The sequence below is a fragment of the Chitinimonas viridis genome, from assembly GCF_030409555.1.
GTDB lineage: Bacteria > Pseudomonadota > Gammaproteobacteria > Burkholderiales > Chitinimonadaceae > Chitinimonas > Chitinimonas viridis.
This window is the reverse complement of sequence record NZ_JAUFPU010000018.1, coordinates 545,532-600,437: the sequence shown is the minus strand read 5'-3', so window position 1 is coordinate 600,437 and position 54,906 is coordinate 545,532. Positions and strand designations below refer to the sequence as shown.

The window sequence follows — 54,906 nt, the reverse complement described above, 5'->3', positions numbered from 1 at the left end:
TTGGCCGTTTCCAGCCCGGCAGGGATTTCTGCCCCCGTGCACGGCAGATGGTCAGGGCGTCGGCGGGGGCATCCAGGGTGATGGTGGAGCCGGCGGCGATATAGGCACGCTCGGCGATGGTGACCGGTGCTACCAACTGGGTGTCGGTGCCGATAAAGGCATCGTCGCCTATGGTGGTGACGAATTTGTTGGCGCCATCGTAGTTGCAGGTGATGACACCGGCCGAGACATTGACCCGCTCACCGATGACGGCATCGCCCAGGTAGGCCAGGTGCCCGGCCTTGGTGCCATTACCCAGCCTGGCCTTCTTGAGTTCCACGAAGTTGCCTATATGCACCTTTTCGCCCAGCACCGAATCGGGCCGGATGCGGGCAAAGGGGCCTATGTCCGAGCCAGCGCCGACCGTGCTGTCCTCGATCACCGTATTGGCCTTGACGATGACGCCATCCCCCAGGGTGACGTTCTTGAGATAGACATTGGGGCCGAGCTTGACGCCATCACCCAGGCGTATCTGCCCTTCCAGCACAACGTTGATATCGATTTCCACATCCTGGCCGTGGCTGACGGTGCCACGCAGGTCGAAACGGGCTGGGTCGATCAGGGTGACGCCGGCGGCCAACAGCTTGTCGGCCTGCTGTCTTTGGTAAACCCGCTCCAGTTCGGCCAGTTGGCGCTTGTCATTGACGCCGGCGGCCTCCCAGGCGTCGGCTGCAACCAGGCCGGCGACTTCCACGCCATTGGCCACGGCCATGGCGATAACATCAGTCAGGTAATACTCGCCCTGGGCATTGGCGTTCTTGAGCTGCGGCAGCCACTCGCGCAGGCGGGCCAGCGGCGCGGCGATAAAGCCGGTGTTGATTTCACGGATGGCCAGCTGGGCTGGGCTGGCATCCTTCTGCTCGACGATGCTGACCACCTGGCCGGCCTCGTTGCGAACAATGCGGCCATAGCCGCTGGGGTTGTCCATGATGGCGGTGAGCACGGCCAGTTTGTCGCTACCCGCTGCGGCCAGCAGGCCTTGCAGGGTGGCCGGCGTGATCAGTGGGCAGTCACCATACAAAATCAGCGCCACGCCCTCGCTGCACTCTGGCAGCGCCTGGGCCACTGCATGGCCGGTTCCGAGCTGCTGGGCCTGGTGCGCCCAGCGCACATCAACCTGGCTATGAAAGGCCGCCTGCACCTGCTCGCCACCATGGCCATACACCACCACCAGGCGCTCGGCCGCCAAGGCCCTGCCGGCATCCAGCACATGGCCCAGCATGGGTTTGCCGGCCAAGGGTTGCAATACCTTGGGCAGCTTGGAGTTCATGCGCTTGCCTTGGCCAGCAGCGAGGATGATGACATTGAGGGACATGGTGAGCGGTCCGGCGATGGATGAGAGGGGAGATTATCGCGGGCTTGGGGGGAAAGCGGAATCCATGCGCCTGGATTTTGCACAAACAGCGTACCGAACCGTTTGCCCGCGCTTGGCTTAGCAGGACTTGAGCAACAAGCGGTAGGCCCCCCGTCTAGCTAGGCGCTGGCGGTTTATCCCCCATATGAATGATGCCTGGCAATCTATCGGCAATTCATAATGGGTCAAGAAGATCAATGCATCAGTTGGTGATGCCAATAAGGGGACATATGCAAACATTCAATGAGCGCCTTAAGCTCCATGCGGAGCATGTGCATAAGGTTGGTGGACACTGTACTACGGAAGAAACGACTAAGCAGGCACTCATCCTGCCCTTACTCGATATCCTTGGGTTCAGTCCCTATGATCCGACGCGCGTCAGAGCGGAGCATGGAGCGGACATGCCGGGCGTCAAAGCATCAGAGCGAGTGGACTACGCACTGTTCTGTAATGGGCAACCAGTAATGTTTATCGAGGCAAAACCCCATGGTAGCAATCTGAGCAATCATGCGCCGCAATTAGCCCGCTACTTTAATAGCACGCCGGAGGTGGTGGTTGCAGCAATTACAAATGGCCGGGAATGGCGGTTCTTTACTGATCTAGATAATCGCAATGTGATGGACAGTGAGCCGTTCTACACGGTAGATTTTCATACGCTCAAGGATGGCGACGCTGCTCAGTTGAATCGATTCCACCATGATCACATCCAGCCCTCAGCGTTACGTGAATTGGCTGAGCAGTCACTGTTCTTGAGTGCCTTCAAGAAGGTGCTCGCAGAAGACCTGCGGGAGCCAACGACAGAATTTGTTCGCCATGTGGCGAACAGGGCGCATATCCAGCGGCAGTTTACCGCCAAGTTCATTGAGGGTATTACGCCTATTGTGCGGCATGCGGTTGCCCAGGTGATTGGCGAGATGGTTACTAGCGGGCTATCGGCGCCTACTGCGCCAGCTGCGGTAGTCGACGAGGATGTGGTCGTAGGAACAACACGTGATCCGATGGCCGATGAAGTGAACGGCAAGATAGTCACGACACGTACCGAGAAGCAGATATTCCAGATCTGCCAGGACATCCTTGGAGATGCACCGATTGAGGCGAACGATACAGAAAGTTACTTTGCCGTACTGTACGCAGGGAAAACGAATCGGTGGCTCATTCGTTACATAGGGGATAAGAAGGTGCCGACGCTGTCTTTCGGTATTGATCTATCGGATGCACACCGGATGGAAATTGCCAGGGCCAAGTTAGATGTATCTAGCGGTGGAAGCGTCGTAATCGGTAAGCCAGAAAATTTGTATCGCCTAACAGGACTGCTGCACGACGCTTTGGCGTACTGCATAAATGACCAGAATTTCACTAGACCTCGAAAAAGTGATACCGAGGCCGCGTGAGGCAGCCAAAAAAGCAAAAGGGCAACCCATGGGGTTGCCCTTTTGCCTGGTACTGCTAAGCCACGGGTCAGGCGCGATTGCGGAGTTTCTTGATCGCGGCCAGCTGGGCGACAGCCTGCGCCAGTTCGGCTTGTGCCGAGGCGTAGTCCATCGAACCCGAGCGGTTGGCCAGGGCTTCTTCGGCCAGTTTCTTGGCTTCCAACGCTTTCGCCTCATCGAGGTCGCTACCGCGGATAGCGGTGTCGGCAAGTACCGTCACCACATGCGGTTGCACTTCGAGGATGCCGCCGGATACATAGACCAGCACTTCCTCGTCGTTGCTGTTGGCGACCTTGATGCGCAGCGCGCCCGCTTTGATACGGGTGAGCAGCGGAGCGTGGCGCGGCAGCACGCCGATTTCGCCCATCTCGCCGGGGGCGGCCAGGAATTCGGCCGTACCCGAGTAGATCTGCTCTTCAGCGCTGACTACGTCCACATGCATGGTCATGGCCATTTCCTACCCCTTATTGCAGGGTCTTGGCTTTTTCGACAGCTTCGTCGATGCCGCCGACCATATAGAAGGCCTGCTCCGGCAGGTGATCGTACTCACCGTTCAGAATGCCACGGAAGCCACGCAGGGTTTCCTTCAGGGACACGTACTTGCCAGGTGCGCCGGTGAACACTTCGGCGACGTGGAAGGGCTGCGACAGGAAACGCTGGATCTTACGGGCGCGAGCCACGACCAGCTTGTCTTCCGGCGACAGTTCATCCATACCCAGAATCGCGATGATGTCGCGCAGTTCCTTGTAGCGCTGCAGCGTTTGTTGCACGCCACGGGCCACTTGGTAATGCTCTTCACCAACCACTTGCGGGTCCAGCTGACGCGAGGTCGAGTCGAGCGGGTCCACGGCGGGGTAGATACCCAGCGAAGCAATATCACGCGACAGCACGACGGTTGCGTCCAAGTGGGCGAAGGTCGTGGCAGGCGACGGGTCGGTCAAGTCATCGGCAGGCACGTAAACGGCCTGGATGGAGGTGATCGAACCGGTCTTGGTCGAGGTGATACGCTCTTGCAGGCGGCCCATTTCGTCGGCCAGGGTGGGCTGGTAGCCCACGGCGGACGGCATACGGCCCAGCAGAGCGGATACTTCGGTACCAGCCAGGGTGTAGCGGTAGATGTTATCCACGAAGAACAGCACGTCACGGCCCTTGCCGTTTTCGTCCTTCTCGTCGCGGAAGTACTCGGCCATGGTCAGGCCGGTCAGCGCTGCGCGCAGACGGTTTCCGGGAGGCTCGTTCATCTGGCCGTAAACCATGGCCACTTTCGATTCGGCCAGGTTGTCCAGCTTGATCACGCCCGAGTCGGCCATTTCGTGATAGAAGTCGTTACCTTCACGAGTCCGCTCGCCCACACCAGCAAACACCGACAGACCCGAGTGAGCCTTGGCGATGTTGTTGATGAGTTCCAGCATGTTCACGGTCTTGCCCACACCGGCGCCACCGAACAGACCCACCTTGCCGCCCTTGGCGAACGGGCAGATCAGGTCGATCACCTTGATACCGGTTTCCAGCAGGTCCACCGAGCTCGACAGTTCGTCGAACTTGGGGGCCTTGCGGTGGATGGACCAACGCTCTTCAGCGACCACGGGACCGACTTCATCCACGGGGTTGCCCAGCACGTCCATGATACGGCCCAGCGTGGCCTTGCCGACCGGCACCGAAATCGGGTTGCCGGTGTTCAGCACAGCCTGGCCGCGCTTCACGCCATCGGTCGAACCCATGGCGATTGCACGGACCACGCCATCACCCAGCTGCTGCTGAACTTCCAGCGTCAGTTCGGGGTTGGCCAGCGTCAGCGCGTCAAATACCTTCGGCATGGCGTCGCGTGGGAATTCCACGTCAACCACCGGGCCAATGATTTGCACGATTTTACCTTGGCTCATCGTTGCATTCCTTAATGTTAAATACTGTTCCGCGCTGCGATCAAACCGCTGCTGCACCGGCGACGATTTCCGACAGTTCCTTGGTGATGGCTGCCTGGCGGGTCTTGTTGTAGACCAGCTTGAGCTCATCAATCACCGTTCCGGCGTTGTCGGATGCGGCCTTCATGGCCACCATCCGGGCGCTTTGTTCGGAAGCGATGTTCTCGGACACTGCCTGGTACACCAGCGCCTCGATATAGCGAACCAACAGATCGTCAATCACCACTTCCGGCGCCGGTTCGTAGATGTACTCGAACGGGTGGTCGCTGACCGGTTTCATGCGGTCGGCCGGTACCGGCAGGAGCTGTTCCATCACCGGTTCCTGCTTCATCGTGTTGATGAAGCGGGTGTAGACGATATGCAGTTCGTCGATCTGGCCGGCCTGGTATGCGTCGAGCATGACCTTGACCGGGCCGATCAGTTTGTCGAGGTGCGGCGTATCACCGAGTTGCACAACGTGCGAGACCACACGGCCGCCAGTACGCTGCATGAAGCCAAAGCCTTTGTTACCGATGGCAGTGACATCGACATCGATGCCGGCCTGTTGCCAGGCCTTCATCTGGTTGACAGCGGTACGCAACACGTTGGTGTTGAGGCCGCCGCACAAACCCTTGTCGGTGGTTACCACGATAATGCCGACGCGCTTCACTTGCGCACGCTTGGTCAGGAAGGGGTGAGCGTAGTCCAGCAGGGCTTGGGCCAGGTGGGCGGTCACATTACGGATTTTTTCACCGTAAGGACGAGCCGCCTTCATCCGGGCTTGGGCCTTGCGCATCTTGGATGCGGCTACCATTTCCATGGCGCGGGTGATCTTGCGCGTGTTCTGCACGCTCTTGATCTTGTTGCGAATTTCTTTGCCGCCTGCCATGACTTGACCTTTCTATCGTTAGATCAAATCAGAAAGCGCCGTTGGCCTTGAACGACTTGATGGCTTCCGCCAGCTTCTTGTCGTTGTCGCCAGACAGCTCACCCTTGCCGTCCATCTCAGCGATGATATCGGCGTGGTTGGCTTTGACGTAGGCATACAGGGCAGCTTCGAAAGCCAGTGCCTTTTCAACCGGCACGTCATCGGCCAGGCCCTTTTCCACTGCGTACAGGGTCACGGACAGCTGCGACACCTTGAACGGAGCGTATTGGCCTTGCTTCAGCAGTTCGGTCACCAGACGGCCGCGATCCAGCTGCTTGCGGGTCGCTTCGTCGAGGTCGGAGGCGAACTGGGCGAAAGCGGCGAGTTCACGGTACTGGGCCAGGGCGGTACGGATACCACCGGCGAGCTTCTTGACGACCTTGGTCTGGGCTGCACCACCGACGCGCGACACCGAGATACCGGCGTTGATGGCGGGGCGGATACCAGCGTTGAACAGGTCCGATTCCAGGAAGATCTGGCCGTCGGTAATCGAGATCACGTTGGTCGGCACGAAGGCGGAGACGTCACCAGCCTGGGTTTCGATGATAGGCAGGGCGGTCAGCGAACCGGTCTTGCCCTTCACGGCGCCATTGGTGATCTTCTCGATGTAGTCTTCGTTGACGCGCGATGCACGTTCCAGCAGACGCGAGTGGATGTAGAACACATCGCCTGGGTAGGCTTCGCGGCCCGGCGGACGACGCAGCAGCAGCGAGATCTGACGGTAAGCCACGGCTTGCTTGGACAAGTCGTCGTATACGATCAGGGCATCTTCACCGATGTCGCGGAAGTATTCGCCCATGGCGCAACCTGCGTACGGCGACAGGTATTGCATGGCGGCCGATTCGGAAGCCGAGGCGGCGACAACGATGGTGTGATCCAGGGCGCCGTGCTCTTCCAGCTTGCGTACCACGTTGGCGATCGACGAAGCCTTCTGGCCGATAGCAACATAGATACAGGTAACGCCGTTACCCTTCTGGTTGATGATGGCATCCAGGGCCACGGCGGTCTTGCCGGTCTGGCGGTCGCCAATGATCAGTTCGCGCTGGCCACGGCCAACGGGCACCATGGCGTCAATCGCCTTGATACCGGTTTGCAGTGGTTGCGACACGGACTGACGGGCGATAACGCCAGGGGCGATCTTTTCGATCGGGCTGGACAGCTTGGCATTGATCGGGCCCTTGCCGTCGATGGGCTGACCCAGGGCGTTAACCACGCGGCCACGCAGCTCGGGGCCGACCGGCACTTCCAGGATGCGACCGGTACACTTGACTTCCGTACCTTCGGAAATGTGTTCGTAGTCGCCCAGAACCACGGCGCCGACCGAGTCGCGCTCCAGGTTCAGTGCCAGGCCAAAGGTGTTGCCCACGAATTCGAGCATTTCGCCCTGCATGACGTCAGACAGGCCGTGCACACGGACGATGCCGTCGGACACCGAAATCACGGTGCCGGTGGTGCGGCTTTCTGTGCCAGCGGACAGGTTCTGAATCTTGCTCTTGATCAGGTCGCTGATCTCGGACGGATTCAATTGCATTGTTTGCACTCCTAACTGGTGAGGCGGGCCGAGAGGGCCGCCAGCTTGCCACGCACCGAGGCGTCAATGACGTCATCACCTAGGGTCATCCGCACACCGCCGATCAGCTCGGGGGTGACGGTAACCGTGGTGTCGATCTTCTTGCCAACGCGGCGGGCCAGGATGGACTTGAGTTCTTCCACCTGGGCTGCGTTGAGTTCGAAAGCCGACTCGATGTGCGCTGTAACCGAACCTTCTGCAGCGGCCTTTAGTTGCTCGAACAGGTCGGCAATATGGGGCAGCAGGACAAAGCGGCGGCCTTCCAGCACGGTAGCAACAAAGTTGCTGACCTGCGGGGTGGCGCGCGCGCCCAGGAGTTCGGTCAGGAGCGCATGTACCTGGCTCGCGGAGAACTTCGGATTGGCGGCGAACTCGACTGCCAGCGGGTCTTGCGCGGCGGCGGCCAGTACAGCCAGCGCCTCCGACCAGGCCGGCAGGCTGTTCGCTTCCTGCGCCAACCGGAATACGGCCTCGGCGTAGGGTCTTGCGACGGTAATGAGTTCAGCCATGAGCGTTTACAGCTCCGCTTTAAGGGTAGCGAGCAGATCGGCGTGACGAGCAGCGTCGATTTCCTTGCGCAGGATCTTCTCTGCACCGGCCACGGCCAGGGCGGAAACCTGCTGACGCAGTTCTTCCTTGGCGTGGTGGACTTGCTGGTCGACTTCCGACTTGGCACCGGCGATCAGACGGTCGCCTTCGACGCGTGCTGCGTCCTTGGCTTCGTCAACGATCTGGGTAGCGCGCTTCTCGGCTTGGGCGATGATCTCGGACGCTTGTGCTTTGGCCTTGCGCAGTTCCTCAGCAGCACGCTTTTCAGCGAGCTCGAGGTCATGCTTGGCGCGGTCTGCGGCGGTAAGGCCATCAGATATGCGCTTGGCACGTTCATCCAGCGTGGCCATCAGCGGCGGCCAGATGAACTTCCAGGTGACCAGCACCAGCACCGCGAAGACCAACGCCTGCAGAAACAGGGAGGCGTTAATATTCATGAGTTAACCCCTTGAATTGTAGAGGGTTAAATTAGGCGGCGGTTCTGATCAGGGCGACGAGCGGGTTGCCGAAGGCGAACATCAGGGCAACAGCAACAGTAATAATGAAGATGGCGTCAACCAGACCAGCAATAACGAACAGCTTGGGTTGCAGGGCAGCGGCGGATTCCGGCTGGCGAGCTGCGCCTTCCAGGAACTTGGCACCAACCAGAGCCACGCCGATAGCGGCGCCAACGCCTGCCAGACCAATCATCAGGCCGATGGCGATAGCGGTGAATTGCTGAACGTTAGCGATCAGGACTGCGTGTTCCATGTGTTACTCCTAGTGAGGATGGTGATGTAAAGAAAAAAGTGAAACGTTAGAACCAGGTACAGCGAAATCAGTTGCGACTTAGTGCTCTTCGACGGCCAGACCACAGTACACAATGGTCAGCATCATGAAGATATAAGCCTGCAGTATCACGATCAGGATGTGGAAGATGGCCCAGGCGGAGCCTGCTACCACCTGACCCAGCGCACCCAGGATGGAACCGGGGTTGGCACCGGTCCAGCCCATTCCCAGCAGGGCGATCAGCATGAACACCAGTTCGCCGGCAAACATGTTGCCGACCAGACGCAGGGCCAGCGACAGGCCGCGCGAGCCGTATTCGATACATTGCATGGCGCCGTTGACTGGGATCAGGATGATCTTCATCAGCAGGCCTTCGGCATGGAAGGGGGCGGTGAAGAATTCGACCACGAAGCCGACCAGACCCTTGGCCTGTATGCCCAGCAGCACCGACAGCAGCACGACCGACAGCGACATGGCCAGGCCTTGGTTGATGTCAGCGGTAGGCACGACCTTCAGGTACTCGACGCCAAACATGGCGGCGATCTTGGGCAGCAGGTCAACCGGCAGGAAGTCCATGGCGTTCATCAGCACCACCCAGACGAAGACCGTCAGGGCCAAGGGTGCAACCAGCTTGCTCTTGCCGTGGAAGATTTCCTTCACATTGCTGTCGACCAGCTCGATGATCAGCTCGATGAACAGCTGGAACTTGGATGGCTTGTCCACCGATGCGCGGCGGGCCACCATGCCGAACACGAAGAGGAAGACAAAACCCAGGACCAGCGAGATCCAGAAGGTGTCCAGGTGGATGTTGCTAGGATCGACGGGATCCAGAGCGGGATTGGCGCGCAGGTTCAGCAGGTGATGCTGAATGTATTCCGTTGCGTTGGCGGGTGCGTGATGTTCAGCCGACATAGTGTTGATCTTGTGATTTATTTGAGAATCAGTACCAGCAAATAGGCCGCCAGTGCGGCCACGAATGCACCGGCAAACCACGGTGCACTCGCCCCGAAGAAGAGATAGCCGGCGATCAAGAGGATCAGCGCAACTACCACCTTGACGATTTCGGCCAGTAAGAACTGTGCCAGCATCGCCTTCGGGGCCGGAATTCCATTGAATCGGCTGACTCGGCCATATGCCACTACCGCCGCGATCTGGCTCAAGCCACCCATCAGGGCGGCGAGCATCGCTTTGGTATCGGCGATAAAAAATGCTGCCGCGGCAACAACCCCGGTAAGGGCCGACATCGCGATCAGCACTGCACGAATCTGTTTTCTCAGCTTCTCTGCCGGGCAGAGGGGGCCGGAAAACTCGCGGATATTAGCGTTTTGTTGGTGCATTGGTCAAGCCACGCGCCCCGCAACAGGGCGTAATCGCCTGTTTTTTCTGGCGAATTTCTCGGTGCAACTGCTGGCAGGCCAGTTGCGGGCCTGCCGGGTCAGTTACTTGGGGTGCTGTTGGGGTCTGCCAGCTGTCCTGCTGCCTTAGAGTCTGTTTGCGATTTTTTCACTCCAGGGCGAAAAGACCGTGCACAGGCGCTCAGTTGCGCAGCAGGTTCAACAGGCTGTCGAGCTGGTCCAGCGAGCCATATTCTATGGTGACCTTGCCACGACCCTGGCGGTTGGCGGCTATCTGCACCTTGGCACCCAGCTTGTCGGACAGGTCTTCCTGCAGGCGGGCCAGATCGGGGTCCAGCTTCTTGTCGGTGATGGCAGCTGGTGCCGGCTTGCCGGCCTGCAGGGCTTGTACCAGTTTTTCGGTTTCGCGTACCGACAGGCCTTTCTCGGCAATCATGCGGGCCAGTTCCACCTGCTTGATGACGGGCAGGGTGAGCAGGGCGCGGGCGTGGCCCATGTCGATGGCGCCCTGCATCAGCAACTCGCGCACCGGCTCGGCCAGGTTGAGCAGGCGCAGCAGGTTGGTGACGGCCGAGCGCGATTTGCCGATAGCGTGGGCGCAGGCTTCGTGAGTCATGCCGAATTCGTCTATCAGCCGCTGCAGGCCGACGGCTTCTTCTAATGGGTTGAGGTTCTCGCGCTGGATGTTCTCGATCAGCGCCATCACCAGCACGACTTCGTCGGACACCTTGCGCACCACCGCCGGCAATTCGGTCAGGCCTGCCTTCTGGGCGGCCCGCCAGCGGCGTTCGCCGGCGATGATCTCGTAACGATCCACTCCGGTCTCGCGTACCAGCACGGGCTGGATCACGCCCTGGGTGCGTATGCTCTCGGCCAGGTCGGCCAGGGCGTGCTCGTCCATATGCGAGCGGGGCTGGTATTTGCCGGGCTGCAGGTAATGAATGGGCAGGGTCTGCAGTTTTTCTTCCACGGGTGCGGCGCTGCCCAGCAGGGCATCAAGACCGCGACCGAGACCTTTGAGCTTGGCCATGGTTTATTTTCCGAAACGCTGATTCAGCTCGGTTGCCAGCTCAAGATAAGCCAGCGCACCGCGCGAGGATTTGTCGTAGGCGAATATGGGCCGGCCGTAGCTGGGGGCTTCGGCCAGGCGGATATTGCGCGGGATCACGGTCTTGAATACCTTGTCGCCAAAATGCTGGGCCAGTTGGGCCACGACATTCTGTGCCAGGGTGGAGCGAGGGTCGTACAGGGTGCGCAGCAGGCCATCGATCTCGATGCGCGGGTTCAGCGCCAGCCGCACCTTGCGCAGGGTATTGACCAGGTCGGTCAGGCCTTCCAGTGCGTAGTACTCGCACTGCATGGGGATGATGACACCATCGGCGGCCACCAGGCCGTTCAGGGTCAGCATATTCAGTGCGGGTGGGCAGTCGATCAGGATGAAGTCGTAGTCGCGGCGCACGTCTTCCAGCGCCACCCGCAGGCGTACCTCGCGGTGCTCCATCTCGATCAGCTCGACTTCGGCGCCGCCCAGTTCACGGTTGGCCGGCAGCAGGTCGAAACCAAACTCGGTGCTGACGCGTACATCGCTCAGCTCGGCGTGGCCCAGCAGCATGTGGTAGATGCTGCGGCCCAGCGAGTGCTTGTCCACGCCGCAGCCCATGGTGGCGTTGCCCTGGGGGTCCAGGTCGATCAGCAGGACTTTCTTCTCCAGCTGGGCGAGGCCCGCCGCTAGGTTGACCGCGCTGGTGGTCTTGCCTACGCCACCCTTCTGGTTGGTGATGGCGAGTACGCGGCTCATGCCTTGGGCTCCATCCAGACGATGCAGCGCTCGGCACCCAGGCCCGGCACCGTCAGTGGTTCGATGCGGCTTGCGATATCAGCGGGCAGGGCGGCGATTTCCTCGAACGGCTGCACGCCCTTGAGCGCGGCCCAGCTGCCGCCTTGCGCCAGAAGGGGGCGGGTGAGCCGGACAAAGTCGGCCAGGTCGGCAAAGGCGCGGGAGGTGATCAGGTCATAGGGCGCTGCCGTCACATTCTCGACCCGGTCGCACACCACGCTGACCTGGCGCAGGCCCAGCTCAATCACCGCTTGCTGCAGGAATGCGGTCTTCTTGTGGTTGCTGTCCAGCAGGGTGATCTGCCAGTCGGGCTGGACGATGGCGAAGGGGATGCCGGGCTGGCCGCCGCCGCTGCCAACATCCAGCAGGCGCTGCGGTTGGCGGCCGGCGATGGGGCGCAGTGCCGCCAGGCTGTCGAGCAGGTGATGCGACACCATGCGCTCGGGCTCGGTGATGGCCGTGAGGCTGTAGGTCTTGTTCCACTTGAGCAGCAGGGCCAGGTAGGCCAGCAGGCGGGCGACAATGCTGTCGTCCAGTGCCAGGCCCAGAGATTGCAGGCCTTCCCGCAATTGTGTTTCTTGTTGTTGGCCGATCATGCGGCTGATTCCTCGTCGTGTTCGCGATACAGGGCTGTATGGCTAGGCCTGCTGCCTGTTTACGCCAGCTTTGTTGCAATCCCGTTCCGGCCGTACCCTGGGGTGGCGGCGCGTGCCAGGATGGCTGAATTGCTATGTATTAGGCGGCCTTGAAACCGCGCTTCAGGTGTACCAGCAGCAGGCCGATGGCGGCCGGGGTCATGCCCTGCAGGCGAGATGCCTGGCCCAGCGTCTCAGGCCTGTGCTGATTGAGGCGCTGCTGTACTTCCTTCGACAGCCCCGGCACTTTGCTGTAATCCAGGTCGGCGGGCAAGCGCACGTCCTCGATGTCACTGCGGCGGGCGACTTCGTCCTTTTGCCGTTCGACATAACCGGCATACTTGATCTGGATTTCCACCTGCTCGGCCACCAGCGGGTCGGCCACGGCCTCACCCGCCACCGGCAGGGTCAGCAGGCTGGCGTAATCCACATTGGGCCGGCGCAGCAGTTGTTCCAGCGTGTATTCGCGCTCTATCTGCTGGCCCAGCACACGCTGGGCATCTTCGGGGCTGACCAGGCGCGGGTTGACCCAGGTGGACTTGAGCCGCTCCAGTTCGCACGCCACGGCATCGCGCTTGCGGCTAAACAGCGCCCATTGCGCCTCGCTCACCACGCCCAGGCGGTAGCCGTCTTCGGTCAACCGTAGATCGGCATTGTCTTCACGCAGCTGCAGGCGGAACTCGGCCCGGCTGGTGAACATGCGATAGGGTTCCGACACCCCGCGAGTGATCAGGTCGTCCACCAGCACGCCCAGGTAGGCCTGGTCGCGCGTGGGTGTCCAGGCGGGCTTGCCCTGTACCTGCAAGGCGGCATTGAGGCCAGCGAACAGGCCTTGGGCGGCAGCTTCCTCATAACCGGTGGTGCCATTGATCTGGCCGGCAAAGAACAGGCCGTTGATGGCCTTGCTCTCGAAGCTGGCCTTGAGTGCCCGCGGGTCGAAGTAATCGTACTCGATGGCGTAGCCGGGGCGCAGGATGTGCGCCTGCTCCAGGCCACGGATGGATCGCACGGCGGCCAGCTGGATATCGAATGGCAGGCTGGTGCTGATGCCGTTGGGGTAGAACTCGTGGGTCTGCAGGCCTTCCGGCTCCAGGAAGATCTGGTGCGAATCCTTGTCGGCAAAGCGGTTGATCTTGTCCTCGATGGAGGGACAGTAGCGCGGCCCTACGCCTTCGATGACCCCGGTAAACATGGGGGAGCGATCAAAACCCGAGCGGATGATCTCGTGGGTGCGCTCATTGGTGTGGGTGATCCAGCAGGGCAGTTGCTGCGGATGCATGCTGCGATTGCCGCGCACCGAGAATACCGGGGTGGGGTCGTCACCGGGCTGGGCTTCCAGCACCGAGAAATCAATGCTGCGGCCATCGATGCGGGGCGGCGTACCGGTCTTGAGCCGGCCTACCGGCAGGTTCAGCTCGCGCAGGCGGGATGACAGGGTGACCGAGGCGGGGTCGCCAGCGCGGCCACCTGTGTGGTTCTCCAGCCCCACATGGATCTTGCCGGCCAGAAAGGTGCCCGCCGTCAGGACAACTGTCGGTGCCTCAAAGCGTATGCCTATCTGGGTGACCACGCCCACCACCCGGTCGCCTTCGACCACGATGTCGTCCACCGCCTGCTGGAACAGGGTGAGGTTGGGCTGGTTCTCCAGCATGCTGCGTATGGCGGCCTTGTACAGCACCCGGTCTGCCTGGGCGCGGGTGGCGCGCACGGCCGGGCCCTTGGAGCCATTGAGGGTGCGGAACTGGATGCCGCCCATATCGGTGGCCAGCGCCATGGCGCCGCCCAGGGCATCGACCTCCTTGACCAGGTGGCCCTTGCCTATGCCGCCTATGGAGGGGTTGCAGCTCATCTGCCCCAAGGTCTCGATACTGTGGCTGAGCAGCAGGGTGCGCACGCCCATGCGGGCGGCAGCCAGCGCGGCCTCGGTGCCGGCGTGGCCACCACCGATCACAATCACATCGAAACGTTCGGGGTACAGCATATTGGGTGCCTGTTGGTTAAGTGCCTGAATATCAAAGGCAAAGGGTCGGTATTGTACGACAAAATGCTGCACTGCGGCTGACAGGCCACGTTAAAACCCGCGCAGGGGGTGCGAGGGGCTGGTCGCCAGTGCCGGCCAAGGCTATAACATAGGGGCCGCCTGGGTGGTACACAAGGCGGATAGTTGCTGAGCGGTCGGATTGCCAAGGCCGCTGGCGCGCAGCAAGTGCTTGAATGCCCGGTGGTTTTTCGGCCATGGTCTGGCTGCCTGGGCGTGGGGCTGACTGAAGTGTGATCTTGCAAGGACTTATGGAAAATTATCTGGTGTGGTTTGTACTGGCGGCCGCCCTCATAGGGTTGGAGATGCTGGTGGGTACCTTTTACCTGCTGGTATACGGCCTTGCCTGTGCCTTGGGAGGTGTTGCAGCCTGGGCTGGGCTGACGGTGGTGCCGCAATTGGTGGTGGCTGCGTTGGGGGCTGTCAGCGGTACGGTCTGGTTGCGCCTGCATCCGATGAGCGCTCGGCGCAAGGGAAGCGATTCGCTGGATATAGGGCAGCGCGTTGAGGTGGAAAGCTGGAAGACAGACACCCAGTTAAGGGTGCGCTATCGCGGCACCAGCTGGGATGCTGAGCTGCTGGCTCCCCTGTCGGATAGGCCAACTTCTCTCTACATCGTGGCGCAGCGGAGCAATACCTGGGTGGTGGCGGCTGAGCCGCCAGCCGCGTGATTGCCATCACTTTAAAACGATTTGTTCAGGAGGATCGATAGATGGAATTTGCCATAGTCCTATTTGTGGTGGCACTGGTGTTTGCCATGAAGTCACTCAAAGTTGTACCCCAGCAGCACGCCTGGGTGGTGGAGCGCCTGGGGCGCTTTCATGGCACGCTGGAACCGGGCCTCAATATTGTGGTGCCCTTTGTTGACCGGGTCGCCTACAAGCATGACCTGCGCGAGGTGCCGCTCGACGTACCCAGCCAGATCTGTATCACCAAGGACAATACCCAGCTGCAGGTGGACGGCATTCTGTATTTTCAGGTGACCAATCCGCAGCAGGCCTCGTATGGCTCCAGTAACTTCGAGCTTGCCATCACCCAGCTGGCGCAGACCACGCTCCGGTCGGTGATAGGCCGGATGGAGCTGGACAAGACCTTCGAGGAGCGCGATGACATCAACCACACGGTGGTGACAGCACTTGACGAGGCCGCCGCCAACTGGGGGGTGAAGGTGCTGCGCTACGAGATCAAGGATCTGACCCCGCCCAAGGAGATACTGCATGCCATGCAGGCGCAGATTACCGCCGAGCGGGAGAAGCGGGCGCTGATCGCCGCCTCGGAAGGGCGCAAGCAGGAGCAGATCAATATCGCCACAGGCCAGCGCGAGGCCGCCATCCAGGCGTCCGAAGGCGAGCGGCAGGCATCGATCAACCAGTCCGAGGGCGATAAGGCGGCGGCCATCAACCGGGCAGAGGGCGAGGCAGAGTCCATACGGCTGGTGGCCCGTGCCACGGCCGAAGCCATCCATATGGTGGCGCAGACCATACGCCAGCCAGGCGGCTATGAGGCAGTCAACCTCAAGGTGGCAGAGCGCTATATCGAGGCCTTCGGCAATATCGCCAAGGAAGGCAACACCATGATATTGCCGGCCAATGCTGCCGATGTGGCCGGCTTGGTGGCCACGGCCATGAACGTGGTGAAGCAGCAAAACAGCTGACCATGTTCCTACGGGCACTCTTGCTGGCCTGGGCCGCAGCCTTGGTGGCGCAGGCCGAGATACTTCCGCTGCGGGTAGGGGTGGGCAACACCCCGCCCTACAGCTATCTGGAGCAGGGCAAGCCGGCCGGCATGGAGGTGGAGCTGCTGCGCGAAATGGCGCGCTTGGATCCGGCGCTGCAGTTTGTCGGGTTGGACAACTTCCTGACCGCGCGGCGGGTAGTGGAAGAAATGAATGCCGGCAGGCTGGACCTGGCGCTGGGCGGCAAGACGCCGGAGCGGGGCGCCCGCTACCATGTGCTGGAGCCGGCCATCCATAGGGTAAGGCTGCGCTTGCTGAGCCGTGCCGATGAGCCGTTGCGGGTAGACAGCCTGGCCTCGCTGGCGGCACATGGCGAACGGGCTGCCGTGCTGGTGATACCAGGCACGACGGCGCATGCACTGCTGCTGAAACAAACCGGCCTGGTACTGGATGCCGCGCCGGTGGATGTGGAGCAGATGCTGCAGAAACTGGTGGCCGGGCGGGGAAGGTTTGCCTTTGGCCTGGAGAGCGCCCTGCTGATATCAGCCGACCGCGTCGGGCTCAGTAGCCGCCTGCGCTGGCAGCCGCTGGATGCAGGCGAACTCGATATACACCTGCTGGTGTCGCAGCATCTGCCTGCCGATACCTTGCAGCGTTTAAATGCGGCCTGGAAAAAACTGGCCGCAAGTCCGAAACTGAAGGAAGTCGTCCACCGCTATACAGGCGAAGCCATCGTCGAGACCCCGTAGGAGCCACCCATGTCACAACAGAAATACCGCCTGATCACCCGCAGTGACTTCGACGGCTTGGTATGCGCCGTGCTACTGAAGGAGCTCGACCTGATAGACGACATCCTGTTCGTCCACCCCAAGGACATGCAGGACGGCAAGGTGGCGGTCACCGACCGCGACATCAGCACCAACCTGCCCTTTGTGCCGGGCATACATCTGGCGTTTGATCATCATTTGTCGGAAACCCTGCGCAACGAAAAGCGCGACAACCACATCATTATCCCCAGTGCCCCCTCGGCGGCGCGCGTGGTGTATGAGTACTACGGCGGTAAAAAGGCCTTCCCGCGAGTGCGGGAGGACATGATGGAGGCGGTGGACAAGGGCGATTCGGCCGATTTCACCGCAGACGAGATACTGAGCCCGGAAGGCTGGGTGTTGCTGAACTACCTGATGGATGCCCGCACCGGCCTGGGCCGCTTCCGTGATTTCCGGGTCAGCAACTACCAGCTGATGATGGACCTGATCGACTATTGCCGCACCCATGGCATAGAAGACATCCTGACCTTGCCCGATGTACGCGAACGGGTGGAGCTGTATTTTGACCACGAGCCCAGGGCCAAGGAACAGATACTGCGTTGCACTACCGTACATGGCAACCTGGCGGTGTTCGATCTGCGCAATGAAGAAACAATCTACGCCACCAATCGCTTCATGATCTACGCCCTGTTCCCGGAGACCAACATCTCCATCCACGTGATGTGGGGTAGGGAGAAGCTGAACACGGTCTTCGCCATTGGCAAGTCCATACTGGATCGCAGTTCGGTGACCAATGTCGGCGAGCTATGCCTCAAGTACGGCGGCGGTGGCCACGGTGCAGCTGGCACCTGCCAGGTGGAGAACGACCAGGCGGTGGCGGTGTTGGCGGAGCTGGTGGGCAAGATCAACGCTGACGGTTGAGAGCCTGTTATGGGCTTCAAGCGGCAAGGCAAGGCGGCCTGACGCGCAGGCACCCGGGAAACCCGGGTGCTCACCCTTTGAGTCATCTCAAGCCGCGGCTCTCCCCTGATTTATCCCCACCCCTCCGCCCCGCCAGCCGGCGGGGAACCTCGCTACGCTCGATGGCGTTAACGGTAGATTGCAAACGGCAAGGTAAGGCGGCCTGCCGCGCTGGCACCCGGGAAACCCGGGTGCTCACCCTATGAGTCATCTCAAGCCGCGGCTCGCCCCTGATTGATCCCCACACCTCCGCCACGCTCGTCGAACTGACTCCATCCCTGCAACCGACCGGCGCCCAGGCGCTGGTTTTGGCTGTGCTGGGGTAGCCATCGCCTATGCTGAGGGGGAGGAGGTTGCCATGGTGCGATGCGGCTTGCTGAAGCAGGGCTTTGCCACCCGTCTGTGCGTGGGCGTGTTGGCCTGGGTGCTGGCGGTACCCGCCTGGGCCGAGAGCCTGACCATCTGCGCCGAAGATGACTGGTACCCCTACTCCGCCCTGCGGGATGGCACCTCGGTAGGCATGTCGGTCGAGCTGGCCAGGGCGGCCTTTGCCCACAAGGGGGTGACAGCCCTGTTCGAGAGCGGTAGCTATCAGCGCTGTATCCGGCTCACCCAGCAGGGCAGGTATGTGCTGACCTTGAACATGGCCAAGACGGCAGACCGTGAGCCCACCTATCTATGGCCCAGGCAGCCCCTGCTGGAAGTCCGGGGCGTGCTATGGGGGCGGCCGGGGCTGGTCAGCGGCAGCCTGGACCATGCGGATTTACGCCATCGCCAGTTTGGCGTGGTCAAGGGATATGAGTACCCCGCTGCCATTGCCGATGATCGCGACATCATCAAGGTCGAAGCCGATTCCGATGCGGTAAACCTGCGTAATATCGCCCTGGGCCGGGTGGATGTGACCTTGATGGATGAAAAGATAGGCCGCTATCTGATTGGCCGTCATGGCCTGGCTGGCAAGGTGGTGCCCTATGGCGTGTTCGAGCGCTTCCCGGTCTATGCGGTGTTCAGCAAGCGCCATCCCAAGTCGGCCCACTATCTGAAGTTGTTCGAGCAGGGCATGGCGGTGCTGCTGCAGAATGGCGAATACCAGCGCATCGCAGAGGCATGGCCGCCTAAGGCGGCCGGGGATTGACGGGAACCTGGTGATTCGCTGTCAGCATTGTCCAGCGGCCCCGCGGGTGCCTGGGATATAGACCAAACCCATAGAAGGTAGCTGGATGCGTAACGAGTTTGTCGAATGGCTGTGTGAGCAGCTGTCGCCCATGGGGCATATGAGCAGCCGGGCCATGTTTGGTGGCTGGAGTGTGTATTGCGATGGCCTGATCTTTGCCATCGTGGTGGACGAGGTGCCCTACCTGAAGGCCGATGCGAAGACCATACCCAGCTTCACGGCACAGGCTTGTGGGCCGTTTGAATACAGCGGCAAGGACGGCAAGCTGTCGAAGATGAACTACTACCGCATACCTGACGAGGTGCTGGAGGAACGCGGCGAGCTGCTGCAATGGGCGCGCGCCGCGTTGGAGGTGGCATTGCGGGCCAGGGCCGCCAAGGCGCCCAAGGCCCGCAAACCCGCTGCTGCCTGATTACTCCCCGCGTGGGCCGCAGCATTCGCCCTCATGCACATGCGCTGCCGTGGCTACGCTGGCTGCCGAGAGGGATGCTGCCGTGCCGGCGGCCAAGCGCTGGCGCAACTGGCGAGTGGCTGCCAGCATATTGATCAGCGCCGCTTCGGTCTCTGGCCAGGCGCGGGTCTTGAGGCCGCAATCCGGGTTCACCCACAGCCGCTCTGCCGGGATCACCTTGAGGGCTTTCTCCAGCAAGGTGGTCATTTCCGTGACGGGTGGCACCCGTGGCGAGTGTATATCGTAGACGCCGGGGCCGATTTCATTGGGGTAGCGGAAGTCGCCAAAGGCATCCAGCAGGGTCATGGCGGAGCGTGAGGTCTCTATGGTGATCACGTCGGCATCCATGGCGGCGATGGCAGGCAGGATGTCCTCGAACTCCGAATAGCACATATGGGTGTGCACCTGGGTTTCTGGCCGGCTGCCAGCGGCGCTGAGCTTGAAGGCGGTCACGGCCCAGTCCAGATAGGCCGGCCAGTCGGCGCGCTTCAGCGGCAGGCCTTCACGGAAAGCCGGCTCGTCAATCTGGATGGCGGCGATGCCGGCGGCATCCAGCTCGGCCACTTCATCGCGCAGGGCCAGGGCCATCTGGTTGGCCACTTCGGCGCGCGGCTTGTCGTCGCGCACAAAAGCCCATTGCACCAGGGTGACTGGGCCGGTCAGCATGCCCTTCATGGGTAGGCTGGTCAGGGACTGCGCATAGCGGGTCCACTCTACCGTCATGGCCACCGGCCGACTGACGTCGCCCCAGATCATGGGCGGCTTGACGCAGCGCGAGCCGTAGCTCTGTACCCAGCCGTGCTGGCAGACCGCCACGCCGGCCAGCTGTTCGGCAAAGTAATCGACCATGTCGCTGCGCTCGGCTTCGCCATGCACCAGCACATCCAGCCCCAGGGCTTCCTGCCGGCTGACGGCGTGGGCGATCTCGGCCTGCATGGCGCGGGTGTAGTCGGCCTGGCTCAGCTCGCCGCGCTTGTAGGCACCGCGCTGGGCGCGTATGGCATTGGTCTGGGGGAAGGAGCCTATGGTGGTGGTGGGCAGCAGTGGCAGCTTCAGCCGCTCGCGCTGCAGCAGGGCGCGTTCGCCGTAGCTGAGCCCGCGTTCGATCTCGGGCAGGTTGGCCAGGCGGCGGGCGACGGCAGCATCATTACGGGCAGGTAGGGTGCGGTAGCGTGTCAGTGCCGCCCGGTTCTGCTCCAGCGCCTGGAAGCAGACGCTGCGGCCCAGGCACAGGGCACGCGACAGGGTGGCCAGCTCGGCCAGTTTCTGCTGGGCAAAGCTGAGGCCATCCTTGATCTCTTCGGCCAGGCGGGTTTCCTGGTCCAGGTCGACCGGTACGTGCAGCAGGGAGCAGCTGCTGCCTATCCAGAGATTGTCGCCCAGGCGGTGGTAGAGCGGGGTGAGCTTGTCCAGCGCGGCATCCAGATCGGTCTTCCAGACATTGCGGCCATCGACGATGCCGACCGACAGCACCTTGCCGGCGGGCCAGTCGCCAAAGGCGCCCAGCTGTTGCGGGGCGCGCACGGCGTCCAGGTGCAGGCCGGCTACCGGCAGGCTCTTCAGCAGCTCGGCATGCTCGGCCACACCGCTGAAATAGGTGGTCAAGAGGATGCCGGGGTGGGCTTCAGCCAGTTCGCGGTAGACCGGGGCGTAAGCATTCAGCCAGTGGCTGTCTAGGTCCAGGCCCAGGATGGGTTCATCCAGCTGCACCCAGTTGCAGCCTTCGGCTGCCAGCTGCCTGAGCAGGCGTACATAGGCAGGCAGCAGGCGCGGCAGCAGGGACAGCGCGTCTATGCCCTGCACCCTGGCCAGCTTGAGCAGGGTCAGCGGGCCCACCAACTGCACCTTGGCCTGGAAGCCGGCCTGGGTGGCCTCCTGCAGCTCGTCCAGTAGCCATTGCGGGCCGCCGTCAAAACGGGTGTCATGGTCGAACTCGGGCTTGAGGAAGTGGTAGTTGGTGTCAAACCACTTGGTCATTTCGCAAGCCGGCTGGGCGGCATTGCCACGCGCCAGTTCAAAATACTGGCTGCGGCTGAGCTGGGTTGCATCAAAGCCGAAGCGCTTGGGGATGGCGCCCAGCAGTACGGTGGTATCCAGTATCTGGTCGTAATAGGAGAAATCCCCGACAGCGACAAAGCGCAAGCCGGCGGCGTGCTGCCATTGCCAGTGGCGCAGGCGCAGTTCGCGGCCGGTGGCATTGAGGCCGGCCTCGTCCTGCTCACCGCGCCAGAATTGCTCGACGGCAAACTTCAGCTCGCGTTGGCTGCCTATGCGGGGGAAGCCCAGGGTATGGGTGGTTAACATGAGTAATCCTTTCGATGGAGTAATGCATCAATGAACGCTTTGCATGATGCGCGTGCTCCGTCTATGATCAAAACGCATCTTTTTACGGTTTGTTATCGAAATTACTCATGAGCACAGCACTGGAACTACGCCACCTCCGTACCATTGCCGCCCTGGTGGAAACCGGCGGGGTGGCCCGCGCCGCCGAGCGGCTCAATCTGACCCAGTCGGCCCTGTCGCACCAGCTCAAGCAGCTAGAGGACCAGTTCGGGCTCAGCCTGTTCGAGCGCAAGTCCCAACCGCTCAAGCTGACGCCGGCCGGCCAGCGCCTGCTTGCGCTATCCGACCAGGTGCTGCCCCAGGTGGGTGACGCCTTGCGTGATATCGGCCGTATCCGCGATGGCGCGGCGGGCAGCCTGCGTATTGCGGTGGAATGCCATACCTGTTTTGACTGGCTGATGCCGGCCATGGACGAGTTCCGCCCCCGCTGGCCGGAGGTGGAACTGGATATCGTTTCTGGCTTTCATGCCGATCCGGTGGGTCTGATCCATCAGAACGAGGCCGACCTGGGCATCGTGTCGGAGCGCGATGAGGCTGAGCCGGTGCATTACTTCCCGCTGTTCCGCTACGAGATCGTGGCCCTGTTGGCCAATGACCATCAGCTGGCCGGACGTACTGCCCTGCAGGCCGAGGATTTTGCCGACGAAACCCTGATCACCTACCCGGTGCCGGACGATATGCTGGATGTGATACGCCAGGTATTGCGGCCGGCTGGTGTGCAGCCGCGCCGCCGCAGCAGTGAGCTGACGGTGGCCATATTGCAGTTGGTGGCCAGCCGGCGCGGTGTGGCAGCACTACCGGAGTGGGCGGTGGCGCCTTATCTGGAGCGGCGCTACGTGACAGCAAGACCCATAGGCGAGCAGGGCTTGTTTGGCGAGCTGTACGCGGCCGTGCCGCCCAGCCGCGCTGGCCTCGCCTATGTGGAGGACTTTGTCGATACTGTCAGGGCCACCTGTGCCAGCAGCCTGCCGGGTATCAGCCTGCTATAGGGTAGCGGGGGGCGGCGAGGGCGGCCGACGCGGTCGTGTCGCAGGGGTGCCGTCAGCCCCGGGCATATCTTAAGGATTAGTTGCCTTTCAAGCACTTGCTTGGTTACAGTGAGCGCCACATGAACGATACCGCGAAACGCATACTCGATCTGGCGGAGGCGCTTTGGCTGGAGCGGGGCTTCAATGGCTTCAGCTACCATCACCTGGCGCAGCCTTTGGGGTTGAAGAATGCGGCTATCCACTACCACTACCCGACCAAGACCGATCTTGGCCTGGCGCTGGTAGGCCGCTATCGGCGGCGGATACGGCGCACGGCAGAGCACCATGCCATCACCACCCAGGATCCCTGGCAGAAACTGGAATGGTATGTAGACCTGCTGACCATGGATTATGCCGACAGCGAGCGGCTGTGCCCCACCGGCATGCTGGCTGCTGAGTGGGCTACCCTGCCAGAGCCGGTGCGTGAGGAAGCCCGCGCCTTTATGCATGAGCTGTACCAATGGTGCCTGGGGGTGCTGCGCGAGGGCATAGCAGGCGGGTACTTTCAGTTCGCCGGCAGTTGCGAGGACAAGGCGGCCACCCTGCTGGCTACCTTGCAGGGCGCCTTGCAGCTTGCCCGTTTTGATCCGACCTGGATGGATGCGGTCAAGAAGCAGCTCAGGCTGGACCTGGGTGCCCGCTGAAAGCGGTGCCCGCGCAGTATCGTTCGAGCACAACGGCCACTGGCTATAACGGGACACACCAAGGAAACACGATGGAACAGACCTTCAGCAATGCCTTCAGCCGTATCGTCGCCAAGTTCGAGAAGGTCCCCGGCCCCTTGCGCCGCTGGGCGCGCTCCAAGGCTTTCGGTCGCTATGTGAAGTTTGCCGGTACTGCCGGTATCGACTTCGAGGAAGTCAGCACCGCACGGGTGATCTGCCATATCCGCAATGTCAGCAAGAACCAGAACCATATCAAGGGCGTGCACGCCGCTGCCATGGCGCTGCTGGCGGAGACGGCCACCGGCTTTGCCGTGGGCATGAACCTGCCGGACGACAAGCTGCCCCTGCTCAAGTCCATGAAGGTGGAGTACAAGAAGCGCGCCCAGGGCGACCTCAAGGCCGTGGCCGCCCTGACGGCCGAGCAGATCAACAGCGTCCGCACGCTGGAGAAGGGCGATGTACTGGTGCCGGTGACGGTGACCGATGAATCGGGCAATGAACCCATCATTTGCGAAATGGTCTGGGCCTGGATCCCGAAGAAGCGCAACTGAGCACCCGCTGCTGGCGGCAAAGAAATAATCCTGCCGTAGCCGTGTGGTGCGGCAGGAACTGACTATCCTGTAAGTATCTCCGCGCGACTAGCCTACACCCATGAGCCTGCCTACCTATACTACCCTGTCCCTTACCCTGGAAAACCATGTAGCCCAGATCACGCTGAACCGACCTGATCGGGCCAATGCCATGAATGAGCCCATGTGGCGCGAGCTGCGCGATGCCATGCGCTGGCTTGATGGCGAGCCGGCTGCACGGGTGGCCGTGCTATCGGGCAACGGCGCCAACTTCTGCTCTGGCATAGACCTGGGCATGCTGATGGCGGTGCAGGGTCGCATACAGGACGATTGCCAGGGCAGGCAGGCAGAGAAGCTGCGGCGCTTTATCCTGGACCTGCAGGATTGCCTGACCGCCATAGAGCAATGCAGCAAGCCGGTTATTGCTGCTGTCCACGGCAGTTGTGTGGGGGGCGGACTGGATCTGATCGCCGCCTGCGATCTGCGCTACTGCTCGGCGGATGCCAGCTTCTGCTTGAAAGAGGTGGACTTGGGCATCGTGGCCGATGTGGGGGTATTGCAGCGCCTGCCCAAGATTATAGGCGATGGCCGTACCCGCGAGTTGGCCTTCACCGCACGTGAGGTCAGCGGCAAGGACGCCGCCAGGATGGGGCTGGTCAGCAACTGCCTGGCCGACCGGGCCAGCCTGCTGATGGAGGTGATGACGGTGGCCGAATCGATCGCCGCCAAGGCGCCGCTGACCACGCGCGGCATCAAGGACAACCTAAACTATGCGCGCGACCATACGGTGGCCGAAGGCCTGCGCTATGTGGCGACCTGGAATGCAGCCATGCTGATCTCGCGTGACTTGGAGGCTGCAGCCATGGCACATGTGATGAAGGAAAAACCGACCTTCCGCGACTGATTGCCCCAAGCGCCCGGCCAGCCCGGGCGCTTGTCTTTACAGGGCGGTGAAGGGCGCGGGGTGCTATACCGAACTAGCGCCTCACCGGGTCTTGCCATGCTGCGTCTGCTATCCCTGTTCACTGCCTTGCTGCTGTTGGCAGCGCCTGCCATGGCGGCACCCGCGCCTCTGTTGGCCTGTGCGGCCGATGCCCAACTCCCTCCGTTTACCTATAGCCAGCATAACCGCACCATAGGCATGACTGTGGACATGCTGGCCCGCCTGCTGCAGGAGGCAGGCCTTCCTGCCGCACAGGTGGAGATGCTGCCCTGGCGGCGCTGCCTGGCCCTGGTGCAATCGGGGCGCTATGCGCTGGCGCTGAATGTCGCCACGGCCCAGGTCGATCCTGCGCCTTTTCTGGTGACCGAGCCCTATGTACAGCTAAACAGCGTCTATCTCTACAGCAGCCGTTACTTCGCAAACGGCTTGCCGATCAGGCTGCTGGATGACTTGCATCGCTACCGGGTCTGCGGCCTGATGGGGCACACCTTCGAGAGCTATGGCCTGGACAATGCCAAGGTGGATGTGGGGGCGGCCAATTATCCGCAGCTGATTGCCAAGCTGCATGCCGGCCACTGTGATCTGTTTCTGGACAAGCGCGAGGTGATTGCTGCCTTGCACCTGGTTGACACCCGACTGAAGGACATGCTGACGGATGGCAGCCTGCAGATCAGGCCGGTGCCGGAAGAGGCACCAGTAGGATTGCACTTCCTGGTCAGCCGCCGCATCAAGCAGGCCGTGCCACTGCGCAATGCGCTGGATGCCGGCATACAGCGGCTGATACGCAGCAAGGCCATGCAAGGCCTGATGGCGCCCTACCAGGGGGCGGTCAAGCATTGAGGCGGGGCATGGATGCCATAGCGCGTTAATGCAACAGGCCCGAATCACCGATTCGGGCCTGTTGCTCGATATGGCCTTCCCGCTGTAAACGGGAGGCGGCCGCTCGCTCAGTGCTGCAGGATCTTGGACAGGAACAGCTGTGCCCGCTCGCCACGGGGGCTGCCGAAAAAGTCTTCCTTGGAGCAGTCTTCCTCTATCTTGCCCTTGTCCATGAAGATCACCCGGTTGGCCACCTTGCGGGCAAAGCCCATCTCATGGGTGACGCACATCATGGTCATGCCCTCGTGGGCCAGTTGCACCATCACGTCCAACACCTCGTTGACCATTTCCGGGTCCAGGGCCGAGGTGGGTTCGTCGAACAGCATGACGATGGGGTCCATGGCCAGGGCGCGGGCGATGGCGACGCGCTGTTGCTGGCCACCCGAGAGCTGGCCGGGGAACTTGGCAGCATGCGCCGACAACCCTACGCGCTCCAGCAGCTTGGCGCCCTTGGCCCGTGCCTCATCGCGGCTACGGCCCAGCACTTTTTGCTGGGCGATGGCCAGGTTGTCGGTGATGGTGAGGTGCGGAAATAGCTCGAAATGCTGGAACACCATCCCCACCCGCGAGCGCAGCTTGGGCAGATTGGTCTTGGGGTCGGCAATAGATATGCCGTCGACCACGATGTCACCCTTCTGGAAGGGTTCCAGCGCGTTCACCGTCTTGATCAGGGTGGATTTGCCCGAGCCGGAGGGGCCGCAAACCACCACGACCTCGCCCTTTTTGACCTCGGTGGTGCAATCGGTCAGCACCTGGAAGTTGCCGTACCACTTGGAAACGTTCTTGATGGAAATCATGGTATGAGTCCTCAATGCCTTAGCGTATCACTGCGATCGCGGTATGCAGGCGCTTGACCAGGCGCGACAGCACAAAGCTGATGGTGAAATAGATGACGGCGACGGTGACATACATCTCTACGGGTATGTAGTCGCGGTTGGCAACCTTGCTGGCGGCGCCCAGCAGGTCGGTGGCGCCTACCACGTAGACCAGCGAGGTATCCTGGAACAGGATGATGGTTTGGGTCAGCAGTAGCGGCACCACGTTGCGGAAGGCCTGCGGCAGGATCACGTAGCGCATGTTCTGGGCATAGGTGAAACCCATGGCCTGGCCTGCCGATACCTGCCCGCGTGATATGGACTGGATGCCAGCCCGAATGATCTCGCAGAAATAGGCCGCTTCGAAGATGGCAAAGGTGATGTAGGCCGACTTGTCTGCCCCCACCTGTACCCCGCTGATCAGCGGCACCAGGATGTAGAACCAGAAGATCACCAGCAGCAGTGGTACCGAGCGGAACAGGTTGACATAGGCCGACGCCGCCAGATTGAGCGGTTTGATGCTGGACAGGCGGGCCATGGCCAGCAGGGTGCCAAACACGATGCCGAAAAAAGTGGCGAACAGGGTCAGCGATGCCGAGTACTTTAGACCTTCCCAGAGGAAGTCCTTGGAATCGACAATGGCGGAGAAATTGAAGTCCATTACTTGCTTCCTCCGCTGATGTAGCCGGGCACCTGAGTGCGGCGCTCAATAAAGGCCATCAGGCGGTTCACCGAGAAGGCCATGATCAGGTAGATGACGCTGACCATGGTCATGACCTCAATCGGGTTGCCTGGTGCATATTCGCCGGTGATCTGGCGCATCTGGAAGGTCAGTTCGGTCACGCCTATGGCCAGCGCTACGGCCGAGTTCTTGAACACATTCATGAATTCGGATGTCAGCGGCGGAATGACGATGCGGAAGGCCATGGGCAGCAGCACGTAGCGATAGGTCTGCCCCAGCGTGAAGCCCAATGCCTGGCCGGCATAGCGCTGGCCGCGTGGCAGGGCCATGATGCCGGTCCGTACCTGCTCGGCCACCCGGGCGCTGGTGAACAGGCCCAGGCCGATCACGGCGGTGATGAATTCGGGCATGGGCATGTCCTGCTTCATCCAGGTGCCCATCTGCTCGGGCAATACCTCGGGCAGGACGAAAAACCACAGGAACAGCTGGACGATCAGCGGAATATTGCGGAACAGCTCCACATAGGCGGTAGCCAGGCCAGCCAGCCATTTGTTGGGCATGGTGCGTACGGTGCCTATCAACGAACCCAGTATCAGGGCGATGACCCAGGCGCTGAGGGCGGTCGCAACCGTCCAGCCCAGGCCGGTTATCAGCCACTGGTAGTAGTACTCACCGGTGCCATATACCTCTTCGAGGATAATGCCCCAGTTCCATTGGTATTGACCCATGGGTAACTCCTTAAACACAGGGGGAGCGTTAAGCTCCCCTCGCAGCGGCCACACCGCAGGGTGCGGCCGCAGGCAATGCCATCAAGCAGGTGACAACGAGATCAGATACCGACGTCGGTCGGGGTCTTGATGGCTTCCTTGAGCTTGTCGCTCATGGGCAGGTTGATATTGATGTTCTTGGGCGGAATCGGGGTCATGAACCACTTGTTGTAGATGGTATTGATCTGACCCGACTTGAAGATGGCGGCCAGGGTGTCGTCGGCTACCTTCTTGAACTGGGGGTCATCCTTGCGCAGCATGATGCCGTAGGGCTCGACCGACAGAGCGGGGCCGACGATGGCGAAGTCCTTGGGATTGCGCGAGTTGGCGATCAGGCTGGCCAGCAGGATGTCATCCATCACGAAGGCGGCGGCGCGGCCGGTATCCACCATCAGGAAGCTCTCGGCGTGGTCCTTGCCGTAGACGTTCTTCACGTCGATGGCCTTGCCCTGCTCGTTCTGCTTGATATAACGGTCGGAGGTGGTGCCGGTGGTGGTCACCACGGGCTTGCCGTTCAGATCGTCCAGCGTTTTGATGCCGGCACTGGCCTTGGCGGCCATGCGTACGGCGGTGACATAGTAGGAGTAGCTGAAGCCGACCTGCTTCTGGCGTTCCTTGGAGTTGGTGGTGGAGCCGCATTCCATGTCTATGGTGCCGTTGACCATCAGCGGGATACGGGTCTGTGAGGTGACGGGCACCAGCTTGACCACTAGAGAAGGCTTGTTCAGCTTCTTCTTAACGGCAGCGACAACCTGATGGCAGAGGTCCATGGCGTAGCCGACGGGTTTTTGCTTGTCATCCAGGTAGGAGAAGGGGATGGACGACTCGCGGTGGCCCACGGTGATGATGCCGGTATCGTTGATTTTCTTCAGCGTGCCGGTGAGCTCCTCGGCGTGTGCGCCGCCAGCAAAGACGGCTGCCACGGCGGCCGACAGGATCAGGGACTTCTGCATTGCGGTTTGCTCCTTTAGGGTTGTTCGATCATCGCACTTCACGAAAAGACTATAGCTGCTCCCGGCATGGCCTAGGCATCAATTCGTATCGGTTCCGTGGGTTTGTACTGCTGCGTGTCTTGCGACCTTGCAACATGACGGCGGGCGCATCCCTGCATGCGCGAGCCTGCATCGGGGATGGCAGGCCGGCCTTGTGCTTCAGGACAGGTAAGTCCTTGAACCGTCATGGAACGCTGCCGGTTGATTCGGCAACTCGTCGGGATGGGCAAAGTGTAGCGGCCGGTATAGGCGCAACAAGCGGGGAATCCCTAATAATGGGGGAAAAGCAGGGAAAACCGCAGTGATCCGGTGGTTTTCAGGCCCGTTCCAGGCCCTTTTGTGTGGGCTGTAGCCCACACAAAAGGGGGCTGGCCAGCTAGTCAGGCAGGGCGTTGGTCAGCCGCACGTAGTCGTGTACCGACAGGTTTTCCGCACGGTCGCCAGCATTTATGCCTGTGGCATCGAAAAGCGCGTCGTCGACGATGCCCTTGAGGTTGTTGCGCAGGGTCTTGCGGCGCTGGGCGAAGGCCTGTGCCACCAGCTTCTCCAGCGCATCCAGATTGCGTACCGGCGTGGGGAAGGGGCGGGGAATCATGCGGACGATGGCCGAATCCACCTTGGGTGGCGGGAAGAAGGCTTCGGGGGGGACATCCAGCAGTTTTTCCATATGGAAGTGATACTGCAGCATTACCGAGAGCCGGCCGTAATCGGCGCAGGCGGGTTCGGCCACCATGCGCAGCACCACCTCGTTCTGCAGCATGAAATGGCAATCGCTGATCACGCTGGCATAGCCGGCCAGATGGAACAGCAAAGGGGTGGAGATGTTGTAGGGCAAGTTGCCGACCAGACGCACCTGGCGGCCCGGTGCGATCTGCGCGGCCAACTGGCCAAAGTCGAACTTCAGTGCATCGGCATTGTGGATGACCAGCTTGCCTGGCGCGAAGCGGCCGGACAGCTTGGCGACGATGTCGCGGTCGATTTCCACGGCGTGCAATACATCCAGCTTGGCCAGCAGAGGCTCGGTCAGCGCGGCGAGGCCAGGACCGATCTCTATCATGGCATCGGCCGGTTGCGGGTTGATACAACTGACGATGTCGGATATCACGCCTTGGTCCTGCAGGAAATTCTGACCAAAGCGCTTGCGGGGGATATGGGAGCTCATGGGCTGTATTGTAGGGCCGTCAGCCCTCAGTGGCTAAGCGCCGCTAACAAAACCCTTCAGGCCGGGCGTGCGAACGAAGGCGCGCTATGCCGCGAACAAACCCCTGGCGGCAGGGTGGCGCGGGCTAGCCGGCCCGTTGGGCCTGGTTGGCGGCCAGTGTGATGGCCAGGTCCACGGCGGCGACCAGCGAGCCGCCATCGGCGCGGCCGGTGCCTGCCAGGTCCAGCGCGGTGCCGTGGTCGACCGAGGTGCGTATCAGTGGCAGGCCCAGGGTGAGATTGATGCCCTGGCCGAAGGTGGCATGCTTGAGCACGGGCAAGCCTTGGTCGTGGTACATGGCCAGCACGGCATCGCCCTGTGCCAGTATCGGTGGATTGAACAGAGTGTCGGCCGGCAGCGGGCCGACCAGGCGCATGCCTTCGAGGCGCAGGCTTTCCAATACGGGAATGAGGGTGTCGAGTTCCTCGCGACCCAGGTGGCCGCCCTCGCCGGCGTGCGGGTTGAGGCCGGCCACCAGTATGGTGGGCTGGGCCAGGCCGAACTTGTGCTGCAGATCGGCATGCAGGATGCGCAGGGTCTGGGTCAGGCTGGCCGGGGTAATGGCGTCGGCCACTTCGCGCAGCGGCAGGTGGGTGGTCGCCAGGGCCACGCGCAAGGCATAGCCGGGTTTGACGGCATCGCAACGGCCTGCCAGCAGCATCACCACCTGGGGGGTGTCGGTCAGTTCGGCAAGGTATTCGGTATGGCCGGTAAAGCGGTCGTAGCCGGCATCGCGGATGATGCCCTTGTGCAGGGGGGCGGTCACCATGGCGGCAAATTCACCCGACTGGCAGCCTGCCACCGCCCGGTCCAGCAGGGCCAGTACCTGCGGGGCATTGGCCTGGTCAAGCTGGCCTGCCACACAGGGGGCCGCAAGGGGAATATGCAGGACTTCCAGGCTGTCTGGCGCGGGCTGGGTCTCCGGCGCGTAGTCCACCAGTTGCACGGTACTGCCGGTCTGGCGCGCACGAGCCTGCAATAGTGGCTTGTCACCCAGCAGTATCAGCCTGGCGGCGTGCTGGCCAGGCTGAAGTGCGGTACAGAGTTCCGGGCCTATGCCGGCCGGCTCGCCGACGGTGATGGCGATGCGTGGCGTGCTCATGCGGGGGTGTCCTCGGGCTCGTGCCCAGGGTAGATGCGGTAGCGCGGCAGGTCGGCGCCTGGCTCGTCCCAGTCTGCACGGGCGTCGCAGAACACATGGTGCGCAGGTCGGCTATCGGTCGGGCTGTCCAGGCTGCCCATGCAGACCACCACGATCTCGGGCCTGTCGGTGCGGCGTATCTGCAGCTGGGAGCCGCACTGCCGGCAGAAGTACTTGCGTCGGTGGGGCGAGGACGCATACTCGGTCAGCAGGGCGGTGCCCGCCAGCCAGCGGAAATCAGCGGCTGCCGCCACGGCATTGCTGGAGTAGGCCGTGCCGTGGGCCTTGCGGCACATGCCGCAGTGGCAGAGATCGATGGGCGACAGCGGCCCGTCGATCTGGTAACGGACACCGCCACAGAGGCAGCTGCCTAGTAGCGGCGCCGCGGTCATGCTTACTTGTCGTCCAAGCGGATTTCCACAAAGGCCTGGTCGCGCTGCTGGCGTGCCCAGTCTTCATACTGCTCGTCCGACTTGCGCTCGCGCAGCTCCATCCGCACGCGGGTGCGGCGTTTGTCCTGCGTCACATCCTGGTCGCGGCGTTCTATCACCTGTATCAGGTGCCAGCCGAATGGCGAGCGCACCGCCTGCGACAGCTCGCCAGGTTGGAGTGCATTCATGGCCTGCTCGAACTCGGGCACGGTATCGCCGGGCGAGATCCAGTCCAGATCGCCACCCTTCTGGGCCGAGCCATCCTCGGAATGCAGCTTGGCCTGTTCCTCGAAGGCGGCGCCGTTGACGATGCGCTCGCGCAGTTCCTGAATGCGGTTCTTGGCGTCGGTATCCGAGGTCAATTCGTTGACCTTGACCAGGATATGGCGGGTATGGGTCTGCTTGATGATTTCCTTGCCGTCGCGCTGGCGTTTTTCCTGCAGCTTGACCAGGTGAAAACCGGCCGGGCTACGCAGCACCTGGGTTACCCCCCCGGCTTCCAGCTTGTTCAGCGCTTCCAGGAACAGCGGCGGCAGGCGGCCGGCAGAGCGCCAGCCCAGCTCGCCACCGCTAAGGGCATCGCCCGCATCGGAGAAGGCCGCCGCCACTTCGGCAAACGGCTTGCCGCCTGCCAGTTGGCGGGCGGCTTCGGCGGCACGCTGGCCCTTGGTGGTGACCACGTCCTGGCCCGAGCCTTCGGGAATGGCGACCAGAATGTGCGACAGCCGGTATTCCAGCTCGGCCTTGGCCTGATCCGGATTGGCCGCCAGATATTGATCTATCTCGGCATCGGTGACGTAGATGCGGTTATCCACCTCACGCTCGCGCAGGCGCTGTATCTGCATGTCCTGGCGTATCTGCTCGCGGAAGGCGGGGTAGCTGGTGCCTTCCTTTTCCAGGGCGGCCTTGAACTGGGACAGGTTGAGCTGGTTCTGGCCGGCTATCCGTTCCATGGTCTGGTCGAGCTGGCGCTCATCCACGCGTATGCCGGTATCAGCGGCGTAATCGGACAGCACCTTCTCGTTGACCAGCCTGTCCAGCACCTGGCGCCGCAGCACGTCCTCGGCGGGGAGGGCGATCTTTTGGCGCTGCAGGTTGGCAGTCGCGCTGCGTACCCGGGTATTGAGTTCGTACTCGGTGATGACGGTTTTGTTCACCACCGCCACGATGCGATCCAGCGTCAGAGGGTCGGCGGCATGGGCCGTGGCCAGCAGGCTGGCGGCAAGCAGGGCGGCGGCAAGGCGGGACAAGGTAGCGGTCATGGTCAGTTCAACTTGGTGTAGCCGGGAATGCTCTCTTTGAGCGTTTGCAGCGGATTGGAGCCGAGTCGACCTACATCGTTCAGTTCCAGCTGTAGGAAGAAGGGGCTGCTGGTCTGGTTGCCCGAGGTGACGAAACGTTGCGACACCATGCGGAATACCCAACAGCCGCCATTGTATTCGAGGCCGAGCAAGCGCTCCAAAGAACGCTTGTCGCGGATGGACCAGTTCTGCCGTGCCACCACGTGCCAGCGGGCGCTGACCGGCCATTGGGCCGACAGGTCTATCTGCTTGATATCAGTCAGGCGATCGAGCCGGTAGCGCAGGTTGAGCAGCTTGCCGGCCTCGGGCTGGTAGCGCAGGTTGAGCGCGGCCTTGCGGGTCTGATGGCCGTTGCCGTCGGTCTGCACGGCGCCATCCATCCACCAGTGATCAAAGGGCTGGCCGCCGGCGGTGGCGATCAGGTCGGAGGCGCTGGTGTCCTGGCTGCGCGCCGCTTCGTTCAGCGTGACCCGCTGGCGGTCGAAATAGAAGCGCTGGCCCACGGCCACGCGGGCACGTTCTATGCCGCTGTCGGCTTCGAACAGCCGCGAGGTCAGTGCCAGGGTCAGCTGATTGGCATCGTTGATGCGGTCGCTGCCGGTGTACTGGTTCTCGCTGAACATCTGGGCGAAATTGAAGTCAGCCACGCCCGAGTCGAAATTGGGGAAGGCCGACTGATCACGGTGCGGTATGCGCACATAGTAGGCCCGTGGCTCCAGCGACTGCACCATGTCCTTGCCGAAGAACTGGCCTTCGCGGTCGAAATACAGGCCGGAATCCACGCTGAAGATGGGCAGGTTGCGGCTGAGGCTGCGGCCATCGTCCAGTTTGTAATGGCTCAGATGCAGGCCGACCTTGGGCGTGACAAAGCCCCAGGCCTGCTCCATGGGCATGCTCAGGCTGGGGTAGGCCACCACCCGCTCACCGGTCAACTGGGTGGGGTGATGGAAGGAGACGGCTTCGCCATTCAGATCCAGCCGGAACGGCGCCGGCAGGACGGGTTGGTAGTTCACGGTCAGCTGCGGCAGGCGGGCATAGGGCACGGCCACCGGGTTGGTAGGATCCTGCAGCGTCTGGTAGCGCTGCATGCGCAGTACCGCGCCAAAGTTGCCGTGGCTGTAGCTCAGATAGCCTTCACGCGGCAAAAAGGTCTGCGATGCCACGGCGATACGGTCGCCGAAGTCTGCGAAATAGCGATCGTCGGTGGTTTTCTGCAGGTTGAGGCCCGTGCGCAGGCCGGGCGCCAGCCCTTGCTCGTGCTGCAGGCGGAAGGCGCTACGGCTACTGCCGTACACCCTGTCCTTCAGTATGGTCTCGACCGTCAACTGGCCGGCCATGTCCTGGCCCAGATAGCGGAATTCATTGTTGAACATCAGCCCGCGCTTGCTGATCAGCCGCGGGGCGATGGTGGCGTCCATATTGGGCGCGATGTTCCAGTAGTAAGGCACAATCAGCTCAAAGCCGCCTGAACCGCTGGAGCCGATGGACGGCGACAGGAAGCCGGACTTGCGGGAGCCATCCAGGCTGAAATCCAGATAGGGGGAGTACAGCAGCGGTACGCCCTTGAATTCGATGGTGCTGTTGCGGGCCACACCGACATTGCGAGTGTAATCCAGCTCCAGTTCGCGGGCGCGGATGAACCAGTCGTCCTGGCCGACTTGGCAGGTGGTGAAGCGGGCCTTGTTGAGGCGGTATTTATCCTTGCCCTCGAACAGCAGCTTGACGGCGTCGCCACGCCCCTGCCTTTGTCCCAGCCGGTAACGGGGGGCATCGAGCTCGCCGGTACGGGTGTCTTCCTTCAGGTACAGCTCGCCGCCTTCCAGTAGATCGCCCTGCTGGCTGAGACGGGTCTGGTCGCCGGCGCGGATCTCGCGGGTGGTCTCGAACAGCTTGAGCCACTGCGCCTCGATGCGGCGACCATCCCGATCCAGCGCCACATTGCCGCTGGCGCGCGCTTCGGTATTGCCAGTACCTTCTATCTTGTCGGCCTGCAGCACGGTAGGGCCGGAGACTTCTTCGGCATGGGCTGCAAGGGCTGTACAGAGGGCCAGGGCGAGGGGGAGCGGAGAGAAACGCGGCATGTGACGCAGGGAGGGAGCCTGATAGGAAGTGCGCTAAAATCGCATACTTTCCCGCTTCGCACAAACTCGCCCCATGGATCGAATCAATACGCTGCGTCAGTGGCTACATACTCAACTGCCTGGTGACCATAGCCTGTCGGACCCGATAGGCGATGCCAGCAGTCGGCGTTATTTTCGGGTTTTGCTGGCTGATGGCAGCAGTCGCATGGTGATGGACGCACCGCCGGACCGCAACGACCTGACACCCTTTGTGCAGGTAGCCGCCCTGCTGCAACCCGCGCTGCGGGTGCCACGGGTGCTGGCGCAGGATCTGCAGCAAGGTTTTCTGCTGCTGGATGATCTAGGCGAGGTCGACCTGCAGATGGCCCTGGCCGCCACTGATGAGGCCGGTGCCGAGGTGCTGTATCGCTGGGTGATCGCCAGTCTGGTTTCCCTGCAGCGCGATGTGCCGGTCGCCAGCCTGCCCAGCTACAGTGCCGAGATCATGGTGGAAGACCTCAATCGCTTTGCCGAGTGGTATGCCGACCGCCATCTGGGCAAGCCGCTGGCAGGCGAGGACCTGGCCATCTGGGAGCGCAGCCGTGCGCTGCTGGTGGCGCGCGCCCAGATGCAGGGCAAGGTCGCCATCCATTTCGATTTTCATAGCCGCAACCTGATCGTCACCGGCAGCCGCCAGACCGGGCTGGATGAGCGGGTTGGGGTGATAGATTTCCAGGATGCCCGCGTCGGCCCCATCTGCTACGACCTGGCTTCGCTGCTGAAGGATATGTACGTACAGTGGCCCGAGGATTTCCGGCTGGATCTGGCTGTGCGCTATTGGGAGGCGGCACGCCAGGCCGGTTTGCCGGTGCCGGCCGCGTTTGATGATTTCTATGCACAGTTCGAGATCATGGGCGTGTTTCGCCAGATACGGACGTTGGGCACCTTTGCCCGGTTGGCTCACCGCGATGGCAAGCAGCGCTATATAGACGACATGCCGGTGGCCGTGGCCTATCTGCGTGAAACCTGCGCCCGCTATACCGAGCTGCATCCGCTGTACAAGCTGCTCAACCGGCTGACTGATTTTGTGCCGGGCGTGGGTTACACCTTTTGATAGCTGGCCATGCGTTTGCGGCATTGATGGGTGGGCGGGCCGGCGCGCGGCGAAAAGACTTTGAACAGGCTCTCAACCCGTAGACCCTGTGCCAGTCCACCCCTCGCGGGTGCTTGCCATCTTTGTTGAAGCGCGTCTGTGGTTCAGCGCTACCCGCTCATCGCAGACGCTGGGCCCATCGGCACAGCTGGCCCTGGCGCCGGCTTGAACCTGCAGGTCGCGGTTCTGTCCCTGTCTATTCTGCGTAGTATGCTGCGAGCACAGTTGAACAAGGCGCTGTCCGGGTGATGAGGGCGGCATGATTTAGCAACAAGCCATTGATAGGATTTGCCATGAGCTACCCCCAGGTTGCAAGCGGCCCCGTGCTGTACGATTTCCGGTCCGATACGGTGACCCGGCCGTCTGATGCCATGCGTGCAGCGATGGTGGCGGCGCCGGTAGGCGATGATGTCTGGGGCGATGACCCCACGGTGCAGCGGCTGGAGGCCTATTGTGCTGAGCTGCTGGGCTTTGAGGCGGGGCTGTTCGTGCCCAGCGGCACCCAGTCCAACCTGATAGGCCTGATGGTGCATTGCCAGCGCGGTGATGAATACCTGGTGGGCCAGGACGCCCATACCTACAAGTACGAGGGTGGGGGCGCCGCCGTGCTGGGCAGCATACAGCCGCAGCCGATAGAGAACCTAGCCGATGGCAGCCTGCCGCTGGAGAAGCTGAAGCGGGCCGTGAAGCCCGATGATGCCCACTTTGCCCGTACCCGCCTGCTGGCGCTGGAAAACACCATAGGCGGCAAGGTATTACCGGCCAGCTATGTCCGCATGGTGACAGACTGGGCCCACGGTCTGGGCCTGGCTACTCATCTGGATGGCGCCCGCTTGTGGAACGCTGCCGTGGCCAGCCATGTTGCGCCGGCCGAGATCGCCAGTGGCTTCGATTCGGTCTCGGTCTGCCTGTCCAAGGGTTTGGGGGCACCGGTGGGTTCGGTGCTACTGGGCAAGCGTGATTTCATCCAGGCGGGACGCCGTTGGCGCAAGGTGCTGGGCGGCGGCATGCGCCAGTCCGGCATGCTGGCCGCTGCCGGGCTGTATGCGCTGGAACACAATCTGGCACGGCTGGCCGATGACCATGCCAACGCGGCCCTGCTGGCGGACGGCTTGCGTAAGCTACCGGGGCTGACGGTGGAGGCCCAGACCAATATGGTGTTCGTACACCTGGAACCGGGTATGGCCCAAGGCTTCAGTACCCATCTGGCCGAACAGGGCCTGCTGGTCAGCAGCGTGGGTACGGCCCAGCGCTGGGTAACCCACCTGGATGTGGATGCCCAGGCGGTTGCTGCAGCGCTGGCGATTGCCGCCCGCTATTTCGAGGGACGCTGAGATGCGGGCGATGATCTTGGCCGCAGGCAGGGGCGAGCGCATGCGGCCATTGACCGACACCACGCCCAAGCCCTTGCTGGAAGTGGGCGGCCTGCCCTTGATAGGCTGGCATTTGCGCCGCCTTGCCGCTGCAGGCATCCGCGAGGTGGTGATCAACCATGCCTGGCTGGGCCGGCAGATAGAAACCACCCTGGGTGACGGCAGCGATTGGGGGGTAAAGATCCAGTACTCGCCAGAGCCCGTCCCCTTGGAAACCGCCGGCGGTATCGCCCAGGCATTGCCCTTGCTGGGTGATGCGCCCTTCCTGGTGGTCAATGGCGATGTCTATACCGATTATCCGTTTGCCCAGTTGCAGCCGCAGGCGCAGCAACTGGCAGTGACCGGCGGGGCGCGTGCCCACCTGGTGCTGGTGCCCAAGCCCGATTACAAGACGGGCTTTGATCTGGCGCTGCAGCCGGATGGCAAGCTGCTACCCCACGCAGATGGCCTGCAGCCGCTGACGTTCAGTGGCATGGCGCTATACACCCCGGCATTCTTCGCCGACGTACCCAAGGGGCAACCCGGCCCCTTGCTGCCCTGGTTTCTGGCAGGCATGGTCGAGGGCCGCATCACCGGGGAGTGCTATGCCGGGCAATGGCTGGATGTGGGTACAGTAGAGCGGCTGGAGGCTGCCCGCGCCGCTTGTCGGGTGTCTTGATAGCCTGCCGGACAAGCGCCTAGTCTGGGAGCTGGATGCCACTTGCGGTATCCGGGAGAACATCATGCGCTTGCTGATTGTTGCGGCCATGGCCGCCCTGCTGACGGGCTGTGCGACCCACACCGACTATGAGTATGTGGTGGATGCCAAGTATGTGGATGCGGTGAATCGTGGTGCCCGTATTGGTGGTGGCCAGGTTCATTGGGTGCACTATCCCACCATACGCCAGCCGGTAGCACAGCAGCCGGCATCCTGACTGATTGCGGCGCACCTGGCCGGCGCGGCTACGCTGGGCTGGGCTGGTGGCGTTTGTCCAGCAAAGCCCATAGCAGGCTTGCTGTGATCAGCAGTGCCAGGCCGCCCAAGAGGGTGGCGTAGGCTGCGCTTGTGTCCAGATTCCAGCGATGTTCCAGGCTGTGCAGGGCAAAGCCGGCGCCGGCCTGCACGCCAAATGCCACCACAAAGATCAGCAGATTGACCGAGGTGTTGGCGCGGCCAGCCAGTGCAATGGGAAAGCGTGCCGTCAATACCGCATAGCAAAGGCTACCTCCCATGCCGGTGAGGGCGTAGGCAGCAGTCAGCCAGGCCGCTGGCAGGGCCGGGTTGGCGGCCAGCAGCAGCAGGGTCAGTACATGCAGGCCACAGGCCGCGCCATAGACGCTCAGCGGTGCAACGCCGTGGCGTGCCAGCCGGGTTGCTACCTGCCCCCAGCCCAGCGCGCCTACCGCCCCCGCCACCATCATCCAGAACAGTGCCTGGGTCACGTCCGCCTCGTTCAACAGTCGCACATGGCGTAGCCATTGCCCTACCCACAGGCCCTGCATGGCCATGTGCGAGCCCAGCGCGATGGAGGCCACGGTGGCCAGGCTCCAGAATTCGCGCGCACGGAACACCCGCCAGGTTCCCGCCAGGTTCTGGCCCAGGGTTTCGGCTGGGCCGGCCTGTGGCTTGTCGGGGTAGCACCCCCACAGCAGCAGGCTGGCCGCTAGCCCCACGGCGGCTGCGGCCATAAAGGCGCCGGGTATGCCGGCCACCCCGACCAGCCAGGCGATGGGCACGGTGGAGGCCACCGCACCCAGCAAGCCCCACACATGGACCCAGGCATTCATGGCGGGCAGATGGTGCAGATCGAACCATTGGGCATTGGATTTGATCGCTGTCATCAAGGCGCCCGATACACCCAGGCCGATCAGGGCGCGGGCCAGGAGCAGGGTGGATTCGGCACGCCCCACGGCAAACAGGCCACAGCCGGCCACGGCGACCAGCAGCAGCAGGGCGTTGACCCGGCGTGGGCCGTAACGGTCGATGGCGATGCCGATGGGGAGTTGGGCAGCCGCGAAACTGAGGAAGTAGGCCGCGGTCATCAAACCCAGCGCTGCTTCGCTGATGCCCAGTTCGGCGATCAGCTTGGGGGCGATGGCGGCGTTGACCGTGCGCAGCCCATAGGAAAAGAAATAGCCCAGGGCAAAGGGGGCGATCAGGCGCAGGGTAGATGGCATGGCGGGCATGGGGGAATTTTGCCCCAGGGCAGCGCGGCCCGGTTTTATATCATGCGTTGGCCGGCTAGCGGTGGACCATCAGCTGGTAGTCGCTATTTTGCAAAGCCGGATGGTCTGGCGTGGGTTTGTCGAGGTAATAGCCTTGCACCATGTCCACGCCAAACTCCACCAGCATCTTGAGGGTTTCCTCGTTCTCGACGAACTCGGCTACCGTCTGCTTGCCCATGTCGCGGGCGATGGCGGCCATGCCTTTGACGAAAACCTGGCTGTCGTGATCGCGTGGCAGATCGCGGATGAACAGGCCGTCTATCTTCAGCACATGGGCCTTGAGGTGCTTGAGATAGGCGAAGGAGGAGAAGCCCGCTCCGAAGTCATCCAGGCAGACGGTACAGCCGGTGGCGCGCAAAGCCTCGATAAAGCGCTGCGCATCGCGCATATCGCTGACGGCAGCCGTTTCGGTCAGTTCCACCATCAAGCGCTCAGGCCTGACCTCATGCTCCTGTAGCAAATCATTGATATAGCTGGGCAGGCTGGTTTCGTCGAAGCTGCGTCCGGAGATGTTGACTGCCACCGGCGGCATGTGGGGATTACTGGCCAGCAACCGTATGCTCTGGCCTATGACCCAGCGGTCTATGTCGAGTATCTTGCCGCTCTTCTCGGCGTGGGGAATGAAGTGACCAGGCGGAATGATCTGGCCGGGGTTGTTGCTGTCCTTCATGCGGACCAGCGCCTCCAGGTGGGCCACCTCCAGCGTCCTGGCTTCGTAGATGCCCTGGAAGTACAGTACCAGGCCATCGTGCTCCAGTGCCTGCTGGATACGTTCGTTCCAGGTGAGGCGGTTCACCATCTCGCGGCTGGCATCGCGCTCGGCCTGATACATGCGCCAGGTTGCCTTGCCGGCAGACTTGGCCTGGTACATGGCGGTATCGGCGTGTGCCACCAGGTCTTCGGCATTCTCGGCATGCTGCGGATACATGGCCACGCCCAGGCTGGATGACAGCCGCAGGGGCTGGTTGTCCACATTCAGCTGTATGCCCGACACCGTTTGCACGATGCGGCCGGCCAGATGGCTGACCTCCACTTCGCTGCCATTGGGCACCAGGATGGCGAATTCATCCCCGCCCAGGCGCGCAAAGAACTCATTGCGCCGCACCTGGCCTGATATTTCCTGCGCCACCCGCTTGAGCAGTTCGTCCCCGGCGCCGTGGCCAAAGGTATCGTTGACGTACTTGAACTCGTCCAGGTCGAAATACAGCACGGCCAGGGCATCCTGGCTACGTTCCGCCTCGGCCAGCATGCGGGTCAGCTGTTCCTGGAAGGCATGGCGGTTATAGAGGCCGGTTAGGGCATCGCGTTCCGCCAGGAACACCATGCGCTCGTTCAGGAAGTGCTCCTGCGTGACATCCTCGTACACCCAGAGCCGGCCGGTGAAGATACCCGTCTCGTCCCGCACGGTGTAGCAGTGCTGGGTGACGATGCGGCCATCGTTCATGGTCAGGTCGCCGGGGTAGACATCCATGGCTGCCATGGCCTCGCTGGCCTCCAGGTGGGTGCCGAAATCATAGTTGGCCGGCCGGTTCAGCGCCGTCTGCAGCACCTGGCCTATGGGCTTGTCGATGATGGGGGTGCTGTCGTCTATCAGCCATAGCGTCTTGAAGGCGGGGTTGTGGAATACCACCAGGTTGTCGTTATCGACGAACAGCACGCCAAAGCGCATGGCCGACAACAGTGCCGTCAGGCGAGCGCGCTCGCCTTCGGCGCGCGACAGATAGGTCTGGTTCAGCGATTGGGACTGCTGCAGCTCGTAGACGGCACGCTTCAGTGCCAGGCGGTCTTCCTTGAACTGGCTGTTGTCGTTGATGGAGGCTCGTATGCCCCGGTAGTTGGCCTGGGCATCGTAGATGGGCTGCCAGCTCATAGCGGCCCAGAAGGTTTTGCCGTCGCGGCGCATGGCACGGAATTCGAAATCCTGGCCGGCAGTACCTTGCAGGGCCTGTTGCACGGCGGCGCCCAGCTTGCCACGCTCCTCCAGTGCGGCCAGTGGCACCGGGAAGTTCAGCATGTCCATGCATTCGCGCACGGTATAGCCAGTCAGGCGGGTGACCGAGGCGTTGACCCATACCAGCTTGCCTTCCGGGTCCAGCCAGAGCTCCACCCCATAGGTGTAGTCGGCGATGGCGAGGAATTTCTCCTCGCTTTGCTTGAGCGCATCCAGCCGCTCTTGTATGCCGGTCGACATCTGATTGAAGCGCTGAGCCAACTGGCTGACCTCGTCATCCCCTTCCACCAGTATGCGTTCGGGCGTGCCTGCTGCCGTCTGCCGCTCTGCCGCGTCAATCAGATGGTAGAGCCGGCGGGTAAGCCAAAAGCCGATCAAGGCCAACAGCAGGGCGGAAACGACGGCGCCCACCACCACCACCGAGGCGATCTGCCAGACAATGCGATCGACCGATTCGCGCAGCAACTCGGTCGAGATGCCGAATCGCAGCAGGCCATATTGCTGGCCAGCCAATTCTATGGGGGTGCTGGCATGCACGATGGGTGGGATATCGCGACCATCATTCAGCTGCTTGAGGTCGTCCGGTGGCGGCAGCGGCGTGCCGCTACCCGGCTCGGCATCCCAGCCCCGCTTGGCGACGACCTTGCCCTGGCGGTCGAACAGCACCAGGTAATCAATGCCCTCGGGAGTGCGTACCCCGTCCAGCAGCTCGGCTGCCGGGGCGTAGTCCAGCGAGGCCATGGGGGGCGCCAGTGCGGCATTGAGCAGGCGAGCCAGTTCCTGTACCCGTACATCGGTAGCCCTGAGTACCATGTCGGACCAGACGCGATTGACGTTGGTAAGCAGGACACCAAGCACGGCGAACTGCACCAGCAAGATGGCCAGCACCAGTCTGGCCCGGAGGGTACGGAAAAACGGAACCTGCATGCTTACTCGGCTTTCAGTCGGCGCTTGAGTTCGACCACAAAGGGCTCTACCTGATTCAGTTCCCCTTCCTTGACTGGATCGGCACCGGCGAAACCTATCTTGCCGGCAAAGCTTTCGCCGTGTTCGCGTGAGTTGACGAAGTTGGCCAGGGTGTCGGCATAGCGTTTACGGGTGGCGGCGTCCAGCCGGGTACTGATCAAGACCACCATATGCGGCAGCGTACGGGTCTCAGCCAGCACGCGCAGCTTGTCGCGTATATCGGGAGGCATATTGGCAAAGGCGGTCTTGTTGACGATGGCGGCCTGGGCATCGTTGCGTATCACGGCCATGGCGGCAGCATTGTGGAAATCGTAATAGCGCAGGGCGGGCTTGAGGTTCTGCTTGCGCAACCATTCCTCGCCCAGCATGGCCGTGGCGGTGAGCGGATCGGGCATGGCCACGGTGACCTCGCCCAGCTCGCTGACCTGCCGGAGACTGCCTTCGCGCTGCACTACCACCAGGCCTATCAGCTTGCTGCGGCCTATCAGCGTGGGCACGTAGGCGGCCAGTTGTTCGGCATAGCGGGCGGTATGGGGGCCGATGACGACAATATCGAACTCTTGCGCCTCCATGCGGCGGACGAACTGGCGATAGTCGGGCGCGGTCAGCAGCACCACGGGCTGGCCCAGGCTGGTCTGCAAGGCATCGCGCAGCGGCTGGAAACTGGAAATCAGCAGGCGTGGGGTGAAATAGGGCTCCAGCCCTATGCTGACTTCCTTACCCGCGGCATGGGCAAAAAAGCTGTTGGCGATGATGGCGCATAGGCAAAGCCACCTGTACATGGATTGTCTCCCTGGGCTTGTGCGCGGCGCAGGGGAGGCCGGGCCAGGGGCCTCCTGCGCAGCAATGCCGATTAGAACAAGCCTAGCAGATGCTCGGCCGCCACGGAGACCTATCAAGCAGGCCGGTACGGCGGTCAGCGCGGTGGGGAGAGGGCAATCCCTTGCCTGGCTTGCCTTGCGCCGGGTGCGGGGAAAATCAGACAGTATCCGACCAGTACTTGTTCAGCCTGACACCGGACTCGACAGCTGTGATGAGCTGAAATACGGCTGCCGACTTCACTCCCGAACCAGCGAGGGCGGGAGGTGGTAATCAGGGGAAGGCCCATGGATCAGGCTGGGGCGACGGCCAGCGCCAGGGGTGCCCTGGCACCGGCTCAAGCCGTCATCTCCCTGCAAGGGCTTGGCTTGCTGGCGGGTGCGCTCACAGTGCCTTGATAAACACCTTGGAGCGGCGCTGCCAGTTGTACATGGCCTTTTTCTTCATGGGCAGTACTTCCACGTCGGCCAGCTTGAAGCCACGTTCCACGAACCAGTGGGCGGTACGGGTGGTCAGCACGAACAACTGCTTGAGCTTGAGCCGGCGGGCTTCGCGTTCCACGTGCTTCATCAGTTGTTCACCGCGCCCACCGTCACGGTAGTCGGGATGGACCGCAAGGCCTGCCAGTTCGGCGATATCGCTGTCCTCGAACGTATAGAGTGCCACCGAGCCGATGATCTTGCGGTCATGCTCGAGTACGGCAAAGCGCTCGATTTCGCGCTCCAGCAACTCGCGGCTGCGCTTGACCAGCACCCCTTGCTCCTCCAGTGGTTCGATCAGCGCCAGAATGCCGCCGACGTCGTCGATGGTGGCGCGCCGCAGGGTCTCCAGCGGCTCGCGCGAGATCATGGTGCCTATGCCCTCGTGGGTGAACAGCTCGGTCAGCAGGCCCCCGTCCAGGTGGCGCGAGATCAGGTGGGCGCGCGCTACGCCGTGGCGCACGGCACGTATGCAGCAGGGCAGGTAGAAGTCGATATCGTCGGTAACGCGTATCTCTTCGCGCACAAAGCGTTCGGCCTCGGCGGCTGTCAGTTCGTTGTGCAGGTGGCCGTTTTCGTCGACCACGCCAGGCTGGTCCAGCAGGAAGATCAGCTTGTCGGCCTGCAACGCCACGGCTGCCGTGGTGGCCACATCCTCCAGCGTCAGGTTGAATGCCTCGCCGGTGGGGGAGTAGCCGACCGGCGACAGCAAGATGGTCTCACCGAACTCCAGCCGGTCACGCATGGCGGCGACGTCGAGCTTGCGTACCTCGCCGCTGTATTGCATGTCTTCGCCCTCGCGCACGCCCATGGGCTGGGCGGTGACGAAGTTGCCACCTGCCACCCGGATATCGGCATTGGCCATGGGCGAGTTGGCCAGGCCCATGGATAGCCCGGCCTCGATCTCGAAACGTACCTGGCCTATGGCCTGCAGGACGGCGGAGATGGATTCACGCTCGGTGATGCGTATGCCCTGCTCGAAGCGGCAGGGCAGGCCGCCTTCCTGCAGCCGGGCATTGATCTGGGGGCGGGCGCCATGCACCAATACCAGGTTGACCCCCAGGCTGACCAGGGTGTTGAGATCATGCGCCAGGCTGACAAAATCACCGTCGCGTACCAGGTCGCCGCCGAAGGCCACCACAAAGGTGCGGTTGCGGAAGGCATGGATATAGGGGGCCGCCTGGCGAAACCAGAAGACGAATTCGGGGGAGCCGATATCGGGCATGGGGTAAGCGCTCCGGAGCAACGAGGGCGGGGTAGGGACGGGGCCAAGAGTAACAAAAAAAGCCCGTGATCCACGGGCTTTATGGGGCTTGTTTTGTGCGCTTGCAACAAGGGGAATCCCTCGTCAGGCCGGGCTGGCGGCATGTTCCTGCTGCCATCGCACAAAGGCATCGGCCGGCATGGGCTTGCCGAACACATAACCCTGTATGCGATCACAGCCCATGCGGGCCAGAATGGCCACCGTGGGCTGGTCCTCCACGCCTTCGGCCACCACCTTGAGCCCCAGCCTGTGGCCCAGGTCTATGGTGGACTGCACGATCTGGGCGTCGCCGTCGTTGTGCGCCAACTCGATCACAAAGGCCCGGTCTATCTTGAGCTCGGTCACCGGTAGCCGGCGGATATAGGCCAGCGAGGAATAGCCTGTACCGTAGTCGTCTATGGCCAGCGACAAGCCCAGAGCGCGCAGCCTGTTCAGCACATCGAGGGCGCGGCTCGGGTCTTCCATCAGGCCGCTTTCGGTGATCTCCAGGCATAGATACTGCGCCGGCATGGCGTGCTGCGCCAGCAGGGCAGCTACCTGGTCGGGCAGGCCGGGGTCCAGCAGATCGCGGGTGGAGAGGTTGACCGATATCTTGATGGGGTGGTCAGCTGCCACCCATTGGCCGGCCTGGGCGATGGCATGGGCCAGTACCCAGCGGGTGACCTCCCGGATATAGCCGGTTTGTTCGGCAAAGGGGATGAACTCGCCCGGCGGGATAAAGCCCTTGTCAGGGTGTATCCAGCGTACCAGCGCCTCGGCCTCATCCGCGCGGCCATCGGCCAGGCTGACCTTGGGTTGGTAGTAGAGGGTCAGCTCGTTGCGTTCCACCGCCTGCTGCAGGTCGCCCAGCAAGGACAGGTGCTCCTCGCGGAAACTCTGCATGCCGGGGTCGTACAGCATCTGTGGCTCGCCGCTGCGCTTGGCGCGGTACATGGCCATGTCGGCACAGCGCAGCAGGTCTGTGGCGTTCTGCCCATGCTCGGGGAAGCCCGCGGCACCCATGCCGGCCCGCACGTCCAGGGTGCGGCCACCCAGCTCGAAGCGCCGGTCAAAGGTGCGGTGTATGCGCTCCAGCGTGGACAGCGACTGCCCAACCTGCACACCGGGCAGCAGTACGGCGTACTCATCACCCGACAGCCGCGCCACCTGGTCTTCAAAGCGGACCGCCTCGCGCAGGCGCTCGCCGACCAAGGCCAGTACCCGGTCGCCGGTAGGATGGCCCAGGGTGTCGTTGATCTGCTGGAAGCGGTCGAGATTGATCAGCAGTACCGTCAGGCTGTCGTCGTGCTCGCGGGCGCGGGCGATGGCTTCGTCCAGCAACTGGTTGAAGCGCACGCGGTTGGGCAGGCCGGTCAGCGGGTCCTGGAAGGCCAGCTTGGTGATCTCGGCTTCGCGCTCGGCGATGGCGGTTTGCATATGGGCCAGGCTGCCGGCCAGCTGCGCAATTTCACGGGTGTCCTGGGTGGCTGGTGTCTGCTGGTAATCACCCTGCTGTATCCGCTCCGCCACCCCGGCCAGATCGCGCAAGGGGCCGGTGATGCGGCTGGCGATGCGTATTCCGGCTAGCAGGAAGACCACAATGGCAACCAGCGCCAATACCACCAGGGTGCCCTGCAAGGCATAGAAAGGGGCCATGGCTTCCTTCAGGGAGCGGGCCAGCAGGGCATGGATGGGGCCTTCCGGCGTATCGGCCAGCTTGGCCAGGCGGATTTCGTAGTCTTCCTCTTCCAGCGCCAGGCGGCCGGCCATCTGCCGGTCACTGAGGGTGCCGTTGAGAGCAATGCGCTGGGCTGGTGGCAGGGTGGAGGCCAGCAGGTTCCAGCCGCCTTGGTTGCGGCCCAGGAAAGACACCTGCAGGCCTGCCAGGGCTTTCAGGTCGGCGGCGATCTCGTCGTTGATCTCGAAGCCCATGGTGACCCAGCCGATGACGATGGGGGCCTTGATCGGCACCACCACCAACTGATAGAGCTTGCCATCTATGCGCTCTATGCCGCTGGCGCCGCCCCGCTCGCCGGCCTTGGCAAGCAAGTCCACAAAGGGATAGGACTTGCCCACCCGCTCGGGTTTGAGGGTATCGGCCTGTATGGTGTTGTCTAGCCGGGACAGCATGACCAGGTCGGCCTTGATGCGGCCACCATGGTTGGCCAGGGCAGAGGCGATGGTATCGGTATCGCCGGTACCTATGGCCTGGCGGAAGCCGTAGTCGGTGGCCAAGGCGCTGACCGCCTGGGTCAGCTGCTGGCCCTGCTGCTCGAGCAGCCGGCGGAAGATGCGCTCGCCAGTGACCAGCTCATGGGCGGCGTTCTGGCGCGAAATACGCAGGTTGGCCACGCTGACCAGCACGAAGGTGGCGACCAGTACCAGGGCCAGCAGGCTGGTAAAGAAGACAACGATGCGGGAAGTCAGGCTGCGTATGCGCACGGAGGGTAGTGGGTTCAGTAGTTATGGTTGCCGGAGGCAGGCGGTGGCGTCAGCTTGAGCCTGAATGCAAAGGCGCTTGCCGCCCCGGCGCCCAGCTTGATCTTCTGTGCCGGTGCGGCGCTGGCCTGGTAGGGATGCCAGACCTTGAGCTCATACTCACCGGCTGGCAGATCGCCCAGCCTGGCCATGCCACGGGCGTCGGTCTTGTCGAACCAGGGGGTATCGACGATCAGCAGATAGCTCACCATCCAGTCATGGATATTGCAGCCCAGCACCACCTGGCCTGGTTTGTCGAACACCACAGGCGAGGAGGGCGTGCCCGAATAGAGCTTGAGATCGAAGGGCTTCGGGGGCGAGAAGGAATAGATGTTGTGGCGGATATTGTCCTTGTTGGGGAAGCTGATCGCCGTACCCACCTGTACCACATTCACCAGTGGCACGAATTCCTTGTCCACCTGGTCGATGATATGGCTGAGCTTGCCCTTGGGCGCCTTGGCCGAGAGGGGCTCCGCATAGGCCACCACCTCGTCCAGCGGCTTGCCGGCGGCATCCTGCACCTGGATTTCCACCGGTACGGCCAGTGTGCAGAGGCTGGACAGCGCCATCAATAGCCGGGGTAAGCCGCCTTGCATCATGGTTTTGCCTCCACCAAAGCCTGCATTAGGGGGGCCAACCGCGCCAGCTCGGCGATGTGGCGGCTGGCATGCAATTGCTGCATAGCCTTACCCGAGCGTAGGCCGGGGCTGTTGCTGAGTTGGCCTGGCTGTTCGGCTGCAATGGCGGCGACACTCGCTTCGCCCAGCCTGTCATGCAGGGTGCCGGCCGACGCCGGCAGGGCAAGGGTGGCGATGAGGCTCAGCAGGGCAGAGGTCAGGCGCATGCAGCACTCCATGGCGGGATGGCTTACAAAGTATAGACCGAAGTGTCAGGCCGCAACTTGCCGCCCGCGAGTGGACGCCTAGCCCAGAGGACATGCCCCCTGCGTGGAACGGCGCGGCTGGATGCTGCCGCAGATGGCACCAAGGACGGCGCTGTGGGTGGCAGGCAGCACCGCCGCCCGCATGTCGTTACCCTTATGGGTTTGGCCAAACCACGCTGCGTCATCGTAAGCTCGGCAGTGCAGCTGTCCTTTTGTGGTGCCGGACCGCACTTGGCCGCGACCGTGTAGTCGAGGTGTGACGGGCACCATGGTCACCGGGGTAGCCGCTACAATCGGCACCATGAGCAAACGTATCCTGCTGATCGAAGACGAAGCGGCCATTGCCGACACCATTGTTTATGCCTTGCAGCGTGAGGGCTATCAGGTGAGCTGGCATGGCTTGGGCCGTGATGGACTGGCGGCGCTGGATGCCGACGGTGCGGCGCTGGTGGTGCTGGACGTGGGCCTGCCGGATGGCAGCGGCTTTGATCTCTGTCGCGAGCTCCGCCAGCGCCATGCTACCCCGGTGATCTTTCTGACGGCGCGTGGCGATGAGATAGACCGGGTGGTAGGTCTGGAGCTGGGTGCCGATGATTATGTGGTCAAGCCCTTCAGCCCGCGTGAACTGGTTGCCCGCATCAAGGCCATTTTGCGGCGTGGTGCGCCGGTGGCGACAGCACCAGCCAGCGGTGGCCTGCAGCATGATGTGGGCCGTGCCCGCATCTGCCTGCATGGCCAGCCACTGGAGCTGACACGCTATGAATACCGCCTGCTGGCCCAGTTGATGGCCCAGCCCGAGCGGGTGTTCAGCCGCAGCCAGCTGATGGATGCTGTCTGGCAAGACCCGGCCGCCAGCTTCGAGCGCACCGTCGACGCCCATATCAAGAGCCTCCGCGCCAAGCTGCGCGAGGCCGACCCTGCCTGCGATCCCATCCGTACCCACCGTGGCCTGGGCTATAGCCTGAGCTGGACGGCCTAGCCCCATGCGCATAGGCATACGCATCTTTCTCGGCTACTTCGTCATGATAGGGCTGGTCGCCTGGTTCCTGCTTGATACGGCGCGCGAGCGGCTGCAGCCGGCTTTGCGCCAATCTATGGAAGACACCCTGGTGGACACTGCCAACCTGCTGGCTGAGTTTGCCCGGGCCGACCTGGTGGCCGATACTGCCGGCCAGGGTACTTTCGCCCGCAATGTGGCCAGTTTCAGCGAACGGCGGCTCAATGCCGAGATCTGGGGGGTGCGCAAGGACCGCCCCAATCACCGCATCTATCTGACCGATGCCCAGGGTAGGGTGCTGTACGACTCCGACCAGTTGGCCGTGGGGCAGGATTACTCGCGCTGGAACGATGTCTACCTGACCCTGCGCGGCCGCTATGGTGCCCGCACCAGCCGGGGCGACCCAGACGACCCGGCCACCTCGGTGATGTATGTGGCGGCCCCTGTCATGCACCAGGGCCAGCGCATAGGCGTGGTCACGGTGGCCAAGCAGTCCGGCAGTGTGCAGCCTTTCTTTGACCAGGCGCTGGCAGGGTTGACCAAAGCGGGTGTGTTCGTGCTGGTGGCGGGCATGCTGCTGGGCCTGCTGCTGTCGTGGTGGATTACTCGCTCGCTGACCCGGCTGGAGGACTATGCCCATGCTGTCGCGCGCGGTGAGCGGGTCAGCCTGCCCGAGCTGTCGGGGCGTGAGGTGAGGGTGCTGGGACGGGCGCTGGAGGGTATGCGCGCCAGGTTGGAGGGCAAGCAATATGTGGAGCACTATGTGCACAGCCTGACCCACGAATTGAAGAGCCCGCTGGCCGGTATACGGGGGGCGGCCGAGCTGATCGAGCCCAGCATGCCGGCCGACGACCAGGCGCGTTTCCTCGGCAATATCCGCCAGCAGACCGAGCGCATGACCGAGATCATCGACCGTTTGCTGGCACTGGCCAGGCTGGAGAGCCGGCAAACGCTGGATGCGGTCGAGCCTGTCGAAGTGGCTGATCTATGCGAGGAAGTCTGCGCAAGCAAGGCGATTGCCCTGGCGGCGCGGCAGCAAACCATCATACGGCAGGTGCCGGTAGGGCTGCAGGTCAAGGGCGAACGCTTCCTGCTGGGGCAGGCCCTATCCAACCTGCTGGACAATGCCATGGCGTTTGCGCCTGCGGGTAGCCAGATTACCCTGACGGCCAGCCGCCAGGGCGGGCAGTTGGCGCTGAGTGTGCGCGACCAGGGATCGGGCGTACCCGACTATGCCCAGGCCAGGGTGTTCGAGCGCTTCTACTCGCTGCCGCGCCCTGATGGCGCCCCCAAGTCCACCGGTCTGGGCCTGCCTTTGGTGCAAGAGGTGGCGGCGCTGCATGGCGGCAGCATCAGTCTGGTCAATCACCCGCAGGGCGGCGCAGTGGCGACCTTGCTACTGCCAGGGTGAGCGGCTTCATGGGCACAAACGATGTGGTGCAGGTAGGCGCTGCTCAGGCGCCTGGCCAATCTGGCTGCTTGGTGGCGGCGCCGGCGGCAACCTTGTCCTGATACCGCGCTACCCATCTGACCCGCTGGTCTATGCCAAGTGGCCGGCGCGACTTCATACAACTTCACAAACAGCACATCGTCAGCGCACATGGGCTGGTCACACTGGCTCCCGTTATTCAAAGGGGAGTTACAAGATGTCCAGATCCATGATGTGGAAATTGCTGGCAGTGGCGGTGCTGGCCTTGCTGCTGTTGATCCCGCTGAGCATGGTGCGGGGCCTGGTGGCCGAGCGGCAGGCCTACCGTGCCGATGCGCTGCGGTCGATTGCTGACGGTACGGCAGGCAGCCAGACGCTGAGCGGACCCGTGTGGGTGCTGCCCTACCGGCAGCAGGTGACAGAAACCGTGAATGCCGCAGCCGGCACCGTCCGCACGGTGTGGCACGAGCGTGAGATACGGGTGTTGCCGGACAAGCTGGCGGTGGCCGGCAAGCTGGGCACCGAGCCCCTGCAGCTTGGCATCTACCAGACCCGCCGCTATATGGCGGACCTGACGGTGACTGGGCTGTTCAAGCTGCCGGATCTGGTGCAGCGTGATGGCGAAGGCCCGATAGAGTGGGGCCAGCCCTATCTCAGCGTCGGCATAGAGGACGTGCGTGGCATCAAGGCCAGCCCGATTGCGCAGTGGGCGGGCGGCACCACCCAGTTTGCACCGGGTACCCGGCTCAAGGCACTGGGGGGCGGCATTCATGCCAGCCTGCCGCGCCACACCGGGGTGGCCGCCAGTGTGCCCTTCAGCTTCCGCCTGAGCCTGGGCGGGATGGATGACCTGCATGTGCTGCCGCTGGGGCGGGATACCGAGGTGTCGCTGCAGTCGGAATGGCGGCATCCAAGCTTTGTCGGCCGCTTTCTGCCAGAGATGCGCAAGACCGGTGACGAGGGATTTACCGCCCGCTGGCGTACCAGCTGGTTTGCCAGCAACCTGAACGAGCGCTTTGACCAGTGCGCCATCAGCGCCGAATGCGATGCCATGAACAGCAGCAGCCTGGGTGTGCGCCTGATCGACCCGGTGGATGTCTACCTGCAGTCCGACCGGGCCGGCAAGTATGGCTTTCTGTTCGTGTTCCTGACCTTCTCGACCTTCTTCCTGACTGAGGTACTCAAGCGGGTGAGCATACATCCGGTGCAGTACGGTCTGGTGGGGCTGTCTCTGGCGGTGTTCTTCCTCTTGCTGCTGTCATTTGCCGAGCAACTGCAGTTTGCCCCGGCCTATGCCCTGGCGGCGGCAGCCTGCGTGTTACAGAACGGTTTCTATGCCAGCCATGCGCTGGGCAGCCGCTGGCGTGGCCTGGGGTTTGCAGCGCTGCTGAGTGGTTTGTACGGCATGCTCTACCTGCTGCTGTGCTCCGAGGACTTTGCCCTGCTGCTGGGTTCACTGCTGATCTTCGGCCTGCTGACGGTAGTCATGGTGCTGACCCGCAAGCTGGACTGGTATGAGCTGGGCTCGGATAACTCGGCCGATTACGTGAAGGTCGCGCAAGGGAGCGAAGCATGAGTGCGATCAGCATGAGCTATGTGGATACCCGGCGGCAGGAGCAAAGCCGGCGGCGCTTGGTCAAGGCAGCACAATGGTGTGGCTTGCTGCCCATGCTGGCTGGCAGCTTGATACTGCTGGGCTGGGTGGCGACGGGCAGCAATCTGCTGCCTTTGTTGGGCGGGCTGAACGTGGTGCTGGGCATCGCCCTGTTCGGCGCCGGCCTGGGCCTGGTGTATGCACTCTACCTGCAAACCGGGCGCACCCTGCCGGGGATGGGGGTGGCCTTGGGCCTGTTGCTGGCCAACTTCCCCCTGGCCATAGGTTATGCGGTGGTGGCGGGCAAGGTGGAGGAGCAACGGATGCAACAGCAGCAATGTCGGCAGATGGCAAAAAGCTGGGGTGACGAGCCTACTGGCCTGGCCGATGCGAGACGGCCACCGTGTTGATGCCGGGCAGGCATTGAAGCGCTGAGCCTCGGCATGGCGAAGGGATGGTGTTTAGCGCCATCCCTGCTGCTGGCTCATGCCTGGGCCTTTGTTTGGGCAGCTGCGGGCTGATCATGCTGGGCCAGGCTGCGTTCGAAGTGATGCTGGGAGACGGCGCTGAAGCCTTGCAGGGTCAGCATCATGGCCACGGCAACTGCGGCGGCGGCGCTCAGGCGGACGATCAGGTCTTGGGTCTGGCTCTTCATGGTGTGGCTCCTGGATGGCGTTGCGTTTCGATGGACGTATCTTGGCAAATGCCAAGGCAAAGGGAATCCGAAAGGCGACGGTATGCAGGAACGGCGGGATGAACTACGGGCAGGCCTGACAAATTGCAGGGAAGTAGCCCGCGCCTTTGTCCTGCCATGATTGAAAACAAGGGATTGCATTACTGTCGCAGGCTATCGGCAGATAGTGCTGCAGACCTCTCGGAGCATTAAATTCATGCCAACTATCTTCAGCCACGCCCTATTGCCACTGGCCGTCGGCCTGGGTTTGGGGCGTAACCGGGTACCGCCTGTGCTGCTGCTGGAGGGTATGCTGGCCGCTGTCTTGCCCGATGCCGATGTGATTGCCTTCAAGCTGGGCATCCCCTACAGCGACAACCTGGGTCATCGTGGCGCCAGCCATGCACTGCTGACGGCATTGATCGTGTCGGGGCTGGCCTGTGGGGTGGTGGCGCGCTGGCGCAATGCGTGGGCGTGGTGGTTTCTGTTCTTCGCCATGGCGTCACACGGCTTGCTCGATAGCCTGACCGACGGCGGCAAGGGCGTGGCCTTGCTTTGGCCCTGGTCGGATACGCGCTGGTTTGCCGGCTGGCGCCCGATCGAGGTATCGCCCATAGGCTGGTCGCGGTTCTGGTCGGCGCGGGGCTGGGAGGTGGTGCAGTCCGAATTCGTCTGGATCTGGCTGCCTTGCGCAGCCTTGACGGCGATGTTGCTGCTATGGCGGGCTAGCGTGCCGTGGCGGCGTAGCTAGTGGGTGGCAGGAGGGCGAGGCGTGTGTACCTGCCGGCTCCTGCCTGGCTGCACATGATCAGGCCTGCTGTTGGTTGGTGGCGCGGGCCAGTTGCACAGTAGCGGTCTTCGCTGCGTCCTGGGCCAGGCTGCGTTCGATGCGGTGCTGCGACACATTGCCTATGCCTTGCAGGGTAACCAGCATGACCATGGCAACGGAAGCAGCGGTAGTCAGGCGAACGATCAGGTCTTGGGTCTGGGTCTTCATGGTGTAGCTCCTTGGTAGTGGCGTTGTGTTTCGATAGGCGTATCTTGGCAAAAGCCAGCACGCAAGAAACGCGGAAGGCGACGATATGCAGAAATCGGGGGACGAACTACAAGCTGGCCGGATAAATGACACGGCATGGGCTAGCAGGAGATGGATGGCAGGGCGATTGCACATCCAACCGCGTTAGGCCGGGCACGGTTGCCACTAGTGCAAGGCACGATAGGTGGCTAGGCAGTGGGTGCGGTTGCAGGATGGCGAGTTGAGTCTGCCTTGATCATGCGATGCGATGTCAGGGCGACCGTCTGGCAGCATGGCGTGGCGCCCCAGTGTGCGTTGTCGCGCGTCTGACCATGGCCTGATCACGGTTTGCCTGCAGGCTATGCCTTTGGGCGGAATGCGGAAGGGAGCTTGCGTCGGT

The 54,906-nt window shown here is 62.5% G+C and carries 54 protein-coding genes (1 of these 54 cut by a window edge); 21 read left to right on the top strand and 33 right to left on the bottom strand.

Going from position 1 to position 54,906, the window contains the following annotated elements:
- Positions 1-1,354 carry the 5' portion of a bifunctional UDP-N-acetylglucosamine diphosphorylase/glucosamine-1-phosphate N-acetyltransferase GlmU gene (glmU, locus tag QWZ03_RS15980; protein WP_290333617.1) on the bottom strand. Its footprint begins 14 nt before the window's first position, so the window shows 1,354 of its 1,368 coding nt (coding positions 1-1,354); its start codon is at positions 1,352-1,354; the stop codon falls past the left edge of the window.
- Between the two features lie 269 nt (positions 1,355-1,623).
- On the opposite strand from glmU, the gene QWZ03_RS15975 reads away from it, so the two are divergent.
- On the top strand, positions 1,624-2,784 hold the full coding sequence (locus QWZ03_RS15975; protein ID WP_290333616.1) for a type I restriction endonuclease: 1,161 nt from the start codon (positions 1,624-1,626) through the stop codon (positions 2,782-2,784).
- A gap of 67 nt (positions 2,785-2,851) precedes the next feature.
- On the opposite strand, the gene QWZ03_RS15970 is transcribed toward QWZ03_RS15975, so the two are convergent.
- From QWZ03_RS15970 to mnmG, 13 genes are all read right to left on the bottom strand, one after another.
- On the bottom strand, positions 2,852-3,277 hold the full coding sequence (locus tag QWZ03_RS15970) for a F0F1 ATP synthase subunit epsilon (RefSeq protein ID WP_284195286.1): 426 nt from the start codon (positions 3,275-3,277) through the stop codon (positions 2,852-2,854).
- A gap of 10 nt (positions 3,278-3,287) precedes the next feature.
- Positions 3,288-4,706 carry a F0F1 ATP synthase subunit beta gene (gene atpD, locus QWZ03_RS15965; RefSeq protein WP_284195285.1) on the bottom strand — a complete coding sequence of 473 codons (1,419 nt, stop codon included), beginning with the start codon at positions 4,704-4,706 and terminating at the stop codon, positions 3,288-3,290.
- Positions 4,707-4,746: 40 nt separating this feature from the next.
- Complete coding sequence (atpG, locus tag QWZ03_RS15960) at positions 4,747-5,613, bottom strand: F0F1 ATP synthase subunit gamma (protein ID WP_284195284.1); 867 nt, start codon at positions 5,611-5,613, stop codon at positions 4,747-4,749.
- 28 nt (positions 5,614-5,641) lie between these two features.
- On the bottom strand, positions 5,642-7,183 hold the full coding sequence (gene atpA / locus QWZ03_RS15955; RefSeq protein WP_284195283.1) for a F0F1 ATP synthase subunit alpha: 1,542 nt from the start codon (positions 7,181-7,183) through the stop codon (positions 5,642-5,644).
- 11 nt (positions 7,184-7,194) lie between these two features.
- Positions 7,195-7,731 (bottom strand): F0F1 ATP synthase subunit delta, encoded by a 537-nt coding sequence (locus tag QWZ03_RS15950; protein ID WP_290333615.1) that lies wholly within the window; start codon positions 7,729-7,731, stop codon positions 7,195-7,197.
- A gap of 6 nt (positions 7,732-7,737) precedes the next feature.
- Positions 7,738-8,208, bottom strand: a complete 471-nt coding sequence (locus QWZ03_RS15945) for a F0F1 ATP synthase subunit B (RefSeq protein WP_284195281.1) — start codon at positions 8,206-8,208, stop codon at positions 7,738-7,740.
- A gap of 31 nt (positions 8,209-8,239) precedes the next feature.
- Positions 8,240-8,521, bottom strand: coding sequence for a F0F1 ATP synthase subunit C (atpE, locus tag QWZ03_RS15940; protein ID WP_284195280.1), 282 nt, complete (start codon positions 8,519-8,521; stop codon positions 8,240-8,242).
- Positions 8,522-8,599: 78 nt separating this feature from the next.
- On the bottom strand, positions 8,600-9,451 hold the full coding sequence (gene atpB / locus QWZ03_RS15935) for a F0F1 ATP synthase subunit A (RefSeq protein ID WP_290333614.1): 852 nt from the start codon (positions 9,449-9,451) through the stop codon (positions 8,600-8,602).
- A 17-nt stretch (positions 9,452-9,468) separates the two neighbouring features.
- Positions 9,469-9,876 carry a hypothetical protein gene (locus tag QWZ03_RS15930; RefSeq protein WP_284195278.1) on the bottom strand — a complete coding sequence of 136 codons (408 nt, stop codon included), beginning with the start codon at positions 9,874-9,876 and terminating at the stop codon, positions 9,469-9,471.
- Positions 9,877-10,075: 199 nt separating this feature from the next.
- Positions 10,076-10,924: a ParB/RepB/Spo0J family partition protein gene (locus tag QWZ03_RS15925; protein ID WP_284195277.1), complete on the bottom strand. Its 849-nt coding sequence runs from the start codon at positions 10,922-10,924 to the stop codon at positions 10,076-10,078.
- A gap of 3 nt (positions 10,925-10,927) precedes the next feature.
- Positions 10,928-11,692 carry a ParA family protein gene (locus QWZ03_RS15920; RefSeq protein ID WP_284195276.1) on the bottom strand — a complete coding sequence of 255 codons (765 nt, stop codon included), beginning with the start codon at positions 11,690-11,692 and terminating at the stop codon, positions 10,928-10,930.
- Entirely contained in the window at positions 11,689-12,327 is a 639-nt protein-coding gene (rsmG, locus tag QWZ03_RS15915; protein WP_290333613.1) for a 16S rRNA (guanine(527)-N(7))-methyltransferase RsmG, read from the bottom strand. The genes QWZ03_RS15920 and rsmG overlap by 4 nt, the downstream gene beginning before the upstream one ends.
- 139 nt (positions 12,328-12,466) lie before the next feature.
- On the bottom strand, positions 12,467-14,347 hold the full coding sequence (mnmG, locus tag QWZ03_RS15910; protein WP_290333612.1) for a tRNA uridine-5-carboxymethylaminomethyl(34) synthesis enzyme MnmG: 1,881 nt from the start codon (positions 14,345-14,347) through the stop codon (positions 12,467-12,469).
- A 308-nt stretch (positions 14,348-14,655) separates the two neighbouring features.
- On the opposite strand from mnmG, the gene QWZ03_RS15905 reads away from it, so the two are divergent.
- From QWZ03_RS15905 to QWZ03_RS15880, 6 genes are all read left to right on the top strand, one after another.
- Entirely contained in the window at positions 14,656-15,075 is a 420-nt protein-coding gene (locus QWZ03_RS15905; protein ID WP_290333611.1) for an NfeD family protein, read from the top strand.
- 41 nt (positions 15,076-15,116) lie between these two features.
- Complete coding sequence (locus QWZ03_RS15900; RefSeq protein ID WP_290333610.1) at positions 15,117-16,058, top strand: SPFH domain-containing protein; 942 nt, start codon at positions 15,117-15,119, stop codon at positions 16,056-16,058.
- Between the two features lie 2 nt (positions 16,059-16,060).
- Positions 16,061-16,828 carry a substrate-binding periplasmic protein gene (locus QWZ03_RS15895; protein WP_290333609.1) on the top strand — a complete coding sequence of 256 codons (768 nt, stop codon included), beginning with the start codon at positions 16,061-16,063 and terminating at the stop codon, positions 16,826-16,828.
- Between the two features lie 9 nt (positions 16,829-16,837).
- Positions 16,838-17,767 carry an exopolyphosphatase gene (locus QWZ03_RS15890; protein WP_290333608.1) on the top strand — a complete coding sequence of 310 codons (930 nt, stop codon included), beginning with the start codon at positions 16,838-16,840 and terminating at the stop codon, positions 17,765-17,767.
- 397 nt (positions 17,768-18,164) lie between these two features.
- Positions 18,165-18,941 (top strand): substrate-binding periplasmic protein, encoded by a 777-nt coding sequence (locus QWZ03_RS15885; RefSeq protein WP_290333607.1) that lies wholly within the window; start codon positions 18,165-18,167, stop codon positions 18,939-18,941.
- A gap of 85 nt (positions 18,942-19,026) precedes the next feature.
- Positions 19,027-19,392 carry a TfoX/Sxy family protein gene (locus tag QWZ03_RS15880; protein WP_290333606.1) on the top strand — a complete coding sequence of 122 codons (366 nt, stop codon included), beginning with the start codon at positions 19,027-19,029 and terminating at the stop codon, positions 19,390-19,392.
- On the opposite strand, the gene metE is transcribed toward QWZ03_RS15880, so the two are convergent.
- Positions 19,393-21,735, bottom strand: a complete 2,343-nt coding sequence (gene metE / locus QWZ03_RS15875; RefSeq protein ID WP_290333605.1) for a 5-methyltetrahydropteroyltriglutamate--homocysteine S-methyltransferase — start codon at positions 21,733-21,735, stop codon at positions 19,393-19,395. It lies immediately after the preceding gene.
- Positions 21,736-21,842: 107 nt separating this feature from the next.
- On the opposite strand from metE, the gene QWZ03_RS15870 reads away from it, so the two are divergent.
- The 5 genes from QWZ03_RS15870 (at position 21,843) to QWZ03_RS15850 (ending at position 25,819) form a co-directional block, all read left to right on the top strand.
- The gene (locus tag QWZ03_RS15870) at positions 21,843-22,763 is read left to right on the top strand and encodes a LysR family transcriptional regulator (RefSeq protein WP_284195266.1); all 921 of its coding nucleotides are present in this window, start codon (positions 21,843-21,845) and stop codon (positions 22,761-22,763) included.
- 119 nt (positions 22,764-22,882) lie between these two features.
- A complete protein-coding gene (locus QWZ03_RS15865; protein WP_290333604.1) occupies positions 22,883-23,446 on the top strand; it encodes a TetR/AcrR family transcriptional regulator in 564 nt (187 codons plus the stop codon).
- Between the two features lie 71 nt (positions 23,447-23,517).
- Positions 23,518-24,018 carry a DUF4442 domain-containing protein gene (locus QWZ03_RS15860; RefSeq protein ID WP_284195264.1) on the top strand — a complete coding sequence of 167 codons (501 nt, stop codon included), beginning with the start codon at positions 23,518-23,520 and terminating at the stop codon, positions 24,016-24,018.
- A gap of 100 nt (positions 24,019-24,118) precedes the next feature.
- The gene (locus QWZ03_RS15855) at positions 24,119-24,940 is read left to right on the top strand and encodes a crotonase/enoyl-CoA hydratase family protein (protein WP_290333603.1); all 822 of its coding nucleotides are present in this window, start codon (positions 24,119-24,121) and stop codon (positions 24,938-24,940) included.
- Between the two features lie 96 nt (positions 24,941-25,036).
- The gene (locus tag QWZ03_RS15850) at positions 25,037-25,819 is read left to right on the top strand and encodes a substrate-binding periplasmic protein (protein WP_290333602.1); all 783 of its coding nucleotides are present in this window, start codon (positions 25,037-25,039) and stop codon (positions 25,817-25,819) included.
- 107 nt (positions 25,820-25,926) lie between these two features.
- On the opposite strand, the gene QWZ03_RS15845 is transcribed toward QWZ03_RS15850, so the two are convergent.
- From QWZ03_RS15845 to QWZ03_RS15805, 9 genes are all read right to left on the bottom strand, one after another.
- Positions 25,927-26,655, bottom strand: a complete 729-nt coding sequence (locus tag QWZ03_RS15845) for an amino acid ABC transporter ATP-binding protein (RefSeq protein ID WP_284195261.1) — start codon at positions 26,653-26,655, stop codon at positions 25,927-25,929.
- A gap of 19 nt (positions 26,656-26,674) precedes the next feature.
- A complete protein-coding gene (locus tag QWZ03_RS15840; protein ID WP_284195260.1) occupies positions 26,675-27,334 on the bottom strand; it encodes an amino acid ABC transporter permease in 660 nt (219 codons plus the stop codon).
- The gene (locus QWZ03_RS15835) at positions 27,334-28,083 is read right to left on the bottom strand and encodes an amino acid ABC transporter permease (RefSeq protein WP_284195259.1); all 750 of its coding nucleotides are present in this window, start codon (positions 28,081-28,083) and stop codon (positions 27,334-27,336) included. The genes QWZ03_RS15840 and QWZ03_RS15835 overlap by 1 nt, the downstream gene beginning before the upstream one ends.
- A gap of 101 nt (positions 28,084-28,184) precedes the next feature.
- Positions 28,185-29,075, bottom strand: coding sequence for a transporter substrate-binding domain-containing protein (locus tag QWZ03_RS15830; protein WP_284195258.1), 891 nt, complete (start codon positions 29,073-29,075; stop codon positions 28,185-28,187).
- A gap of 415 nt (positions 29,076-29,490) precedes the next feature.
- A complete protein-coding gene (gene rsmA, locus QWZ03_RS15825; RefSeq protein ID WP_290333601.1) occupies positions 29,491-30,276 on the bottom strand; it encodes a 16S rRNA (adenine(1518)-N(6)/adenine(1519)-N(6))-dimethyltransferase RsmA in 786 nt (261 codons plus the stop codon).
- Between the two features lie 124 nt (positions 30,277-30,400).
- Positions 30,401-31,417 (bottom strand): 4-hydroxythreonine-4-phosphate dehydrogenase PdxA, encoded by a 1,017-nt coding sequence (gene pdxA / locus QWZ03_RS15820; RefSeq protein ID WP_290333600.1) that lies wholly within the window; start codon positions 31,415-31,417, stop codon positions 30,401-30,403.
- Positions 31,414-31,848, bottom strand: coding sequence for a GFA family protein (locus QWZ03_RS15815; RefSeq protein ID WP_290333599.1), 435 nt, complete (start codon positions 31,846-31,848; stop codon positions 31,414-31,416). Before QWZ03_RS15815 ends, pdxA begins: the two co-directional genes overlap by 4 nt.
- Before the next feature lie 2 nt (positions 31,849-31,850).
- Entirely contained in the window at positions 31,851-33,149 is a 1,299-nt protein-coding gene (locus tag QWZ03_RS15810; protein WP_290333598.1) for a peptidylprolyl isomerase, read from the bottom strand.
- Positions 33,150-33,151: 2 nt separating this feature from the next.
- Positions 33,152-35,269, bottom strand: coding sequence for an LPS-assembly protein LptD (locus tag QWZ03_RS15805; protein ID WP_290333597.1), 2,118 nt, complete (start codon positions 35,267-35,269; stop codon positions 33,152-33,154).
- 73 nt (positions 35,270-35,342) lie between these two features.
- Between QWZ03_RS15805 and QWZ03_RS15800 the strand changes: the two genes are divergently transcribed.
- From QWZ03_RS15800 to QWZ03_RS15785, 4 genes are all read left to right on the top strand, one after another.
- Positions 35,343-36,362, top strand: a complete 1,020-nt coding sequence (locus QWZ03_RS15800; protein WP_290333596.1) for an aminoglycoside phosphotransferase family protein — start codon at positions 35,343-35,345, stop codon at positions 36,360-36,362.
- A gap of 332 nt (positions 36,363-36,694) precedes the next feature.
- The gene (ltaE, locus tag QWZ03_RS15795) at positions 36,695-37,735 is read left to right on the top strand and encodes a low-specificity L-threonine aldolase (protein WP_308447575.1); all 1,041 of its coding nucleotides are present in this window, start codon (positions 36,695-36,697) and stop codon (positions 37,733-37,735) included.
- Position 37,736: 1 nt separating this feature from the next.
- Entirely contained in the window at positions 37,737-38,432 is a 696-nt protein-coding gene (gene murU, locus QWZ03_RS15790; RefSeq protein WP_290333595.1) for an N-acetylmuramate alpha-1-phosphate uridylyltransferase MurU, read from the top strand.
- Positions 38,433-38,496: 64 nt separating this feature from the next.
- Positions 38,497-38,688, top strand: coding sequence for a hypothetical protein (locus QWZ03_RS15785; RefSeq protein WP_284195250.1), 192 nt, complete (start codon positions 38,497-38,499; stop codon positions 38,686-38,688).
- A 28-nt stretch (positions 38,689-38,716) separates the two neighbouring features.
- Here the strand turns inward: QWZ03_RS15785 and QWZ03_RS15780 are convergent, their stop codons facing one another.
- The 7 genes from QWZ03_RS15780 to QWZ03_RS15750 all read right to left on the bottom strand — a co-directional run bounded on the left by QWZ03_RS15780 (position 38,717) and on the right by QWZ03_RS15750 (position 48,759).
- The gene (locus tag QWZ03_RS15780; protein ID WP_290333594.1) at positions 38,717-39,940 is read right to left on the bottom strand and encodes an MFS transporter; all 1,224 of its coding nucleotides are present in this window, start codon (positions 39,938-39,940) and stop codon (positions 38,717-38,719) included.
- A gap of 55 nt (positions 39,941-39,995) precedes the next feature.
- Entirely contained in the window at positions 39,996-42,857 is a 2,862-nt protein-coding gene (locus tag QWZ03_RS15775; RefSeq protein ID WP_290333593.1) for an EAL domain-containing protein, read from the bottom strand.
- Positions 42,858-42,859: 2 nt separating this feature from the next.
- On the bottom strand, positions 42,860-43,678 hold the full coding sequence (locus tag QWZ03_RS15770; protein WP_290333591.1) for a phosphate/phosphite/phosphonate ABC transporter substrate-binding protein: 819 nt from the start codon (positions 43,676-43,678) through the stop codon (positions 42,860-42,862).
- Positions 43,679-44,099: 421 nt separating this feature from the next.
- Positions 44,100-45,419, bottom strand: coding sequence for an amino-acid N-acetyltransferase (gene argA / locus QWZ03_RS15765; RefSeq protein WP_284195246.1), 1,320 nt, complete (start codon positions 45,417-45,419; stop codon positions 44,100-44,102).
- Between the two features lie 123 nt (positions 45,420-45,542).
- Positions 45,543-47,879, bottom strand: a complete 2,337-nt coding sequence (locus QWZ03_RS15760) for a bifunctional diguanylate cyclase/phosphodiesterase (protein ID WP_290333590.1) — start codon at positions 47,877-47,879, stop codon at positions 45,543-45,545.
- Between the two features lie 14 nt (positions 47,880-47,893).
- The gene (locus QWZ03_RS15755) at positions 47,894-48,514 is read right to left on the bottom strand and encodes a methylamine utilization protein (RefSeq protein ID WP_290333588.1); all 621 of its coding nucleotides are present in this window, start codon (positions 48,512-48,514) and stop codon (positions 47,894-47,896) included.
- A complete protein-coding gene (locus QWZ03_RS15750) occupies positions 48,511-48,759 on the bottom strand; it encodes a hypothetical protein (RefSeq protein ID WP_290333587.1) in 249 nt (82 codons plus the stop codon). Before QWZ03_RS15750 ends, QWZ03_RS15755 begins: the two co-directional genes overlap by 4 nt.
- A 340-nt stretch (positions 48,760-49,099) precedes the next feature.
- Between QWZ03_RS15750 and creB the strand changes: the two genes are divergently transcribed.
- The 4 genes from creB (at position 49,100) to QWZ03_RS15730 (ending at position 53,228) form a co-directional block, all read left to right on the top strand.
- Entirely contained in the window at positions 49,100-49,777 is a 678-nt protein-coding gene (creB, locus tag QWZ03_RS15745; protein WP_284195241.1) for a two-component system response regulator CreB, read from the top strand.
- Between the two features lie 4 nt (positions 49,778-49,781).
- A complete protein-coding gene (gene creC / locus QWZ03_RS15740; protein WP_290333586.1) occupies positions 49,782-51,206 on the top strand; it encodes a two-component system sensor histidine kinase CreC in 1,425 nt (474 codons plus the stop codon).
- Positions 51,207-51,441: 235 nt separating this feature from the next.
- Positions 51,442-52,800 carry a cell envelope integrity protein CreD gene (creD, locus tag QWZ03_RS15735; protein WP_290333585.1) on the top strand — a complete coding sequence of 453 codons (1,359 nt, stop codon included), beginning with the start codon at positions 51,442-51,444 and terminating at the stop codon, positions 52,798-52,800.
- Positions 52,797-53,228, top strand: coding sequence for a hypothetical protein (locus QWZ03_RS15730; RefSeq protein ID WP_290333584.1), 432 nt, complete (start codon positions 52,797-52,799; stop codon positions 53,226-53,228). Before creD ends, QWZ03_RS15730 begins: the two co-directional genes overlap by 4 nt.
- Positions 53,229-53,302: 74 nt before the next feature.
- Here QWZ03_RS15730 and QWZ03_RS15725 read toward each other — a convergent pair whose 3' ends face one another.
- Positions 53,303-53,473 carry a hypothetical protein gene (locus tag QWZ03_RS15725; protein WP_284195237.1) on the bottom strand — a complete coding sequence of 57 codons (171 nt, stop codon included), beginning with the start codon at positions 53,471-53,473 and terminating at the stop codon, positions 53,303-53,305.
- Between the two features lie 235 nt (positions 53,474-53,708).
- Here QWZ03_RS15725 and QWZ03_RS15720 point away from each other — a divergent pair, with 235 nt between their 5' ends.
- Positions 53,709-54,242 (top strand): metal-dependent hydrolase, encoded by a 534-nt coding sequence (locus QWZ03_RS15720; protein ID WP_290333583.1) that lies wholly within the window; start codon positions 53,709-53,711, stop codon positions 54,240-54,242.
- A 57-nt stretch (positions 54,243-54,299) separates the two neighbouring features.
- On the opposite strand, the gene QWZ03_RS15715 is transcribed toward QWZ03_RS15720, so the two are convergent.
- Positions 54,300-54,488 carry a hypothetical protein gene (locus QWZ03_RS15715; protein ID WP_290333582.1) on the bottom strand — a complete coding sequence of 63 codons (189 nt, stop codon included), beginning with the start codon at positions 54,486-54,488 and terminating at the stop codon, positions 54,300-54,302.
- Positions 54,489-54,906: the final 418 nt, after the last annotated feature.

What these genes read in the sequence shown, in the direction of transcription:
- QWZ03_RS15900 (WP_290333610.1), top strand. Translation starts at nt 15,117, where the DNA reads ATGGAATTTGCCATAGTCCTATTTGTGGTGGCACTGGTGTTTGCCATG.
- QWZ03_RS15870 (WP_284195266.1), top strand. Translation starts at nt 21,843, where the DNA reads ATGAGCACAGCACTGGAACTACGCCACCTCCGTACCATTGCCGCCCTG.
- QWZ03_RS15905 (WP_290333611.1), top strand. Translation starts at nt 14,656, where the DNA reads ATGGAAAATTATCTGGTGTGGTTTGTACTGGCGGCCGCCCTCATAGGG.
- QWZ03_RS15865 (WP_290333604.1), top strand. Translation starts at nt 22,883, where the DNA reads ATGAACGATACCGCGAAACGCATACTCGATCTGGCGGAGGCGCTTTGG.
- QWZ03_RS15725 (WP_284195237.1), bottom strand. Translation starts at nt 53,473, where the DNA reads ATGAAGAGCCAGACCCAAGACCTGATCGTCCGCCTGAGCGCCGCCGCC.
- creB (WP_284195241.1), top strand. Translation starts at nt 49,100, where the DNA reads ATGAGCAAACGTATCCTGCTGATCGAAGACGAAGCGGCCATTGCCGAC.
- QWZ03_RS15750 (WP_290333587.1), bottom strand. Translation starts at nt 48,759, where the DNA reads ATGCGCCTGACCTCTGCCCTGCTGAGCCTCATCGCCACCCTTGCCCTG.
- QWZ03_RS15840 (WP_284195260.1), bottom strand. Translation starts at nt 27,334, where the DNA reads ATGGACTTCAATTTCTCCGCCATTGTCGATTCCAAGGACTTCCTCTGG.
- QWZ03_RS15785 (WP_284195250.1), top strand. Translation starts at nt 38,497, where the DNA reads ATGCGCTTGCTGATTGTTGCGGCCATGGCCGCCCTGCTGACGGGCTGT.
- QWZ03_RS15880 (WP_290333606.1), top strand. Translation starts at nt 19,027, where the DNA reads ATGCGTAACGAGTTTGTCGAATGGCTGTGTGAGCAGCTGTCGCCCATG.
- QWZ03_RS15730 (WP_290333584.1), top strand. Translation starts at nt 52,797, where the DNA reads ATGAGTGCGATCAGCATGAGCTATGTGGATACCCGGCGGCAGGAGCAA.
- creD (WP_290333585.1), top strand. Translation starts at nt 51,442, where the DNA reads ATGTCCAGATCCATGATGTGGAAATTGCTGGCAGTGGCGGTGCTGGCC.
- QWZ03_RS15845 (WP_284195261.1), bottom strand. Translation starts at nt 26,655, where the DNA reads ATGATTTCCATCAAGAACGTTTCCAAGTGGTACGGCAACTTCCAGGTG.
- murU (WP_290333595.1), top strand. Translation starts at nt 37,737, where the DNA reads ATGCGGGCGATGATCTTGGCCGCAGGCAGGGGCGAGCGCATGCGGCCA.
- pdxA (WP_290333600.1), bottom strand. Translation starts at nt 31,417, where the DNA reads ATGAGCACGCCACGCATCGCCATCACCGTCGGCGAGCCGGCCGGCATA.
- QWZ03_RS15895 (WP_290333609.1), top strand. Translation starts at nt 16,061, where the DNA reads ATGTTCCTACGGGCACTCTTGCTGGCCTGGGCCGCAGCCTTGGTGGCG.
- creC (WP_290333586.1), top strand. Translation starts at nt 49,782, where the DNA reads ATGCGCATAGGCATACGCATCTTTCTCGGCTACTTCGTCATGATAGGG.
- QWZ03_RS15830 (WP_284195258.1), bottom strand. Translation starts at nt 29,075, where the DNA reads ATGCAGAAGTCCCTGATCCTGTCGGCCGCCGTGGCAGCCGTCTTTGCT.
- QWZ03_RS15720 (WP_290333583.1), top strand. Translation starts at nt 53,709, where the DNA reads ATGCCAACTATCTTCAGCCACGCCCTATTGCCACTGGCCGTCGGCCTG.
- QWZ03_RS15835 (WP_284195259.1), bottom strand. Translation starts at nt 28,083, where the DNA reads ATGGGTCAATACCAATGGAACTGGGGCATTATCCTCGAAGAGGTATAT.
- QWZ03_RS15775 (WP_290333593.1), bottom strand. Translation starts at nt 42,857, where the DNA reads ATGCAGGTTCCGTTTTTCCGTACCCTCCGGGCCAGACTGGTGCTGGCC.
- QWZ03_RS15970 (WP_284195286.1), bottom strand. Translation starts at nt 3,277, where the DNA reads ATGGCCATGACCATGCATGTGGACGTAGTCAGCGCTGAAGAGCAGATC.
- QWZ03_RS15780 (WP_290333594.1), bottom strand. Translation starts at nt 39,940, where the DNA reads ATGCCCGCCATGCCATCTACCCTGCGCCTGATCGCCCCCTTTGCCCTG.
- QWZ03_RS15890 (WP_290333608.1), top strand. Translation starts at nt 16,838, where the DNA reads ATGTCACAACAGAAATACCGCCTGATCACCCGCAGTGACTTCGACGGC.
- QWZ03_RS15860 (WP_284195264.1), top strand. Translation starts at nt 23,518, where the DNA reads ATGGAACAGACCTTCAGCAATGCCTTCAGCCGTATCGTCGCCAAGTTC.
- QWZ03_RS15755 (WP_290333588.1), bottom strand. Translation starts at nt 48,514, where the DNA reads ATGATGCAAGGCGGCTTACCCCGGCTATTGATGGCGCTGTCCAGCCTC.
- atpG (WP_284195284.1), bottom strand. Translation starts at nt 5,613, where the DNA reads ATGGCAGGCGGCAAAGAAATTCGCAACAAGATCAAGAGCGTGCAGAAC.
- metE (WP_290333605.1), bottom strand. Translation starts at nt 21,735, where the DNA reads ATGTTAACCACCCATACCCTGGGCTTCCCCCGCATAGGCAGCCAACGC.
- QWZ03_RS15815 (WP_290333599.1), bottom strand. Translation starts at nt 31,848, where the DNA reads ATGACCGCGGCGCCGCTACTAGGCAGCTGCCTCTGTGGCGGTGTCCGT.
- QWZ03_RS15850 (WP_290333602.1), top strand. Translation starts at nt 25,037, where the DNA reads ATGCTGCGTCTGCTATCCCTGTTCACTGCCTTGCTGCTGTTGGCAGCG.
- QWZ03_RS15770 (WP_290333591.1), bottom strand. Translation starts at nt 43,678, where the DNA reads ATGTACAGGTGGCTTTGCCTATGCGCCATCATCGCCAACAGCTTTTTT.
- ltaE (WP_308447575.1), top strand. Translation starts at nt 36,695, where the DNA reads ATGAGCTACCCCCAGGTTGCAAGCGGCCCCGTGCTGTACGATTTCCGG.
- argA (WP_284195246.1), bottom strand. Translation starts at nt 45,419, where the DNA reads ATGCCCGATATCGGCTCCCCCGAATTCGTCTTCTGGTTTCGCCAGGCG.
- atpA (WP_284195283.1), bottom strand. Translation starts at nt 7,183, where the DNA reads ATGCAATTGAATCCGTCCGAGATCAGCGACCTGATCAAGAGCAAGATT.
- QWZ03_RS15800 (WP_290333596.1), top strand. Translation starts at nt 35,343, where the DNA reads ATGGATCGAATCAATACGCTGCGTCAGTGGCTACATACTCAACTGCCT.
- QWZ03_RS15975 (WP_290333616.1), top strand. Translation starts at nt 1,624, where the DNA reads ATGCAAACATTCAATGAGCGCCTTAAGCTCCATGCGGAGCATGTGCAT.
- QWZ03_RS15885 (WP_290333607.1), top strand. Translation starts at nt 18,165, where the DNA reads ATGGTGCGATGCGGCTTGCTGAAGCAGGGCTTTGCCACCCGTCTGTGC.
- QWZ03_RS15715 (WP_290333582.1), bottom strand. Translation starts at nt 54,488, where the DNA reads ATGAAGACCCAGACCCAAGACCTGATCGTTCGCCTGACTACCGCTGCT.
- mnmG (WP_290333612.1), bottom strand. Translation starts at nt 14,347, where the DNA reads ATGCTGTACCCCGAACGTTTCGATGTGATTGTGATCGGTGGTGGCCAC.
- rsmA (WP_290333601.1), bottom strand. Translation starts at nt 30,276, where the DNA reads ATGAGCTCCCATATCCCCCGCAAGCGCTTTGGTCAGAATTTCCTGCAG.
- QWZ03_RS15805 (WP_290333597.1), bottom strand. Translation starts at nt 35,269, where the DNA reads ATGCCGCGTTTCTCTCCGCTCCCCCTCGCCCTGGCCCTCTGTACAGCC.
- QWZ03_RS15925 (WP_284195277.1), bottom strand. Translation starts at nt 10,924, where the DNA reads ATGGCCAAGCTCAAAGGTCTCGGTCGCGGTCTTGATGCCCTGCTGGGC.
- atpB (WP_290333614.1), bottom strand. Translation starts at nt 9,451, where the DNA reads ATGTCGGCTGAACATCACGCACCCGCCAACGCAACGGAATACATTCAG.
- atpE (WP_284195280.1), bottom strand. Translation starts at nt 8,521, where the DNA reads ATGGAACACGCAGTCCTGATCGCTAACGTTCAGCAATTCACCGCTATC.
- atpD (WP_284195285.1), bottom strand. Translation starts at nt 4,706, where the DNA reads ATGAGCCAAGGTAAAATCGTGCAAATCATTGGCCCGGTGGTTGACGTG.
- QWZ03_RS15920 (WP_284195276.1), bottom strand. Translation starts at nt 11,692, where the DNA reads ATGAGCCGCGTACTCGCCATCACCAACCAGAAGGGTGGCGTAGGCAAG.
- QWZ03_RS15950 (WP_290333615.1), bottom strand. Translation starts at nt 7,731, where the DNA reads ATGGCTGAACTCATTACCGTCGCAAGACCCTACGCCGAGGCCGTATTC.
- rsmG (WP_290333613.1), bottom strand. Translation starts at nt 12,327, where the DNA reads ATGATCGGCCAACAACAAGAAACACAATTGCGGGAAGGCCTGCAATCT.
- QWZ03_RS15855 (WP_290333603.1), top strand. Translation starts at nt 24,119, where the DNA reads ATGAGCCTGCCTACCTATACTACCCTGTCCCTTACCCTGGAAAACCAT.
- QWZ03_RS15945 (WP_284195281.1), bottom strand. Translation starts at nt 8,208, where the DNA reads ATGAATATTAACGCCTCCCTGTTTCTGCAGGCGTTGGTCTTCGCGGTG.
- QWZ03_RS15810 (WP_290333598.1), bottom strand. Translation starts at nt 33,149, where the DNA reads ATGACCGCTACCTTGTCCCGCCTTGCCGCCGCCCTGCTTGCCGCCAGC.
- QWZ03_RS15930 (WP_284195278.1), bottom strand. Translation starts at nt 9,876, where the DNA reads ATGCACCAACAAAACGCTAATATCCGCGAGTTTTCCGGCCCCCTCTGC.